Source organism: Pseudomonas kulmbachensis, from assembly GCF_963681935.1.
GTDB lineage: Bacteria > Pseudomonadota > Gammaproteobacteria > Pseudomonadales > Pseudomonadaceae > Aquipseudomonas > Aquipseudomonas kulmbachensis.
Map to the genome: position 1 here is coordinate 3259215 of NZ_OY817088.1, position 56709 is coordinate 3315923.

General features: G+C 57.8%; 53 protein-coding genes and 3 pseudogenes (2 of these 56 running past the window's edge). 32 read left to right on the forward strand and 24 right to left on the reverse strand.

Annotated features, from left to right (window positions below):
- From U5A05_RS14915 to U5A05_RS14935, 5 genes are all read left to right on the forward strand, one after another.
- A protein-coding gene (locus U5A05_RS14915; RefSeq protein ID WP_321833677.1) for an arylsulfatase crosses the window boundary here: on the forward strand, positions 1-493 show its 3' end. Its footprint begins 1094 nt before the window's first position; 493 of the gene's 1587 nt are visible here — the last part of the coding sequence; its start codon lies beyond the left edge, outside the window; the stop codon is at positions 491-493.
- Between the two features lie 141 nt (positions 494-634).
- Complete coding sequence (locus U5A05_RS14920) at positions 635-3127, forward strand: spermidine synthase (RefSeq protein ID WP_321833679.1); 2493 nt, start codon at positions 635-637, stop codon at positions 3125-3127.
- A 23-nt stretch (positions 3128-3150) separates the two neighbouring features.
- Positions 3151-5496 carry a tetratricopeptide repeat protein gene (locus U5A05_RS14925; RefSeq protein ID WP_321833681.1) on the forward strand — a complete coding sequence of 782 codons (2346 nt, stop codon included), beginning with the start codon at positions 3151-3153 and terminating at the stop codon, positions 5494-5496.
- A 544-nt stretch (positions 5497-6040) separates the two neighbouring features.
- A complete protein-coding gene (gudD, locus tag U5A05_RS14930) occupies positions 6041-7390 on the forward strand; it encodes a glucarate dehydratase (protein WP_321833683.1) in 1350 nt (449 codons plus the stop codon).
- A gap of 45 nt (positions 7391-7435) precedes the next feature.
- A complete protein-coding gene (locus tag U5A05_RS14935) occupies positions 7436-9019 on the forward strand; it encodes an aldehyde dehydrogenase (NADP(+)) (RefSeq protein ID WP_321833685.1) in 1584 nt (527 codons plus the stop codon).
- 379 nt (positions 9020-9398) lie between these two features.
- On the opposite strand, the gene U5A05_RS14940 is transcribed toward U5A05_RS14935, so the two are convergent.
- The 9 genes and pseudogenes from U5A05_RS14940 to U5A05_RS14975 form a co-directional block, all read right to left on the reverse strand.
- The gene (locus U5A05_RS14940) at positions 9399-9809 is read right to left on the reverse strand and encodes an SRPBCC family protein (protein WP_321833687.1); all 411 of its coding nucleotides are present in this window, start codon (positions 9807-9809) and stop codon (positions 9399-9401) included.
- A gap of 229 nt (positions 9810-10038) precedes the next feature.
- Positions 10039-10296, reverse strand: a complete 258-nt coding sequence (locus U5A05_RS24270) for an EamA family transporter (RefSeq protein ID WP_425262884.1) — start codon at positions 10294-10296, stop codon at positions 10039-10041.
- Positions 10268-10451: pseudogene (locus U5A05_RS24275) on the reverse strand (O-acetylserine/cysteine exporter); the annotation flags it as partial. The pseudogene U5A05_RS24275 and the gene U5A05_RS24270, both read right to left, overlap by 29 nt.
- Before the next feature lie 139 nt (positions 10452-10590).
- The gene (locus U5A05_RS14950; protein ID WP_261738677.1) at positions 10591-10896 is read right to left on the reverse strand and encodes an NIPSNAP family protein; all 306 of its coding nucleotides are present in this window, start codon (positions 10894-10896) and stop codon (positions 10591-10593) included.
- A 65-nt stretch (positions 10897-10961) separates the two neighbouring features.
- Positions 10962-11921, reverse strand: coding sequence for an isoaspartyl peptidase/L-asparaginase family protein (locus U5A05_RS14955; protein WP_321833690.1), 960 nt, complete (start codon positions 11919-11921; stop codon positions 10962-10964).
- Entirely contained in the window at positions 11918-12694 is a 777-nt protein-coding gene (locus U5A05_RS14960; protein ID WP_315968115.1) for an amino acid ABC transporter ATP-binding protein, read from the reverse strand. The genes U5A05_RS14955 and U5A05_RS14960 overlap by 4 nt, the downstream gene beginning before the upstream one ends.
- Positions 12691-13788: an amino acid ABC transporter permease gene (locus U5A05_RS14965; RefSeq protein ID WP_321833691.1), complete on the reverse strand. Its 1098-nt coding sequence runs from the start codon at positions 13786-13788 to the stop codon at positions 12691-12693. The genes U5A05_RS14960 and U5A05_RS14965 overlap by 4 nt, the downstream gene beginning before the upstream one ends.
- Before the next feature lie 2 nt (positions 13789-13790).
- Positions 13791-14945 (reverse strand): amino acid ABC transporter permease, encoded by a 1155-nt coding sequence (locus U5A05_RS14970; protein ID WP_321833693.1) that lies wholly within the window; start codon positions 14943-14945, stop codon positions 13791-13793.
- 13 nt (positions 14946-14958) lie between these two features.
- Positions 14959-15996, reverse strand: a complete 1038-nt coding sequence (locus U5A05_RS14975) for an amino acid ABC transporter substrate-binding protein (protein ID WP_321833695.1) — start codon at positions 15994-15996, stop codon at positions 14959-14961.
- A 165-nt stretch (positions 15997-16161) separates the two neighbouring features.
- On the opposite strand from U5A05_RS14975, the gene U5A05_RS14980 reads away from it, so the two are divergent.
- The gene (locus tag U5A05_RS14980) at positions 16162-17031 is read left to right on the forward strand and encodes a LysR family transcriptional regulator (protein ID WP_261738682.1); all 870 of its coding nucleotides are present in this window, start codon (positions 16162-16164) and stop codon (positions 17029-17031) included.
- A gap of 173 nt (positions 17032-17204) precedes the next feature.
- Here the strand turns inward: U5A05_RS14980 and U5A05_RS14985 are convergent, their stop codons facing one another.
- The gene (locus tag U5A05_RS14985) at positions 17205-17984 is read right to left on the reverse strand and encodes a DNA-binding transcriptional regulator (protein ID WP_321833696.1); all 780 of its coding nucleotides are present in this window, start codon (positions 17982-17984) and stop codon (positions 17205-17207) included.
- Positions 17985-18123: 139 nt separating this feature from the next.
- Between U5A05_RS14985 and U5A05_RS14990 the strand changes: the two genes are divergently transcribed.
- From U5A05_RS14990 to U5A05_RS15030, 9 genes are all read left to right on the forward strand, one after another.
- Positions 18124-19782: a bifunctional 3-(3-hydroxy-phenyl)propionate/3-hydroxycinnamic acid hydroxylase gene (locus tag U5A05_RS14990; RefSeq protein ID WP_321833697.1), complete on the forward strand. Its 1659-nt coding sequence runs from the start codon at positions 18124-18126 to the stop codon at positions 19780-19782.
- Position 19783: 1 nt separating this feature from the next.
- On the forward strand, positions 19784-20737 hold the full coding sequence (gene mhpB, locus U5A05_RS14995; protein ID WP_261738685.1) for a 3-carboxyethylcatechol 2,3-dioxygenase: 954 nt from the start codon (positions 19784-19786) through the stop codon (positions 20735-20737).
- Positions 20738-20754: 17 nt separating this feature from the next.
- The gene (locus U5A05_RS15000; RefSeq protein ID WP_321833698.1) at positions 20755-21624 is read left to right on the forward strand and encodes an alpha/beta fold hydrolase; all 870 of its coding nucleotides are present in this window, start codon (positions 20755-20757) and stop codon (positions 21622-21624) included.
- A 14-nt stretch (positions 21625-21638) separates the two neighbouring features.
- Positions 21639-22445 (forward strand): 2-keto-4-pentenoate hydratase, encoded by an 807-nt coding sequence (gene mhpD / locus U5A05_RS15005; RefSeq protein WP_321836520.1) that lies wholly within the window; start codon positions 21639-21641, stop codon positions 22443-22445.
- Positions 22446-22477: 32 nt separating this feature from the next.
- Positions 22478-23416 carry an acetaldehyde dehydrogenase (acetylating) gene (locus U5A05_RS15010; RefSeq protein WP_321833700.1) on the forward strand — a complete coding sequence of 313 codons (939 nt, stop codon included), beginning with the start codon at positions 22478-22480 and terminating at the stop codon, positions 23414-23416.
- A 10-nt stretch (positions 23417-23426) separates the two neighbouring features.
- A complete protein-coding gene (dmpG, locus tag U5A05_RS15015; protein WP_046808984.1) occupies positions 23427-24437 on the forward strand; it encodes a 4-hydroxy-2-oxovalerate aldolase in 1011 nt (336 codons plus the stop codon).
- 158 nt (positions 24438-24595) lie between these two features.
- Positions 24596-25789 (forward strand): 3-(3-hydroxy-phenyl)propionate transporter MhpT, encoded by a 1194-nt coding sequence (mhpT, locus tag U5A05_RS15020; RefSeq protein WP_321833703.1) that lies wholly within the window; start codon positions 24596-24598, stop codon positions 25787-25789.
- Between the two features lie 62 nt (positions 25790-25851).
- Positions 25852-27123, forward strand: a complete 1272-nt coding sequence (locus tag U5A05_RS15025) for an OprD family porin (protein WP_321833705.1) — start codon at positions 25852-25854, stop codon at positions 27121-27123.
- A gap of 93 nt (positions 27124-27216) precedes the next feature.
- On the forward strand, positions 27217-28926 hold the full coding sequence (locus tag U5A05_RS15030; protein ID WP_321833706.1) for an amidase: 1710 nt from the start codon (positions 27217-27219) through the stop codon (positions 28924-28926).
- Between the two features lie 256 nt (positions 28927-29182).
- On the opposite strand, the gene U5A05_RS15035 is transcribed toward U5A05_RS15030, so the two are convergent.
- A complete protein-coding gene (locus U5A05_RS15035; RefSeq protein WP_321833707.1) occupies positions 29183-29563 on the reverse strand; it encodes a RidA family protein in 381 nt (126 codons plus the stop codon).
- Between the two features lie 129 nt (positions 29564-29692).
- Between U5A05_RS15035 and U5A05_RS15040 the strand changes: the two genes are divergently transcribed.
- From U5A05_RS15040 to U5A05_RS15070, 7 genes are all read left to right on the forward strand, one after another.
- Positions 29693-30577, forward strand: coding sequence for a helix-turn-helix domain-containing protein (locus tag U5A05_RS15040; RefSeq protein ID WP_261738692.1), 885 nt, complete (start codon positions 29693-29695; stop codon positions 30575-30577).
- 130 nt (positions 30578-30707) lie between these two features.
- Complete coding sequence (locus tag U5A05_RS15045; RefSeq protein ID WP_261738693.1) at positions 30708-32066, forward strand: glutamine synthetase family protein; 1359 nt, start codon at positions 30708-30710, stop codon at positions 32064-32066.
- Positions 32067-32109: 43 nt separating this feature from the next.
- Positions 32110-33198, forward strand: a complete 1089-nt coding sequence (locus U5A05_RS15050) for a polyamine ABC transporter substrate-binding protein (protein ID WP_395246761.1) — start codon at positions 32110-32112, stop codon at positions 33196-33198.
- Between the two features lie 49 nt (positions 33199-33247).
- Positions 33248-34546, forward strand: a complete 1299-nt coding sequence (locus tag U5A05_RS15055; RefSeq protein WP_321833708.1) for an NAD(P)/FAD-dependent oxidoreductase — start codon at positions 33248-33250, stop codon at positions 34544-34546.
- A 59-nt stretch (positions 34547-34605) separates the two neighbouring features.
- Positions 34606-36348, forward strand: coding sequence for an amidohydrolase (locus U5A05_RS15060; RefSeq protein WP_261738696.1), 1743 nt, complete (start codon positions 34606-34608; stop codon positions 36346-36348).
- Positions 36349-36437: 89 nt separating this feature from the next.
- Positions 36438-37214, forward strand: coding sequence for a TorF family putative porin (locus tag U5A05_RS15065; RefSeq protein WP_321833711.1), 777 nt, complete (start codon positions 36438-36440; stop codon positions 37212-37214).
- 88 nt (positions 37215-37302) lie between these two features.
- On the forward strand, positions 37303-38205 hold the full coding sequence (locus tag U5A05_RS15070) for a LysR substrate-binding domain-containing protein (RefSeq protein ID WP_321833712.1): 903 nt from the start codon (positions 37303-37305) through the stop codon (positions 38203-38205).
- Positions 38206-38306: 101 nt separating this feature from the next.
- Here the strand turns inward: U5A05_RS15070 and U5A05_RS15075 are convergent, their stop codons facing one another.
- The gene (locus U5A05_RS15075; RefSeq protein ID WP_261738699.1) at positions 38307-38861 is read right to left on the reverse strand and encodes a TetR/AcrR family transcriptional regulator; all 555 of its coding nucleotides are present in this window, start codon (positions 38859-38861) and stop codon (positions 38307-38309) included.
- 107 nt (positions 38862-38968) lie between these two features.
- Between U5A05_RS15075 and U5A05_RS15080 the strand changes: the two genes are divergently transcribed.
- The 4 genes from U5A05_RS15080 (at position 38969) to U5A05_RS15095 (ending at position 43098) form a co-directional block, all read left to right on the forward strand.
- Positions 38969-39469 carry an HPP family protein gene (locus tag U5A05_RS15080; protein ID WP_321833714.1) on the forward strand — a complete coding sequence of 167 codons (501 nt, stop codon included), beginning with the start codon at positions 38969-38971 and terminating at the stop codon, positions 39467-39469.
- 226 nt (positions 39470-39695) lie between these two features.
- Positions 39696-41846, forward strand: coding sequence for a TonB-dependent siderophore receptor (locus U5A05_RS15085; protein WP_321833716.1), 2151 nt, complete (start codon positions 39696-39698; stop codon positions 41844-41846).
- 233 nt (positions 41847-42079) lie between these two features.
- Entirely contained in the window at positions 42080-42529 is a 450-nt protein-coding gene (locus U5A05_RS15090) for an acyltransferase family protein (protein WP_321833717.1), read from the forward strand.
- The gene (locus U5A05_RS15095; RefSeq protein WP_321833718.1) at positions 42523-43098 is read left to right on the forward strand and encodes an acyltransferase family protein; all 576 of its coding nucleotides are present in this window, start codon (positions 42523-42525) and stop codon (positions 43096-43098) included. Before U5A05_RS15090 ends, U5A05_RS15095 begins: the two co-directional genes overlap by 7 nt.
- A gap of 71 nt (positions 43099-43169) precedes the next feature.
- Here U5A05_RS15095 and U5A05_RS15100 read toward each other — a convergent pair whose 3' ends face one another.
- From U5A05_RS15100 to U5A05_RS15125, 6 genes are all read right to left on the reverse strand, one after another.
- The gene (locus U5A05_RS15100) at positions 43170-43673 is read right to left on the reverse strand and encodes a RidA family protein (protein ID WP_321833719.1); all 504 of its coding nucleotides are present in this window, start codon (positions 43671-43673) and stop codon (positions 43170-43172) included.
- A 49-nt stretch (positions 43674-43722) separates the two neighbouring features.
- Positions 43723-44118 (reverse strand): c-type cytochrome, encoded by a 396-nt coding sequence (locus tag U5A05_RS15105; RefSeq protein ID WP_261738704.1) that lies wholly within the window; start codon positions 44116-44118, stop codon positions 43723-43725.
- Between the two features lie 14 nt (positions 44119-44132).
- The gene (locus U5A05_RS15110; protein WP_321836521.1) at positions 44133-45662 is read right to left on the reverse strand and encodes a flavin monoamine oxidase family protein; all 1530 of its coding nucleotides are present in this window, start codon (positions 45660-45662) and stop codon (positions 44133-44135) included.
- Positions 45663-46135: 473 nt separating this feature from the next.
- The gene (locus U5A05_RS15115) at positions 46136-46573 is read right to left on the reverse strand and encodes a hypothetical protein (RefSeq protein WP_321836522.1); all 438 of its coding nucleotides are present in this window, start codon (positions 46571-46573) and stop codon (positions 46136-46138) included.
- Between the two features lie 28 nt (positions 46574-46601).
- Complete coding sequence (locus U5A05_RS15120) at positions 46602-47792, reverse strand: NnrS family protein (RefSeq protein WP_321833722.1); 1191 nt, start codon at positions 47790-47792, stop codon at positions 46602-46604.
- Positions 47793-47955: 163 nt separating this feature from the next.
- Positions 47956-48399 carry a CopD family copper resistance protein gene (locus U5A05_RS15125; protein WP_321833723.1) on the reverse strand — a complete coding sequence of 148 codons (444 nt, stop codon included), beginning with the start codon at positions 48397-48399 and terminating at the stop codon, positions 47956-47958.
- A 501-nt stretch (positions 48400-48900) separates the two neighbouring features.
- Here U5A05_RS15125 and U5A05_RS15130 point away from each other — a divergent pair.
- A complete protein-coding gene (locus U5A05_RS15130; RefSeq protein ID WP_321833725.1) occupies positions 48901-49377 on the forward strand; it encodes a hemerythrin domain-containing protein in 477 nt (158 codons plus the stop codon).
- Between the two features lie 224 nt (positions 49378-49601).
- Positions 49602-49928: a DUF2388 domain-containing protein gene (locus tag U5A05_RS15135; RefSeq protein ID WP_261742455.1), complete on the forward strand. Its 327-nt coding sequence runs from the start codon at positions 49602-49604 to the stop codon at positions 49926-49928.
- Between the two features lie 26 nt (positions 49929-49954).
- Here the strand turns inward: U5A05_RS15135 and U5A05_RS15140 are convergent, their stop codons facing one another.
- The 4 genes from U5A05_RS15140 to U5A05_RS15155 form a co-directional block, all read right to left on the reverse strand.
- Positions 49955-50734, reverse strand: coding sequence for a transglutaminase-like domain-containing protein (locus U5A05_RS15140; RefSeq protein ID WP_321833726.1), 780 nt, complete (start codon positions 50732-50734; stop codon positions 49955-49957).
- A gap of 328 nt (positions 50735-51062) precedes the next feature.
- Complete coding sequence (locus U5A05_RS15145) at positions 51063-51947, reverse strand: homocysteine S-methyltransferase family protein (RefSeq protein ID WP_321833727.1); 885 nt, start codon at positions 51945-51947, stop codon at positions 51063-51065.
- Between the two features lie 148 nt (positions 51948-52095).
- On the reverse strand, positions 52096-52941 hold the full coding sequence (locus tag U5A05_RS15150) for an amino acid ABC transporter permease (RefSeq protein ID WP_321833728.1): 846 nt from the start codon (positions 52939-52941) through the stop codon (positions 52096-52098).
- A complete protein-coding gene (locus U5A05_RS15155; protein WP_395246766.1) occupies positions 52938-53759 on the reverse strand; it encodes an ABC transporter substrate-binding protein in 822 nt (273 codons plus the stop codon). The genes U5A05_RS15150 and U5A05_RS15155 overlap by 4 nt, the downstream gene beginning before the upstream one ends.
- 232 nt (positions 53760-53991) lie before the next feature.
- Between U5A05_RS15155 and U5A05_RS15160 the strand changes: the two genes are divergently transcribed.
- Positions 53992-54246, forward strand: a complete 255-nt coding sequence (locus U5A05_RS15160; protein WP_261738713.1) for a helix-hairpin-helix domain-containing protein — start codon at positions 53992-53994, stop codon at positions 54244-54246.
- Positions 54239-54952: a helix-turn-helix transcriptional regulator gene (locus U5A05_RS15165; protein ID WP_261738714.1), complete on the forward strand. Its 714-nt coding sequence runs from the start codon at positions 54239-54241 to the stop codon at positions 54950-54952. The genes U5A05_RS15160 and U5A05_RS15165 overlap by 8 nt, the downstream gene beginning before the upstream one ends.
- Positions 54953-55495: 543 nt before the next feature.
- Here U5A05_RS15165 and U5A05_RS15170 read toward each other — a convergent pair.
- Positions 55496-55711, reverse strand: a complete 216-nt coding sequence (locus tag U5A05_RS15170; protein WP_261738715.1) for a hypothetical protein — start codon at positions 55709-55711, stop codon at positions 55496-55498.
- A 103-nt stretch (positions 55712-55814) separates the two neighbouring features.
- Positions 55815-56102, reverse strand: a pseudogene (locus tag U5A05_RS15175) (cation transporter); the annotation flags it as partial.
- Between U5A05_RS15175 and U5A05_RS15180 the strand changes: the two are divergent.
- Together U5A05_RS15180 and U5A05_RS15185 are read left to right on the forward strand one after the other, a co-directional pair.
- A pseudogene (locus tag U5A05_RS15180) lies at positions 56034-56249 on the forward strand (transposase); the annotation flags it as partial. The pseudogenes U5A05_RS15175 and U5A05_RS15180 overlap by 69 nt on opposite strands.
- A gap of 173 nt (positions 56250-56422) precedes the next feature.
- Positions 56423-56709 carry the 5' portion of a c-type cytochrome gene (locus U5A05_RS15185; protein WP_261738716.1) on the forward strand. The gene runs 91 nt beyond the window's last position, so 287 of the gene's 378 nt are visible here — the first part of the coding sequence; its start codon is at positions 56423-56425; its stop codon lies off the right edge, out of view.

Sequence of the window (56709 nt, forward strand, 5' to 3'; positions counted from 1 at the left end):
CAAGTTGCTCAAGGGGTGGGCGCCGGTGGCAGGCGGCACCAACTTCAAGGTGCATCTGGACGGTTTCAACCAGCTGCCGTACCTGACGGGCGAGCAACCCAAGGGCAATCGCAACGAGTTCTACTACTTCAACGATGACGGCATGCTGGTATCGATGCGCTTCGACAACTGGAAAGTAGTTTTTTGCGAGCAACGTGAACCGGGCGGCTTCAAGGTCTGGAGCGAGCCTTTCGTGTGCCTGCGGGTGCCGAAAATCTTCAACCTGCGCATGGATCCGTTTGAACGGGCTGACGTGGTCTCTGATCAGTATTACGACTGGAGCACCAAAAACGTTTACTTGAACGAAGTGGCAATCATGAAGGCAGCCAACTTCCTGGAAACCTTCGTCGATTACCCTCCAAGCCAGAAGCCGCCAAGCTTCAGTATCGATCAGGTACGGGCAGCGGTAGACGCCAAGATTGCCGAGAAAACGAAGAACCAGCCAGCACAGTAACCCGTCTGCGGGAGCGGGCTTACTCGCGATTCAGGCAACGCGGTGTATCAGATGCACCGCGCTGGTCCCATCGCGAGCAAGCCCGATCCCACAGTTCAGCTTCAGCTCCATCCGAACTCTCTCTGCACAAGGCCCTGCGCAATGCCGTTAGCCCTATCCGCGTCTCAGATTGCCAATCGCACAACGGTACTTATGCCCGCCTTGCTGCTCTTTATTTCCGGTACTGCCGCGCTGATTTATCAGGTGCTGTGGATCAAGCAATTGTCACTGGTGATCGGCGTCGAGGTGTACGCCATCACCACCGGCATCAGCGCTTTCTTCGCAGGTCTGGCCTTGGGTGGCCTGCTGTTCGGGCGCTTCGCCGACCGTCTGGGCAAACCACTGCTGTTGTATGCAGGGCTTGAAATCGGCGTGGCACTGCTCGGCATCGGCGCTACGTTCGGCCTGAGCATGGCCGCCGCGCCATTCGCCCGGCTGGAGCAACAGTTCGGCCTGCTGGCCTGGCTGCTGCCTCTGCTGTTGGTCGGCCTGCCCGCGCTGTTGATGGGTGGCACCCTGCCGGTGCTGGTTCGGGCGCTGGCGGCCGACCCACAACACCTGGGCCGCGCCGGTGGGCGGTTGTATGCCGCCAACACCGGTGGCGCAATCGTCGGCACCTTGCTCACCGCCTTTGTGCTGATTGCCACCCTTGGTGTGCGTGGCAGCGCATTCGCTGCCGCCTTGCTCAACATCATCGCCGCTATTGGTGCCCTGCTTGTGCAGCGCCGCTACTCAACACCACTTGCCACCACCCCAGCAGCGCAACCGGCACCGGCACGCCTGGCCATGCTGCTGTATGCGATTGCCGGCGGTGTCGCGCTGGGCTACGAAGTGGTCTGGTCGCAATCGATCGTGCAATTTATGAGTACCCGCACCTACGCCTTTGCCGTGGTATTGGCGACCTACCTTGCCGGGCTGTTTATCGGCAGCAGCCTGATGGCGCGCCGGGTTGATCGACTACGCGATCCTTGGGGCGTATTTGCCTTGCTGATCGCCGGGGCCGGGTTAGTTGCACTGCTGGAAATCGCCCTGCTCGGGCGCTGGTTGATCCTGCTGCAAACCCAGGCCGAAAGCGTGACGCTGGCCCTCGGTGGCAGTGTATTGCTGGGCATGAGTGCCCGTTTTGCAGTGGCGGCGTTAAGTATTGTGTTTATCCCCACACTGCTACTGGGCGCAGCCTTTCCGGTGGCCTTGCGTCTGTGCGTCGGCCCGGAACGGGTTGGGCGCGATGTCGGCGCGGTGGTGGCGTTCAATACGTTGGGCGGGATCATCGGCGTCGCGCTGTGTGGTTTTGTGCTGATCCCCTTGCTGGGCTTGGTGCGCACCCTGGGTCTGCTGGCGATCATCGCCGCCGCCGTGGGGTTTGTCGCGGTACACCAGGGTCATGGGGTCAGGAAAAATCATCGTCGGGGGGTGATTGCCGTAAGTCTTGCGGCGTTGTTGGTAGCCTGGCTAACGCCGGTGGAGCGTCTCGCCGAGTTGTTGCCGGGGGCACGCAACGCCGAGCTGGCGTTTTATGAGGAAGGCCGTGGCGGTACCGTGGCCGTAGTCACCCAGGGCAAGGGCGAGCGCAAGTTTCAGCGCCTGTATATCCAGGGCGTGTCGAATACCGGCGATGCCATGCCCTCGCTGCGTTATATGCGGATTCAGGCCTTGCTGCCGCTGCTGATCCATAACGGCGAACCACACTCGGCACTGGTGATCGGCTTCGGCACCGGGATCACTGCTGGCGCCCTGCTGAGCTACCCCGCGCTGGAGCAACGGGTAGTGGCCGAACTGCTGCCCTCGGTGCTCAAGGCTTCTTCTTTGTTCAAGGGCAACTTCAACGCGGCGACCAACCCCGGTGTACAGGTGCGCTTGCGCGACGGTCGCCAGGAACTGCTGCGCAGCGCGCAGCAATACGACCTGATCACCCTTGAGCCACCACCACCCTCCGCCGCCGGGGTGGTCAACCTGTATTCGCGGGACTTCTACCAACTGGCCGCGCAGCGCCTGCAACCCGAGGGATTGGTCGCGCAATGGTTGCCGCTGCCGACACAGAACATCGACGATTCGCGCTCGTTGGTGCGCAGCTTCCTTGACGTGTTCCCCTACGCGACGTTATGGACCAGCGAGTTTCACGAAATGCTGCTGGTCGGCTCACTGCAACCGATCGAACTGGACGCTACGCGCATCAGCGCCCGCTTTGAACAGCCCGGAGTGCGCAACGCCCTGCAGGACGTGGGCGTAGCCTCCGCCGCTGCGCTGCTCGCCACCTGGGTGACGGATCGTGAAGGGCTGGAACGCTTTGCCGCAGATGCACCGCCAGTGACCGACGACCAGCCGCGCATCGAATACGCACCCTGGGTTCGCGCCAAAGAAATCAGCCGAGTGCTTCCGGCGTTGCTCGATCTGCGCCGACCGCCTCTGTTGCTCAACGCTGACCCGGGGTTCGTCGAGCGCATGAATGTGCATCAGCAACGCCTGATGCAGTTTTACCGCTCCAGCCTGCACGCCTATGATGGCGATCGCGAGGCCTGGGGCCGGGATATCCGCGAAGTGATGCGCGGCGATGGCGCCAACCCCTATTACCGCTGGTTTGTCGGCGAACGCTAAAGCATCTGGATACGGAAGTCGCAATGCCCAAAACTAAAAATAAAACAGCTGCAGACCAACCTGATTCGCGCCCTACCCTGATAAGTCGTTACCTGTTTGCCGCGATCGTCGCCGTGATACTGGTGGTGCTGGCCGTGCTGTGGCTTTGGCTAGATCGCCCACAACCCGTCCTGCCGGTGGCCTACGAGCCCAAAACAGCGATTGCAGCACCGCAGGCCAAACAAACAGCGCCCGCGCAGATGGTCGATGAGCAGCAGTGCCAGGGCTGTCACAACGAACAGGTCAAGGACTGGCAAGGCTCGCACCACCAGTTGGCAATGCAGGCAGCCACCCCGCAGACGATGCTGGCAGATTTCGACAACGCGAGTTTTAAAGGTGAAGGCGAAAGCAGCCGTTTTTTTCGCCAAGGCGACGAGTTCTGGGTCAATACCCCAGGGCCAGATGGCAAAGCCACTGACTTCAAGGTTGCCTACACCTTCGGCATCGCGCCGTTGCAACAGTATTTGCTCGACGTCGGCGACGGCAAACTACAGGCCCTGGGCGTGGCCTGGGATACTGAAAAAAACCGCTGGTTTCACCTGTATCCGGGCCAAGGGGTGGATTTCAAAAATCCGCTGCATTGGAGCAAGCCCAGCCAGAATGCCAACTTTATGTGCGTCGAATGCCATACCACGGGTTATAAACGCAATTTCGACGCCGCCACCAACAGTTTCAACAGCCACTGGAACAGCCTTGGCGTCGGTTGCCAGGCGTGCCACGGCCCGGCCTCCAACCACGTGTTGGCGGTGACCAACAAACGCGATCTGCCCCATAGCGGTTTCGACGTAGACCTGAAAAGCAAGGATCCCGCCGTCGAAATCGAAACCTGCGCCCGCTGTCATGCCCGGCGCGCACCGCTGGGCGATGGTTTTACCGCGGGCAAGCGCTTGATGGACGATTACCTGCCCAGCGTACTGACCCGCGAATTGTATGCGCTGGACGGCAAGATCAAGGATGAAGTGTTCGAGCACGGCTCCTTCGCGCAAAGCAAAATGTTCGACAAAGGTGTGCGTTGCAGCAACTGCCACAACCCCCACAGCACCGAACTTAAAGCGCCGGGCAATGCCGTGTGCGTGCAATGCCACAACCGCGCGGGCAAGGCTGCGATTGCCGGGATCGACGACAAGGGCCTGCAAGCGAAGAACTACGATTCGGTCGAACATCATCGCCATACCGAGGGCCAGCCAGGCTCGCAATGTACCGATTGCCACATGCCCGGCAAGTTCTACATGGGCAATGATTTCAGGCATGACCACAGCTTCGGCATCCCCAACCCGGTACGGGCCAAAACCCTTGGCACCCCGGACGCTTGCCTGACCTGCCATCAGGGCAAGGCCGGCGACAAAGTGACAGAGCAATTCAAACTCTGGACCGCCCATGACGCACCCCAGGCTGCCCGTTACGACGAAAGCTTGTGGCTGATCCGCGGCGGTAAGCCCGGAGCGGCACAGGCACTTTACGAACAGTTACAGCGCGGTAACCTGCCTGCTATCCAGCGGGCAACGTTACTGGCCGAACTGGCGAACTACCCCAGCGAATCCGCCCTGAAGCTGGCCAGCAAGGACTTGGGCAATCCCGCACCGCAAGTGCGTGAAAGCGCGGTACGGGCCGTGAGCGCCTTCTTGCCACCCACTGAGCGAATCGCGTCGCTCAGTCCGTTATTGACGGACAGCGTGCGTGCGGTGCGCATCATCGCTGCCCGTAACTTGCAGGGCTCTGCGGGCACTGGCTTGGGCTCAGCACAAGACGCCTGGGCCAAAGCCATCGGTGAATACGAAGCAGTGCAATTGAGCCTGGCCGAAAGGGCCGAGTCGAACCTCAACCTGGCCATGTTGTATCAGGCCAGCGGGCGTAATTCCGAGGTTGAGCCAATGCTGCGCACCGCCCTGCTGCGCGATCCGGACTTCTTCCCGGCACTGGTCACGCTGGCGCAATGGCTGGAAGCCAGTGGTCGCGGCGCCGAGGCCACAGCCTTGCTCGACAACGCGTTGCAGACCAACCCAAAAGCAGCCCTGTTGCAGCACAGCCAAGGGCTCGCGCTGATTCGCGCAGGCCAGCCCGGACAGGCCATGACAGCCCTGCAAAAGGCCGTGAAACTGGAACCTGACAACGGCCAGTATCGCTATGTATTGGCGGTGGCGCTGCACCAGAGTGGTCAGGTGGATCAGGCTTGCGAGCAAATGGAAGAACTGCTCAAGCGCCAACCGGCGTTTCGCGATGCGCGGCTGGCATTAATCCAGTTTTATCTCGACAGTGGCCAGGAGCCCAAGGCGCAGGTGGTGCTGCAAGCTTGGAAAAAGATCAACCCTGAGGATGTAGCGCTGAAGTAACGGCCCAAAGACTAAAACCTGTAGATACTCTGTTCCAGGTCAAACCCCTGTGGGAGCGAGCCTGCTCGCGAATGATCATCGCGAGCAGGCTCGCTCCCACGATTGAAGTATCTCAGTAGCCTCGTTCCCTGACAGCGGCTACAGGAACCACAGGCGTGTCGGCGCACCCAACAGGTACGACAACCAAACAAAAAACGGCTCTTGGAAAACCACAGAGTCGTCCTCAAAACCAGCAATAATCCTCAATAAAACCTGTAAACAGCCTCTATCCAAACCAGCTTATGACTAATAGGTTGGTTTAAAGCATTGCGAGACCAAAACCCAACTCGTATGATGTCTGTTAACCAAGGGCAAACCCTTCGGCGCAAATCACCCGCATAACAATAATCAGTGGGGGCTTCGAATTGTGAATAACGCCAGCAATCTGTCTGCTGCACGCGCTAACGCTTTGCCAGGACCCACCCACCGGTCACGGCTGCCATAGCCCTGCAAACCGCCTCGTTAATCGATCAGCCAACCCCTGACTCTTTTCAAGGAACAGACCATGAACGCCGAACATCAGCACCACGCCAGCAAAGCGCCGGTCGTCACCAGCCTGCAGGTTATCCCCGTGGCGGGCCATGACAGCATGTTGCTCAACCTTAGCGGCGCTCATGGCCCTTTCTTTACCCGCAATATCGTTATCCTCAAGGACAGCAGCGGCAATATCGGCGTAGGTGAAGTGCCGGGCGGCGAACGCATCCGCGAAACCCTCGAAGACGCACGCAACCTGGTGGTGGGCCAACCCATCGGCAACTACCAGAGCATCCTCAATGCCATGCGTAGCACATTCGCCGCCCGCGACTCGGCGGGGCGCGGCCTGCAAACCTTTGACCTGCGCATCACCATCCACGCGGTCACGGCGATGGAAGCGGCCCTTCTCGACTTGCTCGGTCAGTTCCTCGAGGTTCCGGTAGCGGCTTTGCTCGGTGAAGGCCAGCAACGCGATGCGGTGAAGATGCTCGGCTACCTGTTTTACATCGGCGACCGCCAGCAGACCGATCTGGCCTACCGCAGTGAAGCCGATGGCGATGACTGGTTGCGCCTGCGCCACGAAAAAGCACTGACCCCGCAAGCCATCGTCCGCCTTGCAGAAGCCGCCCAAGCCAGATACGGCTTTAACGACTTCAAGCTTAAGGGCGGTGTATTGCGCGGTGCCGAAGAGATCGAAGCGGTGACGGCGCTGGCCGAGCGCTTCCCGAATGCACGCATCACCCTTGACCCCAATGGCGCCTGGTCACTCAAGGAAGCCATTACCCTGTGCCGTGATCAGCATCACGTGCTGGCGTATGCCGAAGACCCATGCGGCGCGGAAAACGGCTATTCAGGGCGTGAAGTGATGGCTGAGTTCCGTCGCGCCACCGGACTGCCCACCGCCACCAACATGATCGCCACCGACTGGCGCGAAATGGGGCACGCGATTCAATCGCAAGCAGTGGACATTCCATTGGCCGACCCGCATTTCTGGACAATGCAGGGCTCGGTACGGGTCGCGCAGATGTGTCACGAGTGGGGCCTGACCTGGGGTTCGCACTCCAATAACCATTTTGATATTTCCCTTGCCATGTTCACTCAGGTCGCAGCGGCGGCACCGGGCGAAATTACCGCCATCGATACCCACTGGATCTGGCAGGACGGCCAGCGCCTGACCCGCGAGCCGCTGAAAATCGTCGACGGTCATATCAAGGTTCCGGCCAGATCCGGCCTGGGCGTGGATATCGACATGGACGCCGTGGCCAAGGCTCACGAACTGTACAAAGGCATGGGCCTGGGTGCTCGCGACGACAGCGTCGCCATGCAGTTCCTTGTTCCCGGCTGGAAATACGACAACAAAAAACCATGCCTTGTGCGCTGAACACTCCAGTGCGCGCTTAAAGCCTATCTAGCGAGGATTGAAACGATGTCGAACGAAACAGGCCACAATTTTATCGGCGGCAGCCGCAGCGCAGAAGGCACCGTCACGCTTGAAAGCCTGGATGCCAGCACCGGCGAGGCCTTGCCTCTGCGCTTTTATCAGGCGACCCCTGAAGAAGTGGACCGCGCCGCCAACGCCGCCGCCGAAGCCTTTTTGGCGTTTCGCCAACTTTCGCCTGAGCGCCGCGCCGAATTTCTCGACGCCATTGGTGACGAGATTGATCAACTGGGCGACGACTTTGTCGCCCTGGTGTGCAGAGAGACCGCCCTGCCTGCAGCGCGCATTCAAGGCGAACGCGGCCGTACCAGCGGGCAAATGCGCCTGTTCGCCAAGGTACTGCGTCGCGGTGATTATTTAGGGGCTCGGATCGATCTGGCCCTGCCGGATCGCAAGCCTCTGCCACGGGCGGATTTACGCCAGTACCGGATCGGCGTCGGGCCGGTCGCCGTGTTCGGTGCCAGCAACTTCCCGCTGGCCTTCTCCACTGCCGGTGGCGATACCGCAGCCGCCTTTGCTGCGGGCTGCCCGGTGGTATTCAAGGCGCACAGCGGGCACATGGCAACCGCCGACCAGGTCGGTAGCGCAATTATTCGCGCCGCACAAAAGACCGGCATGCCCAATGGCGTGTTCAACATGATCTTCGGCGCGGGCGTCGGTGAACAGTTGGTCAAGCACCCAGCGATTCAGGCAGTGGGCTTTACCGGCTCGCTGCATGGTGGCAACGCCCTGGGCAAAATGGCCGCCGAGCGCGAACAACCGATTCCGGTGTTCGCCGAAATGTCGAGCATCAACCCGGTCATCCTGCTGCCTCAAGCCCTGGCTTCGCGCAGCGCGGCTGTGGCCAAGGAACTCGCGGCTTCAGTCACCCAAGGCGGCGGGCAGTTCTGCACCAACCCAGGCCTGGTGATCGGCCTGCGCTCCCCCGAGTTCGCAGCCTTTGTCGAGCAACTGACTGTGCAAATGGCCGAACAGGGGCCACACACCCTGCTCAATGCAGGCGGCCTGCGCAACTATGCCAAAGGCGTGGAGCACCTGCTCAGCCATGCTGGCATCACCCACCTGGCCGGCCACACTCAATCAGGATCGCAAGCGCAACCTCAGCTGTTCAAGGCTGATGTAAGCCTGTTGCTGGAAAAAGACCCGCTACTACAGGAAGAAGTGTTCGGTCCGACCACGATCATCATCGAAGTCGACAGTGACGCGCAGTTAAAAGCTGCCTTGCTGGCCTTGCGTGGCCAATTGACCGCCACCCTGATCGGCGAACCGGCGGACCTTGCGCACTATCAATGGCTGGTGCCGATCCTTGAGCAAAAGGTCGGGCGGATTCTGGTCAACGGCTACCCGACTGGCGTTGAGGTATGTGACGCCATGGTTCACGGCGGCCCGTACCCGGCCACTTCGGATTCACGCGGCACATCGGTGGGCTCGCTGGCCATTGACCGTTTCCTGCGTCCGGTCTGCTACCAGAACTATCCCGATGCACAGCTCCCGGAAGCGTTGCAAAACAGCAATCCGCTGGGCTTGCAGCGTCTGGTTAATGGCGAGTGGAGTTCCCAGGCGATTGATTAAGGCCTGACCACCGCCTGAAGGCGCCGCGTTTGGCGCCTTTTTATTGCCGAAAAATTGGATCCGATATCAAATTTCAGGCAAAAAAAAGCCCAAGTAGCTGATGGAAACTTGGGGCTTAAAAATGCATAAACCGTGGTAGGTGAACGCAGGGCGATATTACCCCACTGTAACAATCAGTAACAAGTGATTCTGAACAATTTTTTTCAAATCGTTACTGACCTAAGTCATTAAATAGACACATTATTTTTGGATCCATTGATTTTAAATTGCCATCATTCTGCGGTTTTTGGGTGATTTCTACCCACCTCACGCCTTGCTTTCGGCGGAAAGTTGGTAGCTCCGGATAATATGCGTGGCGTGAAGCCTGCGTGTCAGTGGTTTACCCTGGAAAGTGGCTACGCAGCGCCGCCAACCCACCCTGGTAAACCCCGGCAAACAATTCCTGCGCAGCCTCGACGCTTATGCCCAGCGGCGTAAACTGCCCCGACCAGGTCACACGCGAACCGTCGCCTTGTGCTTCGACACGTAAAGTCGCCAGATAGTCGGTCACCGGAAACGGTGCCTGAACGATGGAATAACTATAGGTTTTGCCCGCATTGTCGAACGTTTGCAGCCGCTCGACGATCACCGTGCCATCTACGGTCTGCAGCGTGCGCAAACGCCCGCCTTCACCGTGCTCGCTTTTGGCAATAAACGACAACCAGTCGGGCAGCGAGTTAAAACCGCCAATCAGTTGCCAGACCTGATCGGTTGAAGCGGGAATATCGATAAACGCGGATGTTGCTGCCATGGGGTGTGTGCCTCTCAGAATAAATAGGATTGGAACGCCCTGCTTGCGACGACCAGGATGGGTCGACAGCATGCAGTAGGGTTGGGCTGTATACAATTGCAGCAACATCTACGAATTAGGGCGCGGCCTCGCTTCGCAAAGGGTAATGCCTATGGCTGCTACGAGATATAAAAAGCAATTACTATCTAACGACTAGAGCATTACACCACCACTACTACAGTTTTAACGTTTAACCCCGCCTCCAGCGCACCAAAAAAATAGAACCTCCAAATATATTTAAAAACAACCCAAAAACGATAACACCCGCACCAACAAACTGCCCACCAGACAGTGTTTCACCTAGCAAAAGCACCGCACTTGCAATACCTACGACAGGAACCAGAAGAGATAATGGCGCAATTCGCCATGTTTCATCGTGACCTAATAAATATACCCGGGCGGCATAGCATATGCAGGGTCGCAACAAACAAAAAAGAAAGCTGCCCAAAACTTATGGTTAAGCCATACGCCAACAGCCACCTCACAGGTATTTTAAGTAACCCTATAAAAAACTGCCGAGAAAGCGACAAGAGCGAATCTCAGACCTGCCAAGAGAAAAGGAGGCATGCCATTAAGCCCAATCTTTATGACTACAAAATTCAACCCTCATATAATAACTACGCAAAGGGCTAGCAACATATCCTTCACAGACATAGACTTATTCCCATTAATAAACGACTGCAAGAAACCCGGAAGTCCAGCGCCTGAAAACAGCTTTCACAGAGGATGAAACTGCGCCCGGCTACTCGAAAACCGGCCGAAAGAAGCTTCGCTCGTAACTCAAGATGCACCGGTTGTCTTCAGCCAGTTTGAATGCGGCAATGCACTCGGCATCGGTTTTTGAGCGCTCGCGGTAGTCTTCATAAACCGCGAGGCTGGGGAAGGTAAACATCGCCAAGGCGATGTTGTTGGCGCCTTCCGAGGGCAGGAAGTAGCCGTGGTGCTGCCCACCGAACTTCGCTACCAGCGGGATCCACACTTTCGCATAGGCTTCAAATTCAGCCAGTTGGTACGGGTCAATCACGTAACGCAGGTAGCAGGTAATCATGGGTTCATTCCATGAGGCAAAAGGAAATCGAGACTAGCCCCCTCCCGCCTCACGGGTCAATCAACTCACACAGGATGCAGGCAATCATCCTCGGCATAGATCGCCGTGTGCAAACCGCCCTCGGCATCGCGCCAGGCGCGGTACATACCCGGGGTGTTGAAGCTAAGTACGGTTTCGCCGGACGGAGACACCGCAACCACCCCGCCGTTGCCTCCCAGCTCCTTGAGCTCACCCTGCACCACTTGGTCGCAGGCATCTTGCAGGCTGGAGCCAACCAGGCGAATGCGCGACGCAATATTGTGAGCAACCACGGTGCGCATAAAGAACTCACCGTGACCAGTGGCCGAGATCGCGGCGCTGCGGTCATCGGCCCAGGTGCCAGAACCAATCAGTGGTGAGTCGCCCACGCGACCATAGCGCTTGTTGGTAATCCCGCCTGTGGAGGTAGCGGCGGCGACATGCCCGTGCTGGTCGAGTGCCACGGCGCCCACGGTGCCGAATTTTTTCTCCACGCCTCCCGGCTCCAGTAATACCGTCTCTGGTTGCTGCTGCTGGGCTGCCCATTGGCGACGACGCAAGGGGGTGTCGTACCAATCGTTGCTGACGTGTTCCAGGCCGGGCTGCTCGGACAGAAACAGATCCGCCCCCGCCCCTGCCAGCAGCACGTGTTCGCTGTGCTCCAGCACCGCCCTCGCTCCGCAAATCGGGTTACGCACGTGATGCACACCGGCCACGGCTCCGGCTTCGAGATTGGCGCCGTTCATGATCGCCGCGTCCAGTTCATGGTCACCGGTATGGGTAAATACCGCGCCTTTACCGGCGTTGAACCAGGGGCACTCTTCGAGTTCAATCACGCTGGCCTGTACTGCGTCCAGGCTGCTGCCACCCCGCTCCAGCACATCAACACCGGCCTTGAGCGCCTGCAATAACGCCGCGTGAATTGCCTGTTCGTCAGCTTGCGTCAGCACGCCGGGCATCAGTACGCCAGCGCCGCCATGCAGGGCCATCGCTATGGATTGAGTCATTGCGCATGCACTCCGTGATTGATTATCTGGCTCAAAAAGCGTTGGGTTCGCGGTGATTCCGGGGCCGAGAAAAACCGTTCAGGCGGGGCTTCTTCGACAATCTCGCCCTGATCCATAAACACAATTCGATCCGCGACTTTACGGGCAAAACCCATTTCGTGGGTCACACAGATCATGGTCATGCCTTCCTGGGCCAGGCTGGTCATTACCTCCAGCACTTCGGCGATCATTTCCGGGTCGAGGGCCGAGGTTGGCTCGTCGAACAGCATGACCTTGGGCTGCATGCACAGCGCCCGGGCAATGGCGATTCGCTGCTGCTGACCGCCGGACAACTGCGAGGGAAACTTGTTGGCGTGGTCGCGCATCTTGACCTTGTCCAGCAGCCCCAGCGCACGTTCGATGGCTTCAGCCTCAGGCACACCCAGGTTGGAAGTCTGTGGCAACGTGCAGTTTTTCAGCACTGTGAGATGCGGAAACAGATTGAAGTGCTGGAAGCACATGCCCACCTGACGGCGGATGCGCTCAAGGCCCTTGAGGTTGCCATTGAGCTCCTCGCCCAGCACCTCGACCACGCCCTGCTGGTGTTGCTCCAGTTGATTGATGCAGCGGATCAGGGTTGACTTGCCGGAGCCGGAAGGTCCGCAAATCACCACTTTCTCGCCGGCTTTGACATTCAGCGAGATATTTTTCAGCACGTGGGCATTGCCGAACCATTTGTTCAATTGTTCGATGCGCACCATCAGGTCAGCGTCGGCCTTGGGTTTGATGATCATGAGCGGCTTTGCTCCATACGTTGTTCAAGGTGTCGGGCATAGCGCGACAGTGCAAAACAGATGACGAAGAAATAGATCGCCAGGAAGATGTAAATTTCGTGGCCGTACTCAACCCATTCAGGTGCGACAGCGGTGCTCATGGCGATACCGACGATGTCCAGCACGCCGACAATCATCACCAGCGTGGTTTCCTTGAACAGGCCGATAAATTGCGTTAGCAAGGGCGCAATGGACTGCTTGAGCACTTGCGGCAGGATGATCTGGCCCATGGTTTTCCAGTAGCCGAAACCCAGCGCCATCGCCGCTTCGTACTGGCCTTTGGGCAGGTTCTGCAAACCGCCGCGCAAGGTCTCGGCCATATAGGCGGCGGTAAACAGAATCAGCACCAGCTGCACCCGCAGCAGAATGTCGAACGCCGAGTCCGGTGGCAGAAACAGCTGAATCATCAGCGAAGCCATAAACAACAGCGAGATCACCGGCACCGAACGCACCAGCTCGATGTAGAGCACGCACAGCATGCGGATGACCGGCAGTTTGGAGCGTCGGCCCAAGGCCAGCAAAATCCCCAGCGGCAAGGCGAAAATCATCCCCGCGGTGCCCAGAAATACCGTCACCAGCATCCCGGCGAACTTGGTCGAAGACACCTCGGGCAGCCCGGCTCCGCCCTTGAGCAGCCACCACATCACGATCGGCAGCAAGGCCAGATACGCCAGCAGCAGGCGCCGGTCCAGACGCTTGAAAAACAGCAGGACAAACGCCGACCCGGCCAGCACCAGCGACACCGTCACCCGCCACTGCTCAGCCTGCGGATAAAAGCCATACACAAACAGATTCCAGCGCTGGGTAATCGGCAGCCAGCACGCCCCTGCCGGGTTGCAATCCTTGGCACTGTCGCCAACGAAGGTCGCGTCGAACACCAGCCAGTTGAGTGCGGCGGGAACGCACCAACACAACAGCGCAATCACGCTGAGGGTCAGCAGGCTGTGCCCCACACTGGGAAACAGTTGGCTGCGGCTCCAGGCCACAGCCCGCTGAACCGAGGGCAAGCGCGGCGGCGTCAGCGGGACAGCCAGTACCTGATTCATTGCGGTCATGTTCAGTGCCCCCTCTGGCCGATACGGTGGTTGTAGATATTCATCCCCAAAGAAATCACCAGGCTGATCGCACAATAAGTGCCCATGACCAACGCGATGCATTCAATAGCCTGCCCCGTCTGGTTCAGGGTGGTGCCGCCGGTAGACGACACCAGCTCCATAAAGCCGATCACCACACCCAAAGAGGAGTTTTTGACGATATTGAGGTAGGTATTGGTGATTTGCGGAATCATCGGGTAGATCGCCTGCGGGACGATCAACTGGCGCATGGTGGCGCCCGATTTGAAGCCGAGCGCCCTGGCCGCTTCGTACTGACCGCGATGCACCGACTCAATCGCACCGCGAAAGATTTCTGCGATGTAACTGGCGCTGTAGAACGACAGGGCCAGGCACAGAGCAAGCATTTCCGGCACCAGGGTAATCCCGCCCTTAAAGCCAAAACCGCGCTGCACCGGCACCTCCCATTGCAATTGGGTACCGCTCACGGCGTACACCAGCAAAGGCAGCACCACTGCCCCGAGCAACAGCACAGGCCAACGCTTGGAGGCAAAACCGCGCCACGGTGTACGGGCCTCCTTGAAACGACAAAACCCATAACCCAGCAACATGCCCAGCAACATCAGGGCCACACCCCAGCCGACCTGACTGCCTTGCGCAAGCCAGGGCAGGTTCAGGCCGTTGTTGTTCAAAAACACAACGCCAAACAACGAGGCCGAATGCTTGACCCCGGGCAATGCCAGTACCAGGCCGTACCACCAGACCAGATGCACCACCAACGGCACGTTGCGCAGAAATTCGATGCAGGTGCCACTCAGGCGCTTGATCAGCCAGTTGTCCGAGACCCTGGCGATACCCAACGCACCACCCAGCAAGGTGGCCAACACGATGCTCAGCACCGACACCAGCAAGGTGTTGAGCAAGCCCACCAGATAAGCCCGGGCATAGGTCGCGTCCGGGGTGTAATCAATCAGCGAGAAGCTGATGTCGTAGCCGGCGCGCTGAGATAAAAAGCCGAATCCGGAAGCAATATTGAGGTTCTTGAGGTTCAACGCGGCGTTGCTGGAGAGCAGATAAAACACCGCTGCAACCAGAGCCAGTACCAGCCCTTGCTGCAACACACTCGACAGACGCAGATTGTGCGAACGATGGGTCGACATGACAGTAATTCCCTTAACGGATCGGCGGTGCGTACATCAAGCCATGGTCTTTCCAACTGCGGTTCAGCCCGCGCGGGATGTTCAATGCTGTCTGCTGGCCGAGGTTACGGTCGTAGATTTGCGCGTAGTTGCCGACCTGCTTTATGGCGCGATACGCCCAGTCACTGTCCAGGCCAAAGGATTTGCCGATGGTGCCTTCGGTGCCGAGCAAACGGGCGATATCGGTCGATGCGGTTTTATTGCCCCGCAGTTCGTCGACGTTGTCCGAAGTCACACCCAGCTCTTCGCCCGTCATCAGGGCATAGGCGGTCCAGGTCACGATATTGCGCCAGGTGGTGTCACCCTGAGCGACGAAGGCACCCAGTGGCTCCTTGGAAATCACTTCCGGCAGCAACGCGTAGTCCTGGGGGTTATTCATCAGCGCCAATCGTGCAGCCAGACCGGAAGAGTCATTGGAAATGGCATTGCAGCGCCCGCGCTGGAAAGCAGCGTAGAGTTCGGGGCTTTTTTCGATGACCACGGTTTTGTAGGTCAGGCCACGTCGGCCGAAATAGTCTTCGAGGTTCTGCTCGGAGGTGGTGCCGGGCGACAGGCAAAAGGTGGCGCCATCCAGATCGGTGAGTTTTTTGATGCCGTCGGCCGTATGGGTCATGAAGCCCTGGCCGTCGTAAAACCATACCGTCGTGAAGTCCACCCCCAGATTGGCCACCCGCTCAGCAGTCCAGGACGCGGCCCGTGACAGGATGTCGATTTCACCGGAGGCCAGGGCCGTGAAGCGGTTCTTCGCGGTGGTGGCCAGGTACTCGACCTTGTCCGCATCACCCAGCACCGCAGCGGCGACGGCGCGGCACAAATCCACGTCCATGCCGGTCCAGCGGCCCTTGTCATCAATCAGCGAAAAACCCGGTTTATCACCAGCTACACCACAGCGCACGCTGCCATGTGCCTTGACCTTTTCCAACACACCTGCCTGGGCAGCCTGACCACTGACCACCAGCAGGGCCAATAACGGAGCCCCAAGTAAAAGCTTCACCCTATTCAATTTGTGCATATCATGCCCCTTCGAAATTCTTCTTGTTATGCCTGTGAACCACACTTTTACGATCGGTAAAGCGGCAGGTGGCGGTTAAGGTGCACAATAAAGACAGAGGCATGGGTCGGATAGCGACTATTGATCCACTATGCTGGACGCGCTATCGAATATTGGAATAACTCTATGAATATCGACTGGTATGAAGATTTCCTCGCCCTGGCCGATACCGGCAAGTTCACCGCGGCGGCCAGCATGCGTGGCTCTTCGCAATCGGCGTTGAGCCGACGCATTCAATTGCTCGAAGCGCACCTGGGCGCCAACCTGATCGACCGCGAACGCAACCCGGTACGCCTGACTGCCGCCGGTGAAGCCTTGCTGCCCAATGCCGTGGAACTGGTACGCATGGCCCGCGACTGCGAGCAGAGCGTAAAAGTGCTCAACCGGCCACTGACCTTTGCCTCGCTGCACACTTTGGCCTGCAACTTCTTCCCCGGCTGGATCAGCCAGTTGAACAGCCCGCAAACGCCGCTGTTCACCCGGATCGATACTGGCTATCGCAGCACCGATGATTACTACATGGCGCTGATGTCCGGGCGTTGCGATTTCGTCCTGTTCTACCGCGACACCAAGAGCGCGCCCTACTCCCGGCAAAGTGAATTCGAAGTCAAATCCCTGGGCCATGACGAACTGTACTGGGTCGCCACCCCCGACTTGGCCACGCATTGCGCGCAGACCGACGAACCGATCCCGTTGCTCAGCTACTCGCGCAGCGCGCAATTGCATGAACTGTCACGCACCCAGATCAACCGCCATCCGCAGCCCCATCGCCTGCTGCAAGTGTTCGAGGCAACCGTGTCAGAAGCGCTCAAACCGATGGTCGCCAGCGGCCAGGGCGTGGCGTGCATGCCCCACAGCATGGTGGCGCCGTTGATTGAGCGAAAGGAATTGGTGCGCCTGTATCCAGACATGGAATCCGACCATCTGGAAGTGATTTTGGTGCGCTGGCGGGACAACCGTAACCCACAGGCCGAGGCGTTCTGGCAGCGGTTGTAAATTAAACCTGATGCGCGAGTCCTTGTGGAAGCGAGCCTGCTCGCGAAGGCATCACCGTAGCTTGCCTGACACACCGAGGCATCTGCATCGCAGGTAAGCCAGCTCCCACAGGTTTTGCACTGTTCACACTCCCTGTGCCTTCACGCCGTGAAAATCATATGAGCCTGAGATGGCTATTGAACCAGCCCCGCCTGAATCTTTCCCACCACCTCCTTCATCGCCGGTAAAAAGCGGCGAGCAGCTTCCTCCACCGGCATGGCCTTGGCGATATACACCAGATTCAGGCAACCCATCACCCGCTCCTGATACATCACCGGGATCGCTATCGCAGCGATTTTGCGCTCCTCGCCCCAGTGCGAGTTGTTTTCCCCATAGCCCTTGTTGCGCGTGTGCTCCACCAACCGTTCGACAAATCGGCGATCCGCCGCCAGCGCCGATTGCGAGTCGTCACGACTGATCATCAGCTCGATCAACTCCTCCCGCTCGGCAGGCGGACAAAATGCGAAGTAGGCTCGCCCGGTCGCCGTCATCAGTAACGGCAAGCGGCGCCCCACCATCGAACGATGAAATGACAGGCGACTGAATCGGTGAGTGGTTTCGCGTATCACCATGGCATCGCCATCCAGGGTGCACAGGTCGGTAGGCCAGGCCACTTGCTGGAGCAACTGGCCCAACAAGGGCGCGGCAATTGAAGAAATCCACTGTTCATCGCGAAAGCCTTCACTGAGCTCGCGCACCTTGAGCGTCAGCCGGTAGCTGTCATCAGACTCGCTGCGCCGCACATAACCTTCGGCCTGCAGAGTTTCGAGCAAACGACGCACTGTGGTGCGATGCAGGCCACTGTGTTCAGCCAGTTGTGCGGTGCTGGCACCGCCATCGAAACGGTTGAGACCGTTGATCAGCAACAGCCCGCGCATCAAGCCGCGCACGGCCTTATATTCGGTTTCGCTCATGTCATTTCCATTATTTTTATAGGTAAATCAACGATGTGCACTATGTGCACACTAGCAAGGGTTGTCGTTGTTCACCAGCCTCGTGATTTCCATACTGCGCCCAACAAGAAATCCAAAAAAGCGCTGTACGGAGATACCCATGAGTTCTGCTCACACTGCTTCACCTCTGGACCTGAGCACCGATGTCGCGATTGTCGGTGCCGGCCCGGTCGGACTGATGATCGCCAACTACCTGGGCCAATGTGGTGTGAACGTCACCCTGGTGGAAAAACTCGACAGCCTGATCGACTACCCCCGCGCTATCGGCCTGGATGACGAAAGCCTGCGTACCTTCCAGGCAGTCGGCCTTGCCGATAACGTGCTGCCGCACACTACGCCCTGGCATGCGATGCGTTTTATGACGCCCAAGGGTCGCTGCTTTGCCGATATCCAGCCCAAGACCGATGAGTTCGGCTGGTCCCGCCGTAATGCCTTTATCCAGCCGTTGGCAGACCGCGTGCTGTTCGAAGGCCTGGCCCGCTTTGACAACGTCAAGGTGCTGTTCGGCCGCGAACTCGAAGGCTTCGAGCAAAGCGACAGCGGCGTGCAACTAAGCCTGAAAAACGCCGAAGGTCGCAGCGAGCGCTTGCAGGCCAAATACCTGATCGGCTGCGACGGCGGCAACAGCCTGGTACGCCGCAGCCTGGATATCAGTTTTGAAGGCAAGACCGCGCCCAATCAGTGGATCGTGGTGGATATCGCCAACGACCCGCTCAGTACGCCCCATGTGTACCTGTGCTGCGACCCGGTGCGGCCCTACGTATCGGCCGCCCTGCCCCACGGCGTGCGCCGCTTCGAGTTTATGGTGATGCCCGGCGAAACCGAGGCCGAGCTGAGCAAGCCCGAAAACATGCGCAAGCTGCTGGCCAAGGTGCTGCCGGACCCGGACCGCATCGAGCTGATCCGCAGCCGCGTCTATACCCATAACGCACGCCTCGCCGGACGCTTTCGTCAGGGTCGGGTACTGCTGGCCGGGGATGCCGCACATATCATGCCGGTCTGGCAGGGCCAGGGTTACAACAGCGGCATGCGCGATGCCTCCAACCTGGCCTGGAAGCTGTCGCTGGTGATCAAGGGTCTGGCCAGCGACCGCTTGCTCGACAGCTATGAGCTGGAACGCCGCGACCACGCCAAGGCGATGATCGACCTATCCGTTCTGGCTGGCCATGTACTGGCGCCGCCCAAGCGCTGGCAGGGCACTCTGCGTGATGGCGTGTCGTGGCTGCTCAACTATGTGCCACCGGTCAAACGCTACTTCGTCGAAATGCGCTTCAAGCCCATGCCGCAATACACCCGCGGTGCCCTGATCGTGCCAAGCGAAAAAGGCTCGCCGGTGGGCAAGATGTTTATTCAGCCCAAGGTACTGACCGACACCGGCACCACCGTTCTACTCGATGAAGTGATCGGCGAGAACTTCGCCATTATCGCCTGGGGTTGCGACCCCACCTGGGGCCTGACGCCAGCTCAGATTGCGCAATGGAAAACCCTGGGCACGCGGTTTATTCAAGTGCTGCCGGACGTCCAGCTCAGGGCTCCGAGCGACGCCGGCAACGACGTGATTCGCATCGGCGACAGCAGTGGCCGCCTGCGCGAGTGGTTCGCTCGCGGTTCATCGTCCATCGCCCTGCTGCGCCCTGATCGCTTTCTCGCCGGGTTGGCCACACCACAAACCCTTGGCAAAGCCTGCAATGAACTGGCCCTGGCACTCAACGCACAGACGCAAGCCAGCGTGACGTCAATCGTCAGCAAGGTGGCCTGAAATGAGCGCATATCTGCACTGCCTGTCACATACGCCGCTGGTGGGCTACGTCGACCCGGCACCTGAAGTGCTGGCCGAAGTGGACAGCATGATCAGCGATGCCCGCGAGCGTATTGCCCGTTTCGATCCGCAACTGATCGTGCTCCTGGGACCCGATCACTACAACGGCTTTTTCTACGACGTAATGCCGCCCTTTTGCATTGGCATGGCCGCCGATGCCATCGGTGATTTCGACACGGCAGCCGGCCCCCTCGACGTACCTAAAGCGCTGGCAGAAGCCTGCGCCCAAGCCGTCATGGATGCCGGAATAGACACCGCCGTGTCCTATCGAATGCAGGTTGACCACGCCTTTGCCCAACCGCTGGAACTGTTGCTGGGCGGATTGTGCACCTGCCCCGTGATTCCGGTATTCATCAATTCGGTGGCAGTGCCCCTGCCCGGCTTCAAGCGTGCGCGCTTGCTGGGTGAGGCCATCGGCCAATGGGCCAAATCACTGGACCTGCGCGTGCTGTTTCTCGCGTCCGGAGGCCTGTCACATCAGCCCCCGGTGCCAGAGCTGGCCAAGGCCGATGCACGCATGGCAGACCGCCTGATGGGCAGCGGCCGCCAGTTACCGGCCGATGAGCGCGAGGCTCGCCAGCAGCGGGTGATCCAGGCCGCACGGCACTTTGTCGAAGACCAGAACAGCCTGCATCCGCTCAACCCGGTATGGGACCAACAGTTTCTCGACACCCTGGAACAGGGCCGCCTGAGCGACCTCGACGCCCTGGGCAATGACGAGCTGTCGGCGCTGGCCGGCAAGTCGACCCACGAGGTGAAAACCTGGGTCGCCGCCTTCGCCGCCCTGTCCGCCTTCGGCCCTTACCAAACCGAAGGCCGCTACTACCGCCCGATTCCCGAGTGGATCGCAGGCTTCGGCGCCCTTGGCGCGCAGCCGCTGAACAACACCCTTTGAATTCAAGGAACACTGCCATGACTACCACTGCCAGCGTATTCACTGAAGCCTCGACCAGCCGCTTTGCCCGTATCAAGGAAGGCGGCCTGGACCTGCAATTGCACTACAACGACGTCGGCCAAGGTGCAGAGACTGTGGTCATGCTCCACGGCTCCGGGCCCGGCGCCAGCGGCTGGGCCAACTTCCACCGCAACATCGAACCGTTGGTGACAGCCGGTTACCGGGTGATCCTGCTCGACTGCCCGGGCTGGAGCAAAAGCGACCCGGTGGTCAGCGAAGGTTCGCGCTCCAACCTCAATGCGTCGGCGCTCAAGGGGCTGCTCGATGTGCTGGACCTAGACCGGGTGCACATCATCGGCAACTCGATGGGTGCCCACAGCACCGTAGCCTTCGCTCTGGAAAACCCGGAGCGCATCGGCAAACTGATCCTCATGGGCGGCGGCACCGGCGGCCCGAGCGCGTTTGTGCCCCAGCCCACCGAAGGCATCAAGCTGATCGGTGCGCTGTACCGCGAGCCGACTATTGAAAACCTGAAAAAGATGATGAACGTCTTCGTTTTCGACGCCAGCAGCCTGACCGAAGAACTGTTCCAGACCCGCCTGGATAACCTCCTGGCGTGCCGCGACCATCTGGAAAATTTCGTTAAAAGCAGCACCCTCAATCCCAAGCAGTTCCCCGACTTCAGCCATCGCCTGCACGAAATCAGCGCAGAAACCCTGCTGGTGTGGGGTCGCGAAGACCGCTTTGTGCCGATGGACACCGGCTTGCGTCTGCTGGCCGGACTGCCTAAAGCGCAGTTGCACGTGTTCAACCGCTGCGGCCACTGGGCGCAGTGGGAGCACGCCGACACCTTCAACCGCATGGTGCTGGACTTCCTGACCCACTGATGACCGAGACCGCCATGAACCCGACTCCAGAGACACTGGCCCAACTGGCCGCCGATTTGCGTCACGCCGAAACTCACGGCAACGCCATCGCACCGCTGCGCGAGCTGATCGGTGAAGACAACGCGACAGCCGCCTACACCATCCAGCAGCTCAATGTCGCCCACGGCATCGCCAATGGACGCCGGGTAGTGGGCCGAAAAATCGGCCTGACCAACCCCAAGGTTCAGGCGCAACTAGGCGTGGACCAACCGGACTTCGGCACCCTGTTCGCGGACATGTGCTACGGCGACAACCAGACCGTGCCCATCGAGCGCGTGCTGCAACCCAAGATCGAGGCTGAAATCGCCTTGATCCTCAAACATGACCTGCCCCACCCCGACACCACCTTCGACGAAGTCATGAGCGCCACCGGCTGGGTGGTCCCGGCCCTGGAAATCGTCGGCAGCCGCGTGCAGCAGTGGAACATCCGCTTTGTCGATACGGTAGCCGACAACGCCTCCAGTGGCTGCTACGTACTCGGCGGCCCGGCCCGCAGCCTCGAGGGGCTGGACTTGCGCAATGCGGGCATGCGCATGACCCGCAATGGTGAAGAGGTTTCCAGTGGCAGCGGCGCGCAATGCCTGGGCCATCCGCTCAATGCGGCCGTGTGGCTGGCTTGCACCATGGCGCGTCTGGGCAATCCGCTGCAAGCGGGCGACATCATCCTGACAGGCGCACTGGGGCCAATGGTGGCCGTGGCCGCCGGTGATCGTTTCGACGCGCATATCGAAGGCATCGGCAGTGTCGGTGTGGACTTCTCGCAACACAGCAGCGCCGAGTAATCGGCGACTTGCGTGCATATGAGGCAACAATAATGAACAAGAAACTCAAGGTCGCCATCATCGGCTCCGGCAATATCGGCACCGACCTGATGATTAAAATCCTGCGCAATGCCAAGCACCTGGAAATGGGCGCCATGGTCGGTATCGATCCGGCCTCCGACGGTCTGGCCCGCGCTGCCCGCATGGGTGTTGCGATCACCCACGAAGGGGTTGAAGGCCTGACGCGCATGGACGTGTTCAAGGACATCGACTTCGTGTTCGATGCCACCTCCGCCGGCGCCCATGTCAAGAACGACGCCTTTCTGCGCGGCATCAAACCCGGTATCCGCCTGATCGACCTCACGCCTGCGGCCATTGGCCCGTACTGCGTGCCAGTGGTCAATCTGGAACAGAACCTCGACCAGCTAAACGTCAATATGGTCACGTGCGGCGGGCAGGCGACCATCCCGATGGTCGCCGCCGTGTCCCGTGTGGTCAAAGTGCATTACGCCGAAATCGTCGCTTCGATTGCCAGCAAATCTGCCGGTCCCGGCACCCGCGCCAATATCGACGAGTTCACCGAAACCACCTCCAGGGCCATCGAAGTGATTGGCGGTGCAACCAAGGGCAAGGCGATCATCGTGATGAATCCGGCAGAGCCGCCGTTGATGATGCGCGACACTGTTTTTGTGCTAAGCGAGGCCGCAGACCAGGCACTGGTCGAGGCATCCATCGTTGAAATGGCCGCAGCGGTGCAAGCCTATGTGCCGGGCTATCGCCTCAAGCAAAACGTGCAATTCGACGTAATCCCTGAAGACGCACCGCTGACTATTCCCGGACTAGGCAGGTTTTCTGGCCTCAAGACTTCGGTGTTTCTTGAAGTCGAAGGCGCCGCCCACTACCTGCCGGCCTACGCCGGAAATCTCGACATCATGACCTCCGCGGCCTTGGCCACCGCCGAGCGCATGGCGCTGTCGATGCTCAACGCCTGAGGGGAAAACCATGAACGGTAAAAAGATCTATATCAGCGACGTAACCCTACGCGACGGCAGCCACGCGGTGCGCCATCAGTACTCGTTGCAGAACGTGCAGGATATCGCCCGCGCCCTGGACAAGGCCCGTGTCGACGCCATCGAAGTAGCCCACGGTGATGGACTGCAGGGTTCGAGCTTCAACTATGGCTTTGCCTCGCACACCGATCTGGAGTGGATCGAAGCGGCGGCGGATGTAATCAGCCACGCCAAAATCACCACCTTGCTGTTGCCCGGCATCGGCACGGTTCACGACCTCAAGGCCGCGTACAACGCCGGTGCCCGGGTGGTGCGCATCGCCACCCATTGCACCGAAGCCGATGTATCGAAGCAGCACATCGAATACGCCCGTGAACTGGGCATGGACACCGTGGGCTTTCTGATGATGAGCCACATGATCCCGGCCGAGCAGTTGGCCGCACAGGCCAAGCTGATGGAGAGCTACGGCGCCACTTGCGTGTACATGGCCGACTCCGGCGGCGCCATGAACATGCAGGATATCCGCGACCGCTTCCGCGCGTTCAAGGCGGTGCTCAAGCCTGAGACCGAAACCGGCATGCATGCCCACCACAACCTGTCGCTGGGCGTGGCCAACTCGATTACGGCGGTTGAAGAAGGCTGCGACCGGATCGACGCCAGCCTCGCGGGCATGGGTGCCGGGGCCGGCAATGCCCCGCTGGAAGTGTTTATCGCCGCCGCCGAGCGCCTGGGCTGGAACCACGGCACGGACCTTTACACGCTGATGGATGCAGCGGATGACATCGTCCGACCGTTGCAGGATCGCCCGGTACGGGTCGACCGCGAAACCCTGGCGCTGGGTTATGCCGGGGTGTATTCGAGCTTTTTGCGCCATGCCGAAATCGCTGCGGCCAAGTACGGGCTCAAGACGCTGGACATCCTGGTGGAGCTTGGCAAACGGCGGATGGTGGGCGGCCAGGAAGACATGATCGTCGACGTGGCGCTGGACCTGCTTAAACGCTAAAGCCCTCCTTGCCCCCTTGTGGGAGCGGGCTTGCTCGCGATGCTGGCAACGCGGTGTACCTGACGAACCGCATTGATCCAATCGCGAGCAAACCCGCTCCCACAGAAACAGGGGTTAACGCAGCTTCATCCATAACAACAATAAAACGGGTACAGCCCATGACTTCACTCAATCTGCAAATGGCCCGCACTATCGGCCTGTGCTTCCTCGTGGCACTGATGGAGGGCCTTGATCTACAGGCCGCAGGGATCGCTGCTCAAGGCATGGCTGCCGCGTTCGAACTGGATAAATTACACATGAGCTGGGTCTTCAGCGCCGGGATTTTCGGCCTGTTGCCCGGTGCCTTCGCGGGTGGATGGCTGGCTGACCGCATTGGCCGCAAGCGCGTACTGATGGCTTCGGTGGTGCTGTTCGGGGTGTTTTCCCTGGCCACGGCGCTGGCCTGGGACTTCAACAGCCTATTGGTCGCCCGTTGCCTGACGGGCGTTGGACTGGGCGCGGCACTACCCAACCTGATTGCCCTCACCAGCGAAGTGGCTGGCCCGCGTTTGCGCGGTACGGCGGTAAGCCTGATGTATTGCGGCGTGCCTTTGGGCGCTGCGCTGGCCGCCATGATCGGCATCGCCGACCTGGTCGGTGGCTGGCAAGTGGTGTTCTACGTCGGCGGTGTGGTGCCGCTGCTGATCGTGCCGCTGCTGGGGTTCTACCTTCCAGAGTCGCAGCAGTTTCGCAAGGTTCAGGGCGAGGCGCCTGTCGGTGTGGTTCAGGGCCTGTTTCGCGATGGCGCGGCACTGCCGACTGCGCTGATCTGGGTCAGCTATTTCTTCACCCTGATGGTGGTCTACATTCTGATCAACTGGCTGCCCAGCCTGGTGATCGGCCAGGGTTTCACCGGGCGTCAAGCCAGCTGGGTGATGCTCGCCCTGCAAATTGGCGCAGCGGCCGGCACTCTGTTTCTGGGTTGGGTCATGGACCGCCTGCCCGCCTGGGCCCTGTCGGCGCTCATCTATATAGGCATCCTCGTGTCACTGACCGCCCTCGGGTTGGCCAGTCATTTGCCGAGGATGCTGGCAGCGGGCTTTATCGCCGGTTTCTTTGCCACCGGTGGCCAATGCGTGCTCTACGCCCTGGCGCCACATTTCTATCGTCCCTCCATACGCGCCACGGGCGTGGGCAGCGCGGTGGCAATCGGTCGCCTCGGTGCCATGAGCGGCCCATTGGTGGCCGGCAAAATGCTCGCGCTGGGCACCGGCACCGCCGGGGTGATGCTGGCGTCGGCGCCGGGCATCGTGATCGCGGCCGTGGCCATGTTTTACCTGTCGGTGCGGCGCAACGCAGCAGCGCCGGACTGACAACCTGCGCGTCGAAAGGCGCGCAGAGCTCCACCCCCAATAACAATAAAAGTGAACCCGCCATGCTCAAGACTGTTCTTCGGGCGCTCAGCGCCTGCACCTGCGTTTTATCCATGGGCCCCGCCCTGGCCAGCGGTTTTATCGATGACAGCCACGCTGATCTGGTGATGCGCAACTATTACTTTGATCGCAACTACGTCAATGCAACGCCCCAGGCTGCTGCCCGGGAATGGGCACAGGGGTTTATCCTCAACTTGCGCTCGGGCTACACCGAAGGCCCGGTCGGGTTCGGCCTGGACGCCCAAGGCTTGCTCGGCGTGCGCCTGGACTCCTCACGCGCACGCACCGGCACCGGCCTGCTGCCCTACAACGCTACCACCCGCGAACCTGCCGATGAGTACTCGGAGCTGGGGCTGACAGCCAAGGTCCGCGCCTCCAAAAGCGAGCTGCAACTAGGCACCATCAGCACCTTTTTACCGATCGCCTTCGCCAGCCCTACCCGCTTGCTGCCGCAGACGTTTCGCGGCGCGTACCTGAAGTCTCAGGAAATTGAGCAGTTGACGCTGCATGTCGGCTGGCTGGACCGCATCAACCTGCGTGACTCTACCGACTACCAGAAAATGTCGGTCGGCTCGCCCAATGGCCGCTTTAATGGCGCGGCCGAGTCCAACCGTTTCATGTTCATCGGCGGCGACTATGCCTGGTCACCGCACCTGACTCTCAAGTACTACCACGCTGAACTCGCGCAGTTGTACCGCAAGGATTTTTACGGCCTCGTCGATAATCGCCCGGTGGGCCCCGGCAGCCTGAAAAGCGATTTTCGTCTATTTGTCACCGGCGAGGACGGGGCAGCCAAGGCCGGAACGGTGGACAACCGCAATGCGGCGCTGATGCTGACCTACAGCCTGGGCGCCCACAAATTCGGCGCCGGCTACATGCAACTGACCGGCAAGACCGGCATGCCGTATCTGTTTGGTACCGAACCGCTGGTGATTACCGAAGGCACCCTGAGTTCGGAGTTCCTAAACCCCAAGGAACGCAGCTGGCAGGTGCGCTACGACTACAATTTCGCTGCAACGGGGGCGCCGGGACTCAACGGCATGCTGCGCTACGTAAGTGGCGACAATATCGAGCTGGCCCGATTCGGCGGCTCGAACCTGAGCGAGAGCGAAAAGGATATCGAGGTCTCGTATGTGCTGCAGAGCGGACCGCTCAAGGACCTCTCGCTGCGGTTGCGCAACGCCTGGTACCGCAACGACTTCACAGCACAGGCCAGCCACCGGGATGACAACGAACTGCGGGTCAATATCGATTACACCTGGAAGCTCTGGTGACGATTTACGACAACAAATGCGACATGGGCTGGCTGAGCAGGCAGGACATTCGATAAGCTCTGCGGCCTCCCATCAGCCACCAGCGGTAAGTCCATGATTGAAGTGACCGAGGTTTCCATAGCCCAATTGCGCGCGGCGCTTGAATCTGGCCAAACCACGGCGGTCGAGCTGGTGCAGGCCTATCTCGCACGGATCGATGCCTACGACACCCCGGACACTCCCACCGCGCTGAATGCGGTGGTGGTGCGCAACCCGCAGGTGCTGATCGAGGCGCAGGCTTCCGATGCCCGCCGGGCCAAGGGCCAGACCCTGGGCCCACTGGATGGCATTCCCTACACCGCCAAGGACAGTTACCTGGTCAAGGGCCTGACCGCAGCCTCGGGCAGCCCCGCCTTCAAGGACCTGATCGCTTATCGTGACGCGTTCACCATCGAACGCCTGCGCGGCGCCGGCGCCATCTGCCTGGGCAAGACCAATATGCCGCCCATGGCTAACGGCGGCATGCAGCGCGGGGTTTATGGCCGCGCCGAAAGCCCGTACAACGCCGACTATCTGACGGCCCCCTTCGCTTCCGGCTCCTCCAACGGTGCAGGTACGGCCACGGCGGCCAGCTTCTCGGCGTTCGGCCTGGCCGAAGAAACCTGGTCGAGCGGACGCGGTCCCGCTTCCAACAACGGTTTGTGTGCCTACACACCTTCTCGCGGAGTGATCTCGGTACGCGGTAACTGGCCGCTGACACCGACCATGGACGTGGTGGTGCCGTTTGCCAGAACCATGGCCGACCTGCTGGAAGTGCTCGATGTGGTGGTGGCTGAAGACCCGGACACCCGTGGTGATCTGTGGCGCCTGCAACCCTGGGTGCCGATCCCGAGTGTTGCCTCGGTGCGCCCGGCTTCGTATGCAGAACTTGCCGTTAAAGGCGACGCACTGGCAGGCAAGCGCTTTGGCGTGCCGCGCATGTTCATCAATGCCGACCCTGAAGCGGGCACGGCCGAAGCACCGGGCATCGGCGGTCCGACCGGGCAACGCATCATCACCCGCGCCTCGGTGATCGACCTGTGGCAAGCCGCACGTCAAGCCATCGAAGCCCAAGGCGGCGAAGTGATCGAAGTCGACTTCCCGCTGGTATCCAACTGCGAGGGTGATCGCCCGGGCGCGCCGACGGTGTATAACCGTGGGCTGGTGTCGAAAGCGTTTTTGCATGATGAGCTTTGGGAGCTGTCGGGCTGGGCGTTTGATGACTTCCTGCGCGCCAACGGCGACCCAAAACTGAATCGCTTGGCCGACGTTGATGGCTCGCTGATTTTTCCACACGACCCAGGCACCCTGCCCAATCGTGAAGATGAGTTGGCCGCGGGCATGGACGAATACGTACGCATGGCCCAGCGCACAATCACGCCGTGGGACCAGATCAGCACCGTCCCGGACGGCCTGCGCGGCCTTGAGCAAACGCGACGCATCGACCTGGAAGACTGGATGGACCGCTTGGGTCTCGATGCCGTGCTGTTCCCGACCGTCGCCGATGTTGGCCCAGCGGATGCAGATGTGAATCCTGCCTCTGCGGATATCGCCTGGAGCAACGGTGTATGGGTGGCCAACGGCAACCTCGCCATCCGCCATTTGGGCGTACCAACCGTTACGGTACCAATGGGCGTGATGGCCGATATCGGCATGCCGGTGGGGCTGACCTTTGCCGGCCGTGCCTATGACGACTCGGCCTTGCTGCGCTTTGCTTCGGCATTCGAGGCCACGGGATCCAAGCGATTGGTTCCGCCGCGTACGCCACCGCTGTCAGGTTGCTGAGCGGAATACAGGGCCAGGGTGGGGGTTGTTTTCCCCACTGACTATCGAGATTTTTCGCACAGGTGAGCCCTTTGATCCGGCCAAGCTGTTTAGCGAGAAACACTTCGCTAATGCTTGACCCGGAACAGAGTATCTACAGAGATACTTCAAGCGTGGGAGCGAGCCTGCTCGCGAAGATCATTCGCGAGCAGGCTCGCTCCCACTGGGCTTGACCCGGAACAGAGTATCTACAGGAAATTTACCGTCCTTCCCGTTTTCAGCCCTTGGCCGCCATCGCCGTTACTTCCACGCGCATGCCCTCAACCGCCAACGCCGCCACACCCACGGCAGCACGAACCGGCCACGGCTTGGCGAAAAAGCGTTTGTACACCTCGTTGAATGCCGCACGATCCGCCATGTCAGTCAGGTAAATAGTCAGGTGGAGCACCCGATCCATCGAGCTGCCAGCTTTCTCCAGCGCCAACTTGAGTGCCTGCAGGGTGCACTCGCTCTGCTCGACAATCCCGCCCAGTTCCAGACTACCGTCCGCGCGGGTCGGGATCTGCGTCGAAACCAGCAAACCGCCGAAACCGGCAACATCAGACGAGATGGATTCAGCATCAGGATCAGGGATGTAGGTAATGTCCTGTTGAGTCATAAGGATCTCTTGCTAGAAGTAAAAAACATATTCTCCAACCTCCGCCCGTGCCTTGCGCGGTTTTTTTCACGCTGCTAGGGTGCGCTGAAACAATAAGTATAAATTTCGCCCTGAGCGAGGAAGCAAACCATGCAGATTCAATCCCACAACACTGCGGACGTGGATCAGCAACTGGTGATTGCCGGCTGGCAGGAACACTACCAACAAATGTCGGCTGGTTACTTCCAGGGCAAGGTGGTGCACCTGCAACTCAACGGCATCGAAGTGTACGAAGAGCAGATGAACACCCGTATCGAGCAGCATTTTCAAGCACCCGCGGCGTCCCTGGTGTTCAGTTTTGACACGCAAAACGGCTCGTTGTACCTGCTCAACGAAGAAACCCAAAACACCTGGATCACACCGGAGAACTACAAGGAAGTGGCAGTGGTGATCGGGCCGCAGTATCTCAAGCAACTCGATTGCCTGAATCTGAACACACTCGATGGCCTGTTCCTCACGCCATTGGTGTCCCAGCACAGCCGGATTTTTGGCCGCTGGCTAAGCAACACCCTGCAGCAATTGGCCGCGGATGATTCGCCACCCCCCGATGAAGGTCTGGCACAGCAACTGGTCGACGATTGCCTGTATATCCTCGACTGTCCGCGCCAGACACTCGACTACGCCCACCAAAAACACCTGGCCCATGACCGCCGCCTGATCCGGCGTGTGTTCGATCTGGTCATGACCGCCCCGCAAGAGCACTTCAACGTACTGCAACTGGCCAATGCTGCAGGGGTTTCGGTGCGTCAGTTGCAACACAGCTTCACCTCTTTCACCGGCGTCTCGCCCAGCCAGTGGCAACGCTTGCGGCGACTGAATTTTGCCCGCCGCGACTTGCTGCGCATGTCCCCCGCCGAAACCACCGTGGCCGAAATCGCCATGCGCTGGTCGTTCTGGCACCTGGGCCGCTTCTCGCAGACCTATAACAGCCTGTTCGGCGAACTACCCAGTTGCACCCTCCTGCGCACCCGCTAGCGCACCAAAACAGGGCGCACATTAAAACGCAAATCGGATAGAAGCCCGCCGTCTCACGATTGCACTATCACCTCGCAACACGGAACTGAGCAGCCAGGGGGCGCTCAGGCATTTCCCTGCAAGAGGCGTTATGAAAGGCAATCTGGATCGGCTGAGCCACTGGCTCAAAGAAAACAAAATCACTGAAGTCGAGTGCCTGATCTCTGATCTGAGCGGCATCGCTCGGGGCAAAATCTCACCCACCAACAAATTCCTCAACGAGCAAGGCATGCGCCTGCCGGAGAGCGTCTTGTTGCAGACCGTGACCGGCGACTATGTAGATGACGATATCTACTACGAGTTGCTGGATGCCGCGGATATCGACATGCACTGCCGCCCTGATCAGGACGCGGTGTTTATCGTGCCTTGGGCAAGCGAACCCACCGCACAGGTGATCCACGACACCTATGACAAGCAAGGCAATGCCATTGAACTGTCGCCGCGCAACCTGCTGAAAAAGGTTCTGAGCCTGTACACGGCGCGTGGCTGGAAGCCGATTGTTGCGCCTGAAATGGAGTTCTACCTGACCCAGCGCAGCCCCGATCCTGACTATCCGTTGAAGCCGCCGGTTGGCCGCTCCGGGCGCCAGGAAACCGGACGCCAGTCGTACTCGATCGAGGCGACCAACGAGTTCGACCCGCTGTTTGAAGACATGTACGACTGGAGCGAAGCCCAGGGTCTGGATCTGGACACTCTGATCCATGAGGAAGGCACGGCGCAGATGGAGATCAATTTCCGTCACGGCGCGGCGCTGTCACTGGCTGACCAGATCATTATTTTCAAGCGCACCATGCGCGAAGCCGCGCTCAAACATGACGTCAGCGCGACCTTTATGGCCAAGCCAATGACGGGCGAACCCGGCAGCGCGATGCACGTCCATCAGAGCGTGGTTGACCTGGAGACCGGCGAATCGGTGTTCTCCAACCCCGATGGCAGCATGAGCGAGCTGTTTATGCACCACATCGGCGGCCTGCAAAAGTACATCCCCGAAACCTTGCCGCTGTTCGCCCCTAACGTGAATTCGTTTCGCCGCTTCCTCCCCGACACCTCTGCGCCGGTGAACGTTGAATGGGGCGAAGAAAACCGCACCGTTGGCCTGCGCGTGCCGGACTCCGACCCGCAAAACCGTCGGGTTGAAAACCGACTGGCCGGCGCCGATGCCAACCCTTACCTGGCCCTGGCCGCCAGCCTGCTCTGCGGCTACGCCGGGATGGTCGAGGGCGTAGAGCCGAGCGCAGCCGTGGTTGGCCGTGGCTACGAGCGCCGTAACCTGCGCCTGCCACTGACCCTGGAAGCCGCGCTGGAATGCATGGAGCAGTCGGACATGGCCAAAAAATACCTGGGTGAGCGTTTTACCAAAGGTTTTGTGGCGGTCAAGCGGGTCGAACACGAGAACTACAAGCAGGTGATCAGCTCCTGGGAACGCGAGTTCCTGCTGTTTAGCGTGTAGCTCCAAACGCACTCCAAAATGGACTCACAGAAAGGACATGTGGATGAAACGTACCGCCCAAAAAATGCTCTTCACCACCCTCTTCGCCCTGGCTGGCCAAGCCTCGGCGCAAGACACGGTGAATATCTATAACTGGACCGACTATATCGCTGCAGACACCCTGGTGAACTTCCAGCACGACACTGGCATCAAGCCGATTTATGACGTGTTCGACTCCAATGAAACCCTGGAAGGCAAGCTGCTGGCCGGGCGCACCGGCTATGACGTAGTGGTACCCAGCAACCACTTTCTGGGACGGCAGATCAAGGCCGGGGTTTTTCAGAAGCTCGACAAGTCGCAGATCCCCAACTGGAAAAACCTCGACCCGCTCTTGCTCGCGAGACTGCAAGCCAACGACCCCGGCAATGAATACGCAGTGCCCTATCTGTGGGGTACCAACGGCATTGGTTACAACGTCGACAAGGTCAAACAGGTATTGGGCATCGACAAGATTGATTCCTGGAGCGTTTTGTTCGAACCGGAAAACCTCAAGAAGCTGAAAAGCTGCGGCGTGGCCTTTATGGACTCGCCAGATGAGGTGATGCCATCGATGCTCAACTACCTTGGGCTCAATGCGAACAGCGAGAAGCTTGAGGACTACAAGATCGCCGCGAAAAAACTGCAACCGCTGCGGCCTTACATCAGCTACTTCCACTCCTCTAAATACGTGACTGACCTGGCCAACGGCGACATCTGTATTGCCTTCGGTTATTCCGGCGACGTGTATCAGGCGATCCATCGTGCGCAAGAGGCCGGTAACGGGGTGAATGTGGCCTACGTGGTGCCCAAGGAAGGCGGCAACCTGTGGTTCGACATGCTGACCATCCCGGCCGATGCCAAGAACCCGCAACAAGCCCATGCGTTTATCAACTATCTGCTCAAGCCTGAGGTGATTGCTGACATCAGCGAGCACGTGGGCTACGCCAATGCCAACACCTCGGCCACGGCCTTGATGGGTGAGGAAATTACTCATAACCCATCGATTTACCCACCCGAGGCGGTACAGGCCAAGCTCTATGTGTCATCGGAGCTGCCGCCTGACCTTATGCGCTGGATGACGCGTTCGTGGAACAAGTTCAAGTCCGGTCGTTAATCCTGTGCCGGGCAGCAATGGCTGCCCGGCAACTCAGTAGGCAGTTTTTATGACGTCCACGATGTCTTTACCGCACACCTATTACCGCGCCACACGCAACCTGCAGCTCAGTTGCCCGCCCCTTGCAGGTAAGGTGCAGGCAGACGTGTGCATCATTGGCGCGGGCTTTACCGGTTTGAACACGGCCATTGAACTGGCTGAGCGCGGTCATTCGGTGATTGTGCTCGAGGCGCAGCAAGTCGCCTGGGGTGCCACCGGCCGTAACGGCGGGCAACTGATTCGCGGGGTTGGCCACGACCTCGACGCCCACGAAAAAACCATCGGCCGCGAAGGCGTCAAGGTGCTGGAGCGGCTGGGCCTGGACGCGGTGGATCTGGTGCGCCAGCGCGTCGAAAAGCATGGCATTGACTGTGACCTACGCTGGGGCTTTTGCGAGTTGGCCAACACCCCGCGCCATGTCGAAAACCTTATCGCCGAGCAGGCGTCACTGCAAAAACTGGGGTATCGGCACAAGGTCGAGCTGGTTGAGCGTGCGGACATGCATCGCGTAGTTGCCTCGGACCGCTATCTGGGCGGGCTGATCGATACCGGGTCGGGGCATTTGCACCCGCTCAACCTGGCCTTGGGCGAGGCCAGGGTGGCTCAGCAACTGGGAGTCAACATTTACGAAAACAGCGCGGCGATGCGCATCGATTATGGCAGCCAGGTTCGGGTGCATACGGCCAACGGCGTGGTTCACGCCAAGACCCTGGTACTCGCCGGCAATGCCCATCTTGGTGATCTGGAACCGGCGCTCAGCGGCAAGGTGCTGGCCGCCGGCAGCTACGTGATTGCCACCGAACCCTTGAGCGAAGCGCTGGCGCAAACCCTGATTCCGGAGAACCGGGCGCTGTGCGATCAGCGTGTCGGCCTGGATTACTATCGCCTGTCGGCCGACCGGCGCTTGCTGTTTGGCGGCGCGTGCCACTACTCCGGGCGCACGCCCAAGGACATCGCCGGTTATATGCGCCCGAAAATGCTTGAAGTATTCCCCCAGCTTGCGGGTAAGCGCATCGACTTTCAGTGGAGCGGCATGATCGGCATCGGCGCTAACCGGCTGCCACAAATTGGTCGTTTGCAGACCCATCCCAATGTGTTCTATGCCCAGGCCTATGCCGGGCATGGCATCAATACCACGCATATGGCGGCGCGACTGGTTGCACAAGCGATCAGCCTTGAGCAAAGCCAGGGCTTTGAGCTGTTCGCCCGCGTGCCGCACATGACATTCCCGGGCGGCAAACATCTGCGCTCGCCTTTATTGGCCCTGGGCATGCTCTGGTATCGACTCAAGGAAATCGCAGGTCATTGATAGGCGCATAAGCCCTGCTCTCACCATTCAAAAATACCAACAATAAAAAGGACGTTCCTATGAAGCGATTTACCCCCTGCCTGCTGGCAGCCCTGTTTGCCCTGCCCTCCTTACAGGCTATGGCCGCTGCCGATCTGGTATTCACCAACGGCAAGGTGTTTACCGGCGTGCCCGGCCAGCCACTGGTGAAAGCCGTGGCCGTCGAAAACGGCAAGATCATCAAGGCCGGCAGCGATGCCGAGATCAATGCATTGGCCGACTCCGGCACCCAGCGCATTGACCTGGCGGGCAAGGTACTGATGCCCGGCATGATTGATACCCACAGCCACCCTGTAGCTGCCGGCCTGGCCAGCCTTGGGGCGAACCTGCTCGATGAAGAAATCCCCCTGCCCGAGCTTGAGCAATGGATCACCGAGCAGGAGCAGGCGGGCACTACCGGGGAAGGCGGAGTCGTCAATATTGCGGGCGTCAGTTCGGCCTACTGGGAGCAAAGCAGCGAGTTGGGCAAACACTTCAATCAAGGCCGCTGGGCTGACAAACCACTGGTATTGAACGGTATCGACGGGCATACCGGTTGGGCCAACAATGCCATGCTCAAGCGCATCGGGATTGATGCCACCTACATTAAAAACCTGCCAAGCAAGGAGCGCGATTATATCGGTCACGCGGCGGACTTCACCCCCACCGGTTTTGTCGCCGAGTCCATGTGGGACCAGGTACGCGGCCAGGTCCCGCCGCCAAGCGCAGAGGTGATGCTCAAGGCGGCCCGTGAAGCCGTGAAAATCAACAATCAGTATGGGGTGACGGGCTGGATGGACGCAGCCTCGAACGCAGGCCATTCCGACTCGCTATTTGATTTCACCGCCACCGAACAAAGCGTCGGCGTATTGCCGCTGTATCGCCAGCTGGCAGAGAATGGCGAGCTGTCAGCCCACGTCGCGGCACTGCTGCTGACCAACTCCAAAAGCAAGCCCGCCGACCTTGAAGTGCTGGCCAAGGTGATGAAGCAGTTCGAAGGCGTGCCCAACCTGACCTTCCCCGGCATCAAGGTGTTTGCCGACGGCGTTCTGGAATACCCGGGGCAAACCGCAGCGGTCATCGTGCCTTACAAAAACAACAATAAAAACGGCGAGTTGCTGATCGACCCGGCGCACTTTGGCGAGTTGGTGGTCGCAGCCGAAAAACGCGGCTGGATCGTGCATATGCACGCAGTCGGCGACCGCGCGGTGCGCGAGTCCCTCAATGGCTTTGAATATGCGCGCAAGCTCGGCCCGGCACCGGTCACCCATAGCATCAGCCACCTGCAACTGGTCAATCCCAAGGAATTCCCGCGCTTTGCGCAACTGGGGGTAGTGGCGTCCATGCAACTGCTGTGGGCCACCGAAGAAAGCTACACCGTCGACCTGGTCAAGCCTTACATCAGCGCATTTGCCTATGGCTATCAGTACCCGGCCAAATCCCTGAAAGACGCCGGGGCCATGATCGCGGGCGCCAGCGACTGGCCGGTATCGAGCCCCAACCCGTGGAATGCCATCGCCCAGGCCGCCACCCGCAAAGGCCCGCTGGGCGTGCTCAATGCCAAGGAAAGCGTTGATCGCCAGACCATGTTTTATGCCTACACCAGCAATGCCGCCAAAACCCTGGGGCTGGATACGCAAATCGGTTCCTTGGCACCCGGCAAGCAGGCCGACCTGATCATCCTCGACCGTGACGTATTCAGCGTTGATGACGAAGCCCTCTCGGACACCAAAGTCCTGAAGACCTACTTCGCCGGCAAGCAGGTCTACGCGCCCGACGCCTGATTGGCTCGCCAGGCTTGCGACCGTCCCTGCACTCGGGACGGTCGAAAAAAACATTGCTCATAGCGCCTTATAAAAACAAGAGAACTGATATGAACGCATTGTCTGTCTGCATGCTCACGGGCCTGGCCCTTACACCCCTGCTCAGCGCCCAGGCGCTGGAGCTCAACGACGATTTCCAGTTGGTGATTACGCCCACGCTAATCAGCGATTACCGGGCCAACGGCCTCTCGCAAACCCTGGGCGACCCTGCTGCGCAACTGTCGATCACCCTCAACCACAGCAGTGGCTTGTACGCAGGTCTGTGGACCTCGAATGTCGATTTTGGCTACGACTCTAAAACCCGTCAGGAGCTCGAATACTTTGCCGGGTACTTCTGGCAAATCAACGACAACATCAGCCTGGACACCTTCTACACCCGCTACGAGTACCCCCGTGAAAGCGGATACAACCAGAGCGATGTCCAGGCCACCCTCGATGTATACGGCGTTTTACTCGGTGGCAAATACGTCAACAACATGAAAGGCCCGGATTACGAGGATGAAAACGGCGAGTTCCACGAGGGCAAGAAAGACGAGGACTTATCCACGGTGTTTATCGGTTACCACACCGTGCTGCCCGCCGAAATCGGTTTGGCGTTGCGCTACGAATACGTCGACTACAAGGATGACGTATTTTTCAGCAACAGCGGCAAGGGCCAGGCCGATTACTACGACTGGGAAGTCAAACTCAGCCGCCAACTGATCGGCATTGACTGGGCGCTGAGCTATATCGATACCGACCTGTCGAAAGCCCAATGCACCAGCTTTACCGGCTACGACGATGTGTGCGGTGCAACGCTGGTGGCCAGCGCCAGCAAAACCTTCTGATTAAACCTGCGACCCGGCGTCACCAATGATCCTGTGATCCATTACCATGAGCACCGCCAAGACGTCGTTACGTAGCCGGGAGTGCTCTGTGGAAATCAAACACCTGCGATCATTTGTGACCCTGGCCGAGGAGCTGCACTTCGGCCGGGCTGCGCAACGCCTGTCCATTGTGCAACCGGCCCTGAGCATGCAGATCAAGATGCTCGAAGAAGAGCTGGGGGTGCGCCTGTTCGAGCGTAACCGGCACTCGGTCACGCTGACCGAAGTGGGTGCCATCTTCTTGCCCGAAGCCCGGGCCACGCTGTATCAGTCGGCCCATGCGGCTGATGTGGCCAGGGCCTGTGGGCGAGGGGAAATCGGCCGTGTGCGTTTGGGTTTTGTCTCATCGGTATTGCCCGAACTGCTGCCCTCACTGATCCGCGCGCTGCATACCCGCTTTCCGCGTATCGAGCTGGAACTCAAGGATATGCCCGGCCCGGACCAGGCTAGCGCCTTGAAAAACGGTCAGCTTGATTTCGGTCTAATGCGCTTGCCCGCTGCTATCCCGGGCATCCAGACCCGCGAGGTACTGGAGGAAACCTTTATCGTTGCCCTGCCCGGCGATCACCCGCTGGTGGCCTGCGACTCCCTGCCCCCGACTGCCCTCGCCCAATTGCCGGTGTTTATCCTGGCCAGACGCTACGCTCCCGGTTTTTACGATGAACTGATGCAATCGCTTGCACGCCACGGCGCGCAACTGCAAATCGCGACGGAGTTGGGCGAATTCACCACCATGCTCGCCCTGGTGTCCGCCGGGCTCGGCGTTGGCTTGCTACCGGCCAATGCCGGACGCGCCTTACCCGCCAATGTCATCTCCAGGCCCCTGGAGCTGGGTAGTTACCGGGCAACTACCGGCCTGGCTTGGACGGATCTGAACAGCGCGGTTAAAACGACGGTGTTCAGTTTGATAGATGAGTTGTTGCCGATGGCTTCGCTGCGGGACAAGAGCTGAGAAAGGCGGATGGGCAGTCCTGCCACAGGGCAGATTTTGCAAGGGCGACGCGGTAATGCTGTTCACTTAAAGTCCGCGTTACCCCGACTGTGGGAGCAGGTTTATTGCTTCGGATCACAGCCTAATAGCCCCACCATCTCCTTGCCCGCCGCGATCAACTCGCGGCACACACCGTTGACCTGACTCGAAACGATTAGCCCTTCACCGATCAACAGCAGTTGCATGGCTGCCAAGCGAGGGTTGTTGAGGTGTGCTTGGGCACATATTTGCTCCAGATAAGCCACAAGTGCCTGCTTGTGTCGTTTGGCCAAAATATGCGGCGCCAGTGTCAGGCTGGCGTATTCGGCAGAGGCATTGATAAAGGCGCAGCCGTGGAAGTCAGGCTCCTGTACCCAGGCGCCAATAAAGTCGAGATAGGCTTCGGGTCGCAGCGCTGGCGGAGCCTGCTCAACCGCTGCGTTCACTTTGGCCATGAACTCGTTGTGACGAAGCGCCAAAGCAGCCTCGACCAGATGTTCCTTACTTGGAAAATGCCGGTACAGGGTCTTTTTGGTAACCCCTGCCTCCTGGCTCAGCTGCTCCACTCCGGTCGCATGAAAACCCTGACGATAGAACAGGCGCAAGGCAGAACCGGTTATTGCATCGGATGTACTCATTTCCAAGGACCTCATGGGGGATGCGGAACAGTGTATACCGATCGGTTGACTTGCAGGTATACCGATCGGTATCCTTTGGTGACTTCACCCTCCCTGCGAGCACCTCCATGCCAACACGTCGCCTGCTCAAATCAGGTGCGCCAGCCGCACCTTCACTGCGTTTTACCCTGACGTCGTTTATCGGCGTGGTTATCGCCATCGGTGCCACAGGCTGGCTTAACGCTATCTCAGGCACCCCCTGGCTGATGGCGTCACTGGGAGCCAGTTGCGTGCTGGCTTTCGGCTTGCCGGACTCGCCACTGGCTCAGCCACGCAGCATTATCGGCGGGCATTTCATCTCGACGCTGATCGGGCTGATCATTCTCAACACCCTAGGCAATTCATGGTGGGCATGTGCGCTAGCCGTAGGCCTGGCACTGGTGGCCATGCAGCAAACCCGAACCGTGCATGCCCCAGCAGGTGCAAATCCCATAGTGGTACTTACCGCAGGTGCGCCGCTGTCATTTTTGGTTACACCGGTACTGGCCGGCTCCATCGTGATTGTGATGGTGGCCTGGTGCCTGAATAACGCCCGTAATAAAGGCAGTTATCCCAAGTACTGGCTATAGAACTCACCTGTCCCGTTACCGCTAATTACCCTTTGCTACACCAAAGTAAATGATAAACATTCTCCTTGCTGATACGATTCAGCTCTGTCGAATAGTCTGAAACGCCCGTAATAGACGTTTCAACCGGCGCACTGAAAAGGGAGGCAACAAGAACCTCGCCCACTTCATTGTTCGGTTATCGGCAGCGAATTCAGTTATCTGCCGTCATTGGTGTGGAGTGTTACGGATGTTGCAAAGGAAGCGTGGTTTTAAACGGGCAGGCATTGTGCCCCTCGGGGTATGTACCAGTCTGGTGATTAGCTGTACGGCGCTGGCGGGCGAAAACGCCCCCATGCAACTGCCAAGTATTCAGGTCGACGGTGTGCAATCTACCGTAGACGATACGGACTACCGTGCGGGCTATAGCTCGACTGCAGACAAGACTGAAACACCCTATCTGCAGCAGTCACAAACAGTCGATACGGTGACCCGTCAGCAGCTCAAGGATCAAGCGCCACAAACCCTCGAGGACGTGATTAAATTTATGCCCGGAGTGGTCGTCAGTAACAACTTTGGTGGCACACAGGACAGTTTTATCAAGCGCGGCTTCGGCAACTCTGATGATGGCGGCGTTTTGCGCGATGGTGTGCGCATGCCCATCGGACGTAATTTTCAACGTGTCACCACCGAGCGTGTGGAGATGCTCAAAGGCCCCGCCTCATTGCTGTACGGGATGCAGGAGCCAGGTGGGGTAATCAACGTGATCACCAAAAAGCCGCAATACCAATGGAGCAGTTCGCTGGGCGGCACCCGGAGTGATCAGGGCGGTGGCGATGGCTGGTTCGACATCACCGGCCCGCTGGCTGACAGCGGTTTTGCGTTTCGTTTGATCGGGCAAAACCGCGATGAGGATTACTGGCGCAACTTTGGCCAGAACACGTCAAAACTGGTCGCTCCCTCACTGGCCTACGAGTCTGACGACCTGTCGTTTCTCGCCGCCTATGAATACAACGACTACAGCAACACGCTGGACCGTGGCGCGTTGTTTTACAACGGCCACCATGTGGGCAGCCGCGACAAGCGCCTGGACGAAAAGTGGACCCGCGCCGAAGGCCAGCGCCAGTCGTTCAACACCACCACCGAATACCGCCTCGACCCGAGTTCGCGGGTGCGCCTGACCACGGGCTGGGTGTATGACCATTACAACGATTACCAGGCCGATCCCAGTGAGTATCGCCCCGCAACTGGCGAGCTGACGCGACGTTTTCGACGCAATGTGGGTGCCAATCGGGAAAACGCTTACCTGTCCCTCGACTGGATTGGCAACAAGACCTGGTACGGCATCGATCATGATCTGGTCACCGGCGCCGACTATGAAACCCGCCGCGAAGCCAACGGGGACTTCCTGCAAAGCCGCAACGTTGGCGGCTTCTACCCGGCCAACCCGCAATATGGCTTGCTCCCGCCCGTGGGTACGGTCAACCCGTCAAACACCAACGGCAAAAGCCATATCAAGGGTCAGTCGCTGTACGTCAAAGACAATATCCATCTGGGCGAAAAATGGATTCTGGCACCGGGACTGCGCTACCAGCACTACTCGATAGATTCGGGCGCGGGTCTGGACTTCAAGCAAACCACCGATGAGGGCGAGTCCAAGCTCCTGCCTTTTTTAGGGCTGGTGTATCAGATGCGTGACGATCTCTCGCTGTATGCCAACTACAGCCAGTCGTTCGCGCCCAACGAGATGGAAAACGGCACCACTTTCGAAGGCACCTACAAGTCAGAGACCGGCCGCCAGTACGAAGTGGGAATGAAGTATGACAACGGCGACTGGACGAGTCAGTTGGCGCTGTACGACATCCTGAAAAACAACGTGCAGCAGAACACCGGTGAACTCGACGAGTTCGGCAACATGGTGCAACGTTTGGCGGGTGAAGTGCAGTCACGCGGCCTGGAATGGAGCATGACCGGACGCCTGAGTGCGCAATGGAGTGTGATCGCCAACTACGCCTACACCGATGCCCGAATCAAGAAAGACACTGAGCAAACCGAAGGCAATCGCCTGTTCAACGTGGCGCGTCATGTGGGCGGTGCTTACCTCACCTACGAAGTCCCGGCCGACATTTTTGCAGGTCGCTTGCGTCTTGGTTCCGGCGCCCGTTATGTGGGCAAGCGCGCAGGGGATATCAGCAACTCCTTCGAGCTTCCTGACTACACCACGGTGGACGCTTTCGCATCTTGGAAGACCAGCCATCTGCTGGGCAAGGAAACCTCGCTGCAACTCAATGCCAGCAACCTGACCGACCGCAGCTATTTTGTGGCTTCGGGTGGCACTACCCGACGAGTAAGTTGGGGCGAAGGAAGGACGCTGCGATTGACGGGGGAAGTCAACTTCTAGTGTAACGGGCAGGCGCCAGACAACTGGACATGGCGCCTGCTTGATACACCCTCAAACTGAGCATGATATTCATAATAAAAAGAACAGTTTTTGTGCGGCGTGACGAAATAGTTTGAATGAAAAGCCCTACATCCAACCCCGGTTTATGACTGAGTTGGCAAAAATACATTTATAACAAAGACAAATACAATCCTTTGACTATACTCGGCCTCTTTATTACATGGCCTTTTGCTATGCTCAATTCAATTCAACTCTTAAGAGCCTTGGCTGCATGGCTCGTAGTGTTTCATCACTACATTCAAGTTGTGCATGGCAATAACCTGAGCGGCCCGCTCTCTAAAGCGCTTCATATGTATGGCGCTATTGGTGTCGATTTATTTTTTATCATCAGCGGCTTTGTTATTTATCTCTCAGTGGCGGGCAAGAATGTCACACCGGGTGTTTTTGCGGTTCATCGCTTGGCCAGGGTTGTGCCGGCGTATTGGATTTTCACCTTTATTTCGGCGGTTATTTTGCTCAATGCACCAACTTTCTTGCCACTCACGGCATTCGACCCGACGTTCCTTCTGCAGAGTCTGCTATTTATACCGGCTCAAAACCCCTCAGGCATTGGTCCGTATCCCCTGTTGACGGTGGGTTGGACGCTGAACTATGAAATGGCATTTTATAGCGTTTCTTGCTGAGCTTTTATTTTCCGAAAAAACTCCAACTGCTGATGGTAGCGATTGGGCTTTTTCTACTTTGCAAGTTTATCTCCCGTCTAGGAGGTGATCTTGCCTTCTATGGCAACAAAATCATCTATGAATTTTTATTCGGAATACTGATTGCCATCGCCTATAAAAAAGGTTGGGTACAGAAAACACCCTCGTTAGTCGCTGTCGCTGTAATCCTTGTTGCTATCGGGATGATTATCTTTTACGGGCAAGTCTCCCATAACCCTCTAAAGTCAGGCCTTCCTTGCGCAATGATTCTCTTTGCGGCCGTATCTCTTGAGCGCTTCAGTCCTGGTTCGGGGTTAATTAGCCGCCTTGGCGACTGGTCATACTCAACTTATCTGTGCCATGTGCTGGTTATGTGCTCAATGATGAAAATTCAGGAGCTCTTGAATTTTCACGATGCAGTAACATTTGCCTTGACCATCGCAGGTATTCTTGTTGTGTCCTACTCAAGTTTCAGATGGATTGAAAAACCCATTTCCACTCTGGTGAAAAAGAACTCCAAACGTTACACAGCAACACTGCCTACTGCCTAAAATGCGCTCTGCCACTACTGACGCCATGACTACTGAAACTCAGTGGTCATGGCGCCTGACGCCTCGCCGAATTACGGCCGAGCCGCAGTCACTTCGATCTCAACCAGATAATTCGGGTTGGCCAGGCCGGCCACCTGGAATGCCGAGCGAGTTGGCAGCTTAGGCTGGTCCTTGGTGCCAAAGAACTGGGTGTAGCCTTTCATAAAGCCTGTAAAGTCCATCTTGCCCGTCTCTGGCGTGCCCACCAGATAGACCTGCATTTTGATTACATCACCCATGGTCAGGCCCAGGTTTTTTAATGTGGCCTCGATATTTTTCAGCACGTTGACCGTCTGCACTTCGGTATTGCCATAGGCCGAGAGAGTCTTGGGGTCTGCCTTGCTATCCGCGACGGGAGGTACAACACCACTGAGGTTGACCAGGGTGACACCCGGCGGAATTTCGACGGCCAGGGAGATCGGGAAGTCCGAGTTCGGCAACTTGTGGCGTATCACTTCAGCCGCATTTACCTGCGAAGCCATCAAGCCAGCCAACAGGGAGGTCAGGAGAAAAGCGGGGATGATTTTTTTAGACATCTTTTTATTCCTTTAGGGATGTGAACAAAGCGCGCCGTCCATGTTTGTGTCAGCGCTGGGTGACCGCCCGAACATCTTCGACCGTCACGCTATCGGCATATTGGTTACCAAAGTGGGTACGCACATAGTTGACCACCGATGCAATCTGCTGATCATCCATGTACTTTTTAAAGCCCGGCATGCCGCCCTGCCCCGATGACACCATGTACACCGGGTAGACCTTGGCCCCCAGTTTCTGGTTGGTCGCCAGGGCCGGATACGCACCTGCACCGTGAGAGCCCTGGCCCTCAGCCATATGGCAGCCCTGACAGACCTGATTGAACAGGGCCTCGCCACTGGGTTGATCGAACTTGCCGGAGGTGGAAAGCATTGGCGTCTCTTCTGCAAGCACTGAGGTACTGGCCAGCAGACTCAACAGAGTGGCTATCGTGAAAGTTGTTCGCATGGCTAACTCCGGAGTCAGGCAGCTTTCGCGCTGGCGATGATATGGGTGTGCAGACGTTTGATCGCATCCTGTGACGACAGAATTGCACCCTCCATCCAGGCCGGGATATAGGACGCATGCTCACCGGCAAGGACGATCCGACCGTCAATCTGGCACAGATTTTTGTAATGCTGCTGACGGGTCTCGGGGGTCCATAGCCCGTAGCAACCGTTAGTCCAGGGCACCCGATGCCAGCCGACAGCAATCCCGTTCTCGAACTCGCTCGGGTATTGCGGGTGAATCTGCGCGCCGTATTCAACAGCCTTCTGCACACGCATTTGCGGGCTCATGGCGGTGAATTCGTATGCGTTCGGGCCCCAGATGTAGGCGCCGAGCAGAACACCTTTGCCCTGTTTTCCGTAGTCAGTGCTCGGGTAGCTGATTTTACTGATCGGCGTATCGGTGTAGCTGATACCGCCGTAGATATGCTCGTCCTGCTCCCAGAAACGGCGCTTGAATTGCAGCCCGATTTTTACCGAAGACTCGTAAGGCACCGCACGAATCGCGCTCATCATCGGTGCACTGACATCGATCGGCAGTTGCCCGAGAATCGACAACGGCAAGGTACAAACGCACCAGTGCGCCTGCTCCTGCTGCAGCCCGCCACTACCATCGCTGTTCTGATAAGTGACGGTCACGCCGGTATCGTTTTGCTGGATGCGCGTGACCTTGGCGTTGTAGTGAATCAGGTCATTGACCTGCTTCTGGAAGGCCTGGGCGATCATGTCCATGCCGCCAACCGGTTGAAAAATGCTGCTTTGGTATTCGTACTCCTGGCCACTGGCGATGCTTTGCCACAGGTTGGAATCGAGCAGCGCCTTGCAGTCCATCGGTTCGGACGGCACGGCCTCGGGCATCAGGCCACCCCCATCGTCGATGGCAAAGCCACGACGCAGGCTGGTTTCCAGGGATTTTTTATAACTGTTGCCGGCGTCCAGCGCGCCCCATTTGCGCATCACTTCCAGCAAGCGCTCGCGGTCCTCCCGGGTCAGCGCCTGGTCCAGGCCGTGCTGATTGACTGCCTTGCTCAGCAGCTCGGCAACATGCCCCTGAAAGTCAGCCTGCACTTCGCGATAACGCTGTGGCTTGCCGCCAAATGCTTTGGTGGAATGGACCATTGCGTTGTAATTAACCTGAACAAAAGGCTCCAGCGCGACACCGAATTTGTGGCAGTAATCGAGCACCGCATGGTGGTGGTACGGAATCCGCCATGGGCCGGGATTGAGGTAAAGTCCCTTGTCAAATTCGCAATGCTGGGTCGCGCCGCCCAACTCGGTGAAACGGTCGCCACCGCGCAGTGTCCAGCAGCGCCCGCCCGGTCTGGCATTGAACTCCAGTACTTTGACCTGATAGCCCGCCTTTCGCAGTTCGTAGGCCGCGGTCATGCCTGCCAGCCCCGCTCCCAGGATCAACACTCGCGTGCCCTTGGGTGCACCGCTTAATGCAAAGTTGCGATCATGGTTGGATTCAGCGGCAAAACTTAAAGCAGTCATTGCCTGATACATCGCAGCAGCGCCCGCTGTCACTCCAATCCAGTTCAATACTGTACGACGGCTCACAACCATTGATTTCTCTTGCATGACCAATCCTTTGAATCGAAGGGAAATACGCAGGCAATAACTGACGAACAACCCGGCTAATGGCATCGCCCGACCACAGTAATGTCTGCGCCCGGTGATCCCCTAGAGCAAGCGGTATGCCATAAATTGAGAAACGCAGGAAAAGTGGCAGTTCTGAAATGCCAGGCAGCCAAATGCTTCGACATAGGTCGGCCAAGTCTATTTTTGGTGCAAGACAGGTGCGCCAGTATTGGGCAGGTCATTAGACCGTGTGCTTCATGGGCGCATTGCTACAAAGGGATGATCAGGCCGAGGGGCTACTCTTCCCCCTCGGCTGAATATCGAAGCTTGCAGGAAAGTGACTGTGATAAAAGCATGCCCTTGTCCGCTCGGGGTGTTTGGGGTTTATGGGAAAGTGCTTAGCCATGCCAATAGAACATGGTCTTGGCGAGGATCACGATCAACACCATATGCCCCAGAATGCTGCGACGAATCCAGCTCGCCCGGGCGCTGGTCAGCCGTGCGCTTTTGAGCCAATACGCCAACAACAAATAATGACCAATGATACTCAGAGCCAACAGGATCTTCAGACTCAGCAAGGTGCCAAAACTGCTGGCCAGCGGCTGACTCAAGGCACCCCGGTACTGCCACGCCAGGCTTATGCCAGCGCCATACAGCAGCAATACCACGCCATGCAGCACCTTGCGCGAGCGTACTGCAATCGCCCGATCCGCCGTCAACTGTGGGGCATCCGGCAACTGCTGGCGAGCGTGATGCCAGATAACTACTTCGAAAAATAACGTGCCGATGAAGGCGATTGACGCGAGCAAGTGAATCACCAGCAAAAAGGGATACATCACTGACCAACTCCTACGAGTTACGGGCCTAACCTGGATGACCGTCAACCCGGGAGCGCAGCAGCATCGGCCCGTAACGCCAGGCATATAGCGCAAACGCCAGCGTCCAGCACAGACCCGCCAGCCACAACGCCGCCAAGGGAAAAAAGACAACTAGCCCGACCCGACTGAGACACGCCAGATTGAGCAAAATGAACGCCAGGGTCATGCCCGATGGCGGCTCCAGCGGACGACCGGTATGCCCAAGGGTGACCCGCGCAATCATCGCCAGTACCAGTCCGCCCATGGCACCGATGGTCAAGCTATGCACCGCCAGGCTCGGGTTGATCGATACACCGAAATGCCACAGCGCCATGCCCAGGCACGCCACCGCCAACCAGCCATACGCCAGGTGCAACGACCACAACAACGGCACGCGCCAGAGTGCCCGATCATGCCAACGGATCAGGCGCAGCAGATGCCCCACTGCCAATACCGCGAACAGTAAACCAACCCGTACATCGGGGTTGAGCGCAGGTCCCGCCGCATACAGCAACGCAACCAACACTGAACCGAGCAACAACGACCAATCCAGCCACGCCCAGGGGGCAACGCCCTCAACCCGGCCGAGGCCGCGCTGGGTGAAGAATGGAATGACTCGCCCGCCGATCAAACCCATCATCGCCGCCACCAGCCAGATACCGGCCAGTACGCCCTGGCGCTGCCAGCCTTCGTGCCCTTGGACCAGGCCCCGGAGGGACAGCCCGTCGGCCGCGGCCAACAGCAACAACACCAGCACAATCGGGTAGTTACGTTTCTGCCGCACCTGCCACAGGGTCATGCCCATCAACACCGCTAGCGCCAGCGGGAACCCCAACTCCAGCACCACGAGCAACGGCCAGGGCGCATTGGCCAGCCAGGCCAGCCGCGCGCACAGCCACAGCAGCGCCAGCGCCGCCAGAGGTGTTGCACTGATGCCTGGGCGACCGGTCCAGGTCTGCACCGCTGTCAGCAGAAAGCCCGCGATGATCGCCAACCCGAACCCGAACAGCAGCTCATGTCGATGCCAGCCCAACCAGCCGCCTGCAGGGGTCCAGTGGCTAATCAAACCGCTGAAAGCAGCCAGCCATAGCGGTATGACCAACACCGCCAACAGGCAACCACCGAGGAAAAACGGCCTGAAGGCCAACCGTAGCAGCGGTGTAATCGCCATCGCTTTACGGCGCTCAAGCACTTGCATAACACCACTCCTCTAACGTGTTGCCGGCGCGCAAGCGTCGAAGTAATTCCGGGCTCCATCATCGGGTATTGGCGATCAATCACCGTTGTCGCAGATCAAAGGTCGATCTCACGGTGGGGCACACCGTGATCGCAGCGGAGCTTGAGCTCGCGGGCAAGCCAGGTCACCAGGTCAGGTAAAACATGCCCTTGGCCAGTAGTACGATGCCAATCATGTGGCAAAACAGGCTGCCGTGGATGAAATGCAGGTATCGAGCATTCATCCGGCCACTTTTGAACAGGTACATGGCGACCAGAAAGTGCAGCAGTACGCTGACGGCAAGCACGATTTTCAGCATCAGCAAGGTGCCGAACGATGAGGCCAGGGGTGTGGTCAAAACCGGCACATAACGCAGCCAGACCATCCCTGACCCGGCACCGAACAGCACCAGCAACACCCATGGAATCAAGATGCGGGCGCGTTGACCGATACCCTGCTCGACCAGCAGCATGACCTTGGCGGGCAGCTGTTTGCGGATACTTCCCAGGAACAGGACTTCAAAGAAAACCGTGCCGATAAAAATCAGCGCAGCAAACAGATGCAAGGTCAGAAATAGCGGATAGAGCATGGGATTCTGGCTCTCATTTCAGCTGAAAACGATTCGCTCACCGCGATTAAAAACCGTCAATCCCGTCGTTGCGCGGCCTCGCGATCACTGTTGCGGGCCTCGACCCAATGGGACCCTCGGCCACCTGCTGGGTTTTCCAGAATGGCGCGCGGGGTTTCAAGCAATGCATAAGCCTTGCCCTTCCACCTGTCGATTACAGAGCACAATACAGAGCAGGCCGAGCCCTGCGGTTGACGTCAATCAAGGAATCCAGACAAGGAGATTGCTGCAACCGGTGCGATTGATCCGGTAGCGCAGCCTTTTCAGCTATCTGCTTTTTGCAATGCGCAAAGAAAAATCTCGGGCAGGATGCATGATTATATTTGGCTACTATTTTTATAACGCATTGAAAATACTATGATTTTTAAATTTCGTTTTTGGCACAGCAATTGCGAAATCCATCACGACAATTGAACCGCCAAGACAGAGCGGGAACCATCCATCCGTGATAGTGAGGCAAAAATGAACGCCATTGACATTCTGCTGGCCGACCACGAAAAAGTTAAATCGATCCTTGCCCAGCTCAGCGCCACAACAGATAAAGCGTTGAAAAAACGCACCGAGCTACTGCACAAGCTTGAGCTGGAAATCAGCATACACACGCAACTTGAAGAGAAAATTCTCTATCCGGCATTTAAAAAAGCGGGCGGTAAAGAACAAGAAGAAATGTATTACGAGGCAAAGGAAGAGCACCGTACTGTCGACTCGCTGGTTCTTCCTGATCTCAAGAACACTGACCCGTCCACTCCGGAATTTGCCGGGAGGTGCAAAGTAGTGAAAGAGCTACTTGAGCACCATATCGAGGAGGAAGAAACGGAGATGTTCCCACAAGCGAAAAAGCTGCTTGGAAAAGCCGAACTGGATGAGCTGGGTGAACAAATGCTGGCGATGAAAACGGCCCTGAAAAAAACTCTTGGCACGTCAAAACGCGCTGCCTGATGCACTTGGGTGGCTCTGCCTGATTACTGGAGTTGGTAGCCAGTTCAAATAGAGTATTTGCCACCCAAACTACATTTCAATCGGGTTGGCGGTCATGGGATTGATGAGCTGACGAGCGCTCAGATTCTTCAACCGTCACAGCCCCTGCGCCAGGCTTCAGGTTTTTGAAAAGCCCCCTCCTCTGCTATGGTGGCGGCCATCCAAACGCAATGGAAGTGTTAAGAATGGACTCATGGAAAGCTGTAGGGGTCGCCTTTCTGATGACTATAAGCACCCAAACCGTGGCCGCTGAAAATAACAACCCGTTCCAGGCAGCACTCATGATTACCACTGCGATTCCCTTCTTGATAGTCGCAGGCACTACAGGCCTGACCTCCAGCATTCCACAGATGTTCAAATCATCCAAAGCCGATGCCCTTGCGTTCATTGGTTCTGACGGCGAAATTCGTGGGGCGCAGTTTGAACAGGCATCTCGCTATTATCGCGAGACTTACCCTGCGCCGCTGATGTCCGACCAGCAATTGGCGCAAGCGATCGCAGCAGCTTTTTGAGTGCCCCTTTCAGTGTAAAACGCTTATTAAAACGATGGACTGGGGGGCTCACGATGCTCGCATTCACGGCTCAGCGCAGTGCTGTCGTGTGCCCCCTCACGGATGCGACGCACGTTATTGTTGAGTACCTTGTAAAAAAAATGGTGGTAAAGCCAACCCTTCAAACCGGTCAAGTTAGTCTTGTGCTCGGTATAGAACTCGTCCGGTGAGGCATACAACCCCAGTTCCCGGGCAATGCCTTCGCGCTGGATGAAGGTATCCCGACCGGTCCATTGCACTGCGGGCTTGGCCAAACAAGGCGTTGCTACGGCATAGCCAAGAAAAGCGTGCGTGCAGTTACTAAACCTGTTCTGCACTGCACGCAGGTATTGCTCGTCCAAAATCACCCCTTCAAGCACTACCCAGCGTTCGTGCAGGCTGACCTCGACCCAGGTATGAAGGATTTCCTTCGGTGACATGAAGTAGACAAAGGGGGTCATTGCACCTTTCTGCAGGCGTTTGTCGATGGTGAAACCGCGCAGTCGGCAAGGAATGCCCAGCGCACGCAGCAATCCCATCAACAGTGTCGATTTGGTGTTGCAGTGGCCCAGGCCTTCTTCAAGGATGGCGGACGCTGGCAAGTTATCGGCGCCAGCGTTATAGCCGAAAAGAATCTCGTCGCGACAGAATTCGTAGACGGCTCTAGCAGCCTGCTCCTGCGGCAATTGACGCCAGCCGCGTACGTCGATGAGCTGAGTAATGCTGGGGGCGTCGAAGTCGAGTATTGAAGTACGTCTTAGATAGTCCTGATCCTGCTGCTTGCTCATAGCCAAATCCTCCGTGGTTTTGTGCAGCCTGAACCCTCTAGTTACTTCAATGTCAAGACTCCGCCCTCCAGCCACTCCAAATGAGCTTGTCATCTGCAATAGATTAACAGTGCCGTAGTGATGCAGTAGCAGGTGAGCAGGAACGTCGTTCAACAAACTATGTTGGGCGGACGGTTAGAGTGCTGAGCACGATTCCATTTGTGCACTCCTCTGGCGCCCTGCAACGCGTGACCGTGAATAAACAAAGCCGCTTACAAGACAATCGCTTACATCCGATAATCTTGCAGCGGCCGTGCTGACTCTCACTCTGTGCGCGAGTGTTTCTGGATCATGTCAGGCTGCGTTTAAGCTCGGCAATATGCTCCGGGCCGATCCCACAGCATCCGCCGATCATACTGGCTCCTCTTTGTTGCCAATCCTTGGCCCACTGCAGGTAACCCAAAGGATCGAGGTCTTCACGCAGTTCATCCAGGCCGTCATTGGCCGTCGCCTCTTTCGGTTGCGGCGGGAAGGCATTGGCGTAGACACCAATCGCGATATCAGCGCCCAAACGCTTGATAATCGATTGCGCCACATCCACTGCAGCACCGATCACCTCCGGCTGGCTACAGTTGAACAACAGCGCAGCCACGCCCATTTTTGCGCCAACTTCGATTGCCTCAGCCACGGTCTCACCGGACCGCAAGCGAGGCACACCGTCGACGTCTTCATCTTGAAGCGTGAAGGATACCCAGAACGGTTTACCGTCAGATGGCAAATGAGCATGGATCGCCTGCACTTCGGCAAGCGAACTTTGAGTCTCTGCCAACCACAGATCCACGTGCGCTCCCAAGCCTTGAAGCAGAGGCGTAAGAACCTCTGCCACGCGCTCCGGCTGGAACAGGTCAGGCCGATAGGAGCCGAACAACGGCGGAAGAGAACCCGCTACCTTGACCGGGTGGGCGCTTGCGTCAGCAGCTGTGCGTGCCAGTTGACCTGCGATCGAGGCCAGTTTTAATCCCTCGTTAGCAAATCGCTCTTCCCCGATATGAAAGGGAACAACTGCATAACTGTTGCTGGTAATAACTTGAGCACCGGATTCGATAAACGCTGTATGCACGGCAACTACCACTTGCGGCGCTTCGCTCAATGCAAGAGCCGACCACTCGGGTTGCCTGAAAGGTGCGCCACAACGTTGCAACTCCCGCCCCATACCACCATCAAGAATAACCATTGATCGTTCCTTCATGTCACTTCTCTAAGTTTGAGACGTGTAGCTGATTAATAAGTGCAAGCGCCAAAAAATGATCCAACATCCAGAGCGCGTCACCTTTTGAATATCCATTCACCGCAGTCACTGGCTTGCTGGTGAAGGGATCGGCTTACCGCTGATTTACGAACCCTTTGCCGTAATGGCGCTCGAGGCGGTTCTGGAGCAACTCCAGACCAATCGACATCAGCCAATAGATAACCGCTGCGGTCGTGAGCATTTCGATATAGCGATAAGACGAACGCCCATACGACTGCGCCAGGAACATCACTTCCCAGACGCCCATGACCGAAATCAGGGAGGAGTCCTTGAGCATTGAAATGAACTGACTGGTTGTCGGCGGAATAATCGTGCGCATCGCCTGGGGCAGGATGATGTGCAGAAAAGTCGCTGTCGGCGAAAGCCCCAAAGCCATCGCAGCTTCACGCTGACCGGGGGCTACCGCCATGATCCCGGCGCGGAAAATCTCGCTGAGGTAAGCGCCGTAATTCAGCGACAAGGCAATGATGCCCGCGCTGATTGCACCTGGGACAACACCGATCTGGGGCAGGCCCAGGTAGATCAGCAGGATCTGAATCAGCAACGGAGTGCCGCGAAAAAAAGACGCGTAGAAGCTCGCGATCCCAAAGGCCACGGCACTGCGCGACAGGCGTGCGAGCGCGGTCACAAAACCGAGCAGCAATGACAACCAGATTGAGCAGAAACACAGAAATAACGTCAGCGCTGCGCCTTGAAAGAAACCGTTGGGGCCCAGATGCCAGCCCACCAGGTTCGGCAATTTATCCAGAATGATCGATAACTTCAGGTCGAAGCTCATGAAAAACATGACGCACAAACCGAGTAAAACTGCCCACGTGAGATAGAGCCGAGTGCGAAAACCGAACCGTAGGCTCAAACGACGCGGCTCGGTTTTGGCAATTAAATTCGTCTTGGCGGGGTGTGGATTGTGGGCTGTCATTGGCTGATATCGGCACCGATCCACTTCTGCGAAATCTTGCTCAGTGTGCCGTCGGCTTTAAGTTGAGTAATGGCTTCAGTCACCTTGGCGCTCCACTGCGGGTCGCCCTTTTCAATCGCTACCACATTGGGCTCTGCATACAACGTGTCGCCGGTAATCTTGAAGCGGGGATCCTGGGCAATGCGTTCACGGGCCGTGATGAGATTGGTGACCATGGCATCCAGACGCACTCCACTGCCCAATGCCAGGTCCTGGAACGCCACGGTTTCATTGTCGTAGGGGGCAATCTGCACGGTATCGAACGGATATTTCAAAGGCTTGTCTTCTGCGCCCTCAATCACCAGGTCCTTGTTCAAATAAGCTTCATAGGTCGATGCGCTGATCACACCGACTTTCTTCCCTGATAAATCCTTGCCTTCGACGATAGCGTTGTCTTTGGCGTTGACCACGATGACCGCTGGCGACTGGTAATACTCGACCGGGAAATCGAATACTTCAGCACGGGCCTTGCTTGGGGTCATTGAGCAGACGCAGATGTCATAACGCCCACTCCAGCGGCCAGCAGCAATCACATCCCAGGACGGTGTTTCCAGCTTGAGTTTTACCCCTAGTCGTTGCGCTACGGCCTTGGCGACATCAACGTCAAACCCGTCCAGTTGGTTCTGATCGTTGAGAAATGAAAATGGCGGATAGCTCTCCATCAGAACCCCTGTCATCTCCCCTTTTTTAGTCACACGATCCAGGGTGGGCCCAGCAAAAGCGGTGGCACAGGTTGCGAGCAAAGCCAGGCCAAAGGGTAAGAGCGCTATTGTTTTCAAAGACCAATACTCCAATCATTTCAAAGTCATACGAATAGATTAAAACGTACTATAAATCCTATTTGTACTGATTTAATGGAATAACACCCTAGCTTTGAGCTATATCGAACAGTTGCTCCCGACATGCCCGCATGTGCCGGGCCACCCCGCGTGCGATCCGAAGCGAGTTGAGATGCCCTCTCCCGTAAGGCAAAATCAGGCGACCTCATTACCCGAGAACAGGAGTTTACGGATGCCATTTCCATTGACGGAACATAATGCCTTGCTAGCCTTGAAGGGCGTCGGACCGACCGTTATCGCTCGCCTTGAGCAGATGGGCATTGACTCGCTCGCGGTGCTCAGCGAAGCCAACACCACTGACATCCTGGCTCAGGCATCGGCAGCAGTGGGATCGACTTGCTGGAAAAACAGCCCCCAAGCCAGAGCGGCGATTAACGCAGCCATTCAGTTTGCAAAGGACTCTCGGTCGAGCACATCAGGTGCGTAAAGCTGATCGCTTGTTTCAGTTGGTAAATCTGATTCGTGTTCATCAGCCAATCTCTGCTGAACGGCTGGCTAGTCGAATTGGTGTTTCCGTTCGCTCAATCTATCGATACATCGACGACCTTTCTTTCAGTGGGATCCCAATCTATGGCACCGCAGGAGTGGGATATGCCTTGGATGCCGATTTTGAGATGCCACCTTTAACGTTGAACAGACTCGAACTGGATGCGTTGATGCTAGGGATGGAAATGCTCTCAGCTTGCGCCGATAACGATCTAAGCGCTGCAGCACGCATGTTGTTGAGCAAAATCTCGGCGTCCAGTGCCCTTCACACGGTTGATCCCTGCGCTGCAAAAATCAGGGCACTCGGAACAACGTCCTCTTCGACACGTGCCCATCTGGCAACCCTGCGAAATGCCATCGAAAACACTCAGGCGCTGAAAATAACGTATACCCGCTTGGACGGTTCGGTTTCGCAGCGCCTCATATCCCCCCTTGGACTGTTCTATTGGGGAGGAAAGTGGACCGTTGGAAGCTGGTGTAGTACCAGAGCGGCATATCGTGATTTTCGGGTCGATCGCATAGCCTCCATTGCTATTACTCAACAACCATCTCCCAACAACCCGGCCCTTGATCTACAAGCGTATATGAAGCACCAGGCAAGCCAGTGGAAAGCGATCACCACTACTGACACAACGCTGTCAGTATGAGCCACTGATAATCAGGACTCCTCAACACACAGAAGGCCGTCCCTATGCAGCGCTCATCTCATGTACTCGAATTAGCCATTTTCAAGGTCAAACAAGAATGCATTGAACAAATACCAGTGCTCCGCGCAGGGCTTCGCGAAACGTTAAAGAGCTTTGCGGGTTTGCTCGAGTACCGAGCCTACTGCCCTACGAGCGACGACCGAATATTCGCGGACCTGGCAATGTGGGACAGCCTTGAGAACGCACAAAAAGTGGCAAAGGCGTTCAACGATGGAGATCCGAGATTCTCTGAGTATATGTACGCTATTGAAAATCTGACGTTCATGAGCCATCTAGCGCCAGAGGTGAGTTGATGACCTGGGATGGCATCGATGAGTAAGGCGAAACAGTAATGTTGATCATTCATCACCTGCACGGCCTTGGCCCAGGCGGCTCTTCACCATTTATAACTCCTGCGCAACACGACTTCGTGAAATCTGAAAACGTGTCGCGGAAACTTGAGTTGGCTTGGCTACGATAATCGATGCGGATCTGTCGCGACTATTAAACGGATCGAATATGGCTACGATTATTTTCACAGTGTGAAGACCAGCGCCCAGCTGCAGCACTTGCCTTACTCTGCAGGTCACAAAGCTTCTTGTAGGCTTCGTCGTCTGCAAGGTCGGGTGCGGTTTTCATGTAGTCGTCGACGGCCTTGACCTTATCTGCAAAATCGTCAGAAAGACGTTCGGCCTCCAAAAAATAGGCTTGCCTGTTCATTATTCTGCTCCTTGAGCCGACCCGGTGCCGGAGCAAAATAAATACTCCATCTAACAGTAAATTGCCACCAGCGTACTATCGCGCTCGGTCACGGAGAGCAGAATCAGGCCGTTCGAAACTCGACCGTGAGATGGCTGACCTGGTGAACCGGCTTAAGACGCTCACGAATGCTGTCGGCGTTCGCAGTGCCCTCACCAAGGACGCTGACGATAGCCGCATGGGCTTGCGGCCCAATCTGCCAGACGTGCAAGTCCGTAATGGTGGCATCCCCCGGAGTCTCAACCAGTTCACGAATTTCCTCGGCAACGTGCGCATCAGTCTGATCCAGCAGCACACCTGCGGTGGCCCCCATCAAGGTCCATGCCCACCGCGCAATAACGATGGCGCCGACGAACTCGACCTGGTCAATTTGGGTTTTGAAGGCGTTATTCCAGCCGATACTGGTCGACCTGCTTACCACCCCGCAATCTTGCTGAAGCTCTATATCTACGGCTATTTCAACCACATTCAGTCGAGCAGACGCCTTGAACGAGAAGCCCTCTGACGTTTTCACACACTCTGGGCCGGAAGCGGTCACTGGAATGCGCCTGGAAAACGAGTTGATTCAATGGGCATCAGAAATGACTGTGAGTGCAGATACGAAGGCTGATATCTTCCCCGCGCACTAAATCGGGTCCAATCGACGCTGATCCATCAAGGAGGATAAAAATAATGAAAATATCATTCATCGCTACGCTAGGAATCTTGTCGCTAATTCAAACACCACTGTCCTTCGCGGATAATGTTAATGGGAAAAATCTCTATTTACAGCGATGCTCCATGTGCCACGGATTAGATCTCAAAGCAACAGGGCCATTGGCTAATAAAAGCAATCCGGCTACACCTGATCTAACAACTTCTGCTTTCAAAAAACGATTAAATGATTATCCGGGCGTGATTGTATCATCGATAATACTTCGCCCAAATGGAGACTTGATTCCAAAAACGTTGCGAGAGAA

What these genes read in the sequence shown, in the direction of transcription:
- U5A05_RS14920 (WP_321833679.1), top strand. Translation starts at nt 635, where the DNA reads ATGCCGTTAGCCCTATCCGCGTCTCAGATTGCCAATCGCACAACGGTA.
- U5A05_RS14925 (WP_321833681.1), top strand. Translation starts at nt 3,151, where the DNA reads ATGCCCAAAACTAAAAATAAAACAGCTGCAGACCAACCTGATTCGCGC.
- gudD (WP_321833683.1), top strand. Translation starts at nt 6,041, where the DNA reads ATGAACGCCGAACATCAGCACCACGCCAGCAAAGCGCCGGTCGTCACC.
- U5A05_RS14935 (WP_321833685.1), top strand. Translation starts at nt 7,436, where the DNA reads ATGTCGAACGAAACAGGCCACAATTTTATCGGCGGCAGCCGCAGCGCA.
- U5A05_RS14940 (WP_321833687.1), bottom strand. Translation starts at nt 9,809, where the DNA reads ATGGCAGCAACATCCGCGTTTATCGATATTCCCGCTTCAACCGATCAG.
- U5A05_RS14950 (WP_261738677.1), bottom strand. Translation starts at nt 10,896, where the DNA reads ATGATTACCTGCTACCTGCGTTACGTGATTGACCCGTACCAACTGGCT.
- U5A05_RS14955 (WP_321833690.1), bottom strand. Translation starts at nt 11,921, where the DNA reads ATGACTCAATCCATAGCGATGGCCCTGCATGGCGGCGCTGGCGTACTG.
- U5A05_RS14960 (WP_315968115.1), bottom strand. Translation starts at nt 12,694, where the DNA reads ATGATCATCAAACCCAAGGCCGACGCTGACCTGATGGTGCGCATCGAA.
- U5A05_RS14965 (WP_321833691.1), bottom strand. Translation starts at nt 13,788, where the DNA reads ATGACCGCAATGAATCAGGTACTGGCTGTCCCGCTGACGCCGCCGCGC.
- U5A05_RS14970 (WP_321833693.1), bottom strand. Translation starts at nt 14,945, where the DNA reads ATGTCGACCCATCGTTCGCACAATCTGCGTCTGTCGAGTGTGTTGCAG.
- U5A05_RS14975 (WP_321833695.1), bottom strand. Translation starts at nt 15,996, where the DNA reads ATGCACAAATTGAATAGGGTGAAGCTTTTACTTGGGGCTCCGTTATTG.
- U5A05_RS14980 (WP_261738682.1), top strand. Translation starts at nt 16,162, where the DNA reads ATGAATATCGACTGGTATGAAGATTTCCTCGCCCTGGCCGATACCGGC.
- U5A05_RS14985 (WP_321833696.1), bottom strand. Translation starts at nt 17,984, where the DNA reads ATGAGCGAAACCGAATATAAGGCCGTGCGCGGCTTGATGCGCGGGCTG.
- U5A05_RS14990 (WP_321833697.1), top strand. Translation starts at nt 18,124, where the DNA reads ATGAGTTCTGCTCACACTGCTTCACCTCTGGACCTGAGCACCGATGTC.
- mhpB (WP_261738685.1), top strand. Translation starts at nt 19,784, where the DNA reads ATGAGCGCATATCTGCACTGCCTGTCACATACGCCGCTGGTGGGCTAC.
- U5A05_RS15000 (WP_321833698.1), top strand. Translation starts at nt 20,755, where the DNA reads ATGACTACCACTGCCAGCGTATTCACTGAAGCCTCGACCAGCCGCTTT.
- mhpD (WP_321836520.1), top strand. Translation starts at nt 21,639, where the DNA reads ATGAACCCGACTCCAGAGACACTGGCCCAACTGGCCGCCGATTTGCGT.
- U5A05_RS15010 (WP_321833700.1), top strand. Translation starts at nt 22,478, where the DNA reads ATGAACAAGAAACTCAAGGTCGCCATCATCGGCTCCGGCAATATCGGC.
- dmpG (WP_046808984.1), top strand. Translation starts at nt 23,427, where the DNA reads ATGAACGGTAAAAAGATCTATATCAGCGACGTAACCCTACGCGACGGC.
- mhpT (WP_321833703.1), top strand. Translation starts at nt 24,596, where the DNA reads ATGACTTCACTCAATCTGCAAATGGCCCGCACTATCGGCCTGTGCTTC.
- U5A05_RS15025 (WP_321833705.1), top strand. Translation starts at nt 25,852, where the DNA reads ATGCTCAAGACTGTTCTTCGGGCGCTCAGCGCCTGCACCTGCGTTTTA.
- U5A05_RS15030 (WP_321833706.1), top strand. Translation starts at nt 27,217, where the DNA reads ATGATTGAAGTGACCGAGGTTTCCATAGCCCAATTGCGCGCGGCGCTT.
- U5A05_RS15035 (WP_321833707.1), bottom strand. Translation starts at nt 29,563, where the DNA reads ATGACTCAACAGGACATTACCTACATCCCTGATCCTGATGCTGAATCC.
- U5A05_RS15040 (WP_261738692.1), top strand. Translation starts at nt 29,693, where the DNA reads ATGCAGATTCAATCCCACAACACTGCGGACGTGGATCAGCAACTGGTG.
- U5A05_RS15045 (WP_261738693.1), top strand. Translation starts at nt 30,708, where the DNA reads ATGAAAGGCAATCTGGATCGGCTGAGCCACTGGCTCAAAGAAAACAAA.
- U5A05_RS15050 (WP_395246761.1), top strand. Translation starts at nt 32,110, where the DNA reads ATGAAACGTACCGCCCAAAAAATGCTCTTCACCACCCTCTTCGCCCTG.
- U5A05_RS15055 (WP_321833708.1), top strand. Translation starts at nt 33,248, where the DNA reads ATGACGTCCACGATGTCTTTACCGCACACCTATTACCGCGCCACACGC.
- U5A05_RS15060 (WP_261738696.1), top strand. Translation starts at nt 34,606, where the DNA reads ATGAAGCGATTTACCCCCTGCCTGCTGGCAGCCCTGTTTGCCCTGCCC.
- U5A05_RS15065 (WP_321833711.1), top strand. Translation starts at nt 36,438, where the DNA reads ATGAACGCATTGTCTGTCTGCATGCTCACGGGCCTGGCCCTTACACCC.
- U5A05_RS15075 (WP_261738699.1), bottom strand. Translation starts at nt 38,861, where the DNA reads ATGAGTACATCCGATGCAATAACCGGTTCTGCCTTGCGCCTGTTCTAT.
- U5A05_RS15080 (WP_321833714.1), top strand. Translation starts at nt 38,969, where the DNA reads ATGCCAACACGTCGCCTGCTCAAATCAGGTGCGCCAGCCGCACCTTCA.
- U5A05_RS15085 (WP_321833716.1), top strand. Translation starts at nt 39,696, where the DNA reads ATGTTGCAAAGGAAGCGTGGTTTTAAACGGGCAGGCATTGTGCCCCTC.
- U5A05_RS15090 (WP_321833717.1), top strand. Translation starts at nt 42,080, where the DNA reads ATGCTCAATTCAATTCAACTCTTAAGAGCCTTGGCTGCATGGCTCGTA.
- U5A05_RS15100 (WP_321833719.1), bottom strand. Translation starts at nt 43,673, where the DNA reads ATGTCTAAAAAAATCATCCCCGCTTTTCTCCTGACCTCCCTGTTGGCT.
- U5A05_RS15105 (WP_261738704.1), bottom strand. Translation starts at nt 44,118, where the DNA reads ATGCGAACAACTTTCACGATAGCCACTCTGTTGAGTCTGCTGGCCAGT.
- U5A05_RS15110 (WP_321836521.1), bottom strand. Translation starts at nt 45,662, where the DNA reads ATGTATCAGGCAATGACTGCTTTAAGTTTTGCCGCTGAATCCAACCAT.
- U5A05_RS15115 (WP_321836522.1), bottom strand. Translation starts at nt 46,573, where the DNA reads ATGTATCCCTTTTTGCTGGTGATTCACTTGCTCGCGTCAATCGCCTTC.
- U5A05_RS15120 (WP_321833722.1), bottom strand. Translation starts at nt 47,792, where the DNA reads ATGCAAGTGCTTGAGCGCCGTAAAGCGATGGCGATTACACCGCTGCTA.
- U5A05_RS15125 (WP_321833723.1), bottom strand. Translation starts at nt 48,399, where the DNA reads ATGCTCTATCCGCTATTTCTGACCTTGCATCTGTTTGCTGCGCTGATT.
- U5A05_RS15130 (WP_321833725.1), top strand. Translation starts at nt 48,901, where the DNA reads ATGAACGCCATTGACATTCTGCTGGCCGACCACGAAAAAGTTAAATCG.
- U5A05_RS15135 (WP_261742455.1), top strand. Translation starts at nt 49,602, where the DNA reads ATGGACTCATGGAAAGCTGTAGGGGTCGCCTTTCTGATGACTATAAGC.
- U5A05_RS15140 (WP_321833726.1), bottom strand. Translation starts at nt 50,734, where the DNA reads ATGAGCAAGCAGCAGGATCAGGACTATCTAAGACGTACTTCAATACTC.
- U5A05_RS15145 (WP_321833727.1), bottom strand. Translation starts at nt 51,947, where the DNA reads ATGGTTATTCTTGATGGTGGTATGGGGCGGGAGTTGCAACGTTGTGGC.
- U5A05_RS15150 (WP_321833728.1), bottom strand. Translation starts at nt 52,941, where the DNA reads ATGACAGCCCACAATCCACACCCCGCCAAGACGAATTTAATTGCCAAA.
- U5A05_RS15160 (WP_261738713.1), top strand. Translation starts at nt 53,992, where the DNA reads ATGCCATTTCCATTGACGGAACATAATGCCTTGCTAGCCTTGAAGGGC.
- U5A05_RS15170 (WP_261738715.1), bottom strand. Translation starts at nt 55,711, where the DNA reads ATGAACAGGCAAGCCTATTTTTTGGAGGCCGAACGTCTTTCTGACGAT.